The sequence below is a fragment of the Pseudomonas sp. FBCC-B545 genome (assembly GCF_059134095.1).
Genome location: NZ_CP101441.1, coordinates 1,657,434 through 1,715,104, shown reverse-complemented (window position 1 = coordinate 1,715,104; position 57,671 = coordinate 1,657,434). Strand labels below are relative to the sequence as shown.

Genomic DNA, 57,671 nt, shown 5'->3' with positions numbered 1-57,671 from the left:
CTCATGCGCCCACGCATGTAGGGGTCCAGCGACAGATACAGCGTCTTCAACAACACCTGACCGTCTGCCAGCTCCGGCAGGCTCACACGTTCCAGGCGAAAGTTCTCCGGCGTGGGGGCACCTTGAGGGCGTGAGACCAGGACGATGCGTTGGTTGAGCGTCATTTCTTGAGGCATCAGCGGGGCTCCTGTTATCGATGAGAATTCAACGGTATAGGGTGCAGACCATGGGTAACGGGTTGGGGTTCGATGTTTCGTCGGCCCAAAAAAAATGCCAGGCGCAATGCCCGGCATTTGAGTCTAGCCAAAATGTGTATCAGAACGGCAGCTTCATGCCCGGTGGCAATTGCATGCCAGCAGTCACGCCGGACATTTTGTCCTGGCTGTTGGCTTCGATCTTGCGCACGGCATCGTTGACGGCCGCGGCGAACAAGTCTTCGAGCACTTCGCGGTCGTCGTCGCTGACGCCTTCCAGCAGGCTCGGGTCGATGCTCACGCGCTTGATGTCGTGACGACCGGTCATCACCACGCTGACCATATCGCCACCGGCTTTACCGGTGACTTCGGCGTTGGCCAGTTCTTCCTGCATCTTGGCCATCTTTTCCTGCATCTGCTGCGCCTGCTTCATCAGGCCGGCCATGCCACCTTTCATCATGGGAATCACCTCAAAAGTACGTGGATCAAGTTAGTAGCCCGGAGTCATGACGCCTGGGACACCGGGGCTTCGACAGGTTCAATAGTATCGTGACGGACGACCGCACCGAACTGTTGCATCATTTGTTGGATCAGCGGATCAGCGTGGATCGAATCCTCGGCCTCGCGTTGACGGTTAAGGCGCCGACGGGTCGCCGCCTGGGCCGGAGTTTCCTGCTCGGGCTTGATCAGCTCGATGGCGATAGTCAGCGTGCGCCCATGGTACTGGTTGAGCGCGTCATTGAGCCGACGCTGCTGGGTGGCATTGAACAAGGCGCTATGGGCCGGGTCCAGGTGCAACAGCCAGTGGTCGCCCTCGATGGAAATCAGGGTGCAGTTGGCAGCGATACTGCCGGTCATGCCGGAGATCGGCAATTTCGGAAACAATTCCAGCCATTGCAGGGCCAGGCCGGTGGCCGGGGCCGCAGCCGGTTCTGCCTCGGGCTCGGGCGCTGGCTCGGCGGTGTGCTCGCTGGCCAATTCGTCCAGGTAGCTGTAGGCCGAGTCCATGTCCGGCTCGATGTAGTCTTCATCCAGCGGCGGTTCGTCGTCCAGGTCAATGCCTGGGGTTGCAGCCTCAACCTGGGCGACGGTCGGCTCGGGGACCGGCGCCGACACCCATTCAGGGGCATCCGGCACCACGCTGTCAGGGGTCTGCGCCGGCATCGGGGTCAGCTCGGGTTGCTCGCCGGAGGTTTCCAGTACGGGCTCCACGGCGGGTTGTTGCTCAGGCTCTGGCTCGGCTTCGACCGGGTCATTCCAGGGCAGGTCGACCACAGGCTGCGATTCGACAACCGGCGCAGGTTCAACCACAGGCGCTGCTGCAACCGGCACAGGTTCAGGCTCAGGCGTCGGCGCAACCGGTACGGGCGCAGCGACTACTGGCGCGACAGCTGCCGCGCCAGCCACTGGTTTGGCGGAATCAACTGTGGCCTGGCTGATCCCCACTGGCTTTAGCGGCTGTCTCGGTGCGTCTGCCGAGTCCGCCGGCCGGAACGCCAGCATGCGCAGCAGCACCATTTCAAAGCCACCGCGCGGGTCCGGCGCCAGGGGCAGGTCGCGGCGGCCAATCAGGCCCATCTGGTAGTAGAACTGCACATCCTCGGCCGGCAAGGCCTGGGCCAGGGCCAATACGCGATCGCGGTCGCCATGGCCGTTGTCGACGCCTTCCGGCAGGGCCTGGGCAATGGCGACGCGGTGCAGCACATTGAGGATCTCCGAGAGCACGCCGTTCCAATCCGGGCCTTGCTCCGAGAGATGGCGCACCGCTTCGAGCAGCGCCTTGGCGTCGCCTTCGATCAGCGCATGAAGCACATCGAACACCTGGCCGTGGTCCAGGGTGCCGAGCATGGCGCGCACATCGGCAGCCATGACCTTGCCTTCGCCGAACGCGATGGCCTGGTCGGTGAGGCTCATGGCGTCACGCATCGAACCGTCGGCGGCGCGGCCCAACAACCACAGCGCGTCGTCTTCGAACGGTACGTTCTCGACGCCCAGCACATGGGTCAAATGCTCGACCACCCGCTCGGGGGTCATGTTTTTCAGGGAGAACTGCAGGCACCGCGACAAAATCGTTGCAGGAAGTTTCTGCGGGTCGGTGGTGGCCAGGATGAACTTAACGTAGGGCGGCGGCTCTTCCAGGGTTTTCAACAGGGCGTTGAAGGAGTGGCTGGACAGCATGTGCACTTCGTCGATCAGGTAGACCTTGAAGCGGCCACGGCTCGGCGCGTACTGCACGTTGTCGAGCAGCTCGCGGGTGTCTTCGACCTTGGTGCGGCTCGCGGCATCGATCTCGATCAGGTCGACAAAACGCCCCTCGTCGATCTCGCGGCATACCGAACAGGTGCCGCAAGGCGTTGAAGTGATACCGGTTTCACAATTCAGGCACTTGGCGATGATGCGCGCAATCGTGGTCTTGCCCACCCCGCGGGTACCGGTGAACAGGTAGGCGTGGTGCAGCCGTTGGCTGTCCAAGGCATTGATCAGAGCCTTGAGCACATGGGTCTGGCCGACCATTTCGCGGAACGAGCGCGGGCGCCATTTACGTGCAAGAACCTGATAACTCATCGAAAACCGTCGCAACTGGGAAGCGGAAGCCGGTAATGCTAGCGGAGCAAGGGGGAAATTGCATCCGGCACGCTCGTCTAATCTGACGAAGCTGGCCCGATTGGCCCCACAGCGGGCTTTTGCGCACGTCCTGCATGAACGATTGAACGCCAGCGGCCCTCCAGACTGATAGCAGCCACGCTGGCCAGCACGATCACCGCGCCCAGCATCACCTGCAGGGCCACATGCTCGCCGAGCAGCATTGCGGCCATCACCATGGCAACCGGTGGGATCAGGTACATCGCCACCGAAGCACGGCTGACCTCGACATGCTTCAACACATACCCCCAGGCCAGGTATGCCAAGGCGCTGGGGAAAATGCCCAGCACCAGCACCGCGAAGTTCTCCGGTAACGGTGCCTGTACGATGGCGGCGGGCAGGCCCGGCAGGTTCACGCAGAGCATCAAGGTGCCGGACCACACCATGTAGCACGCCAGGGTCAGCGGGCTGTAGCGATGGGCGTAATGCCGCGCGATGGCGAAATACACACTCCACGAGCACGCCGCCAGCAGGATCAGCAAGCCCCGAGGGTCGATGTCGCCCACGCCGTGGTCGCCCCAGATCACCACCAGCACGCCGGCCAGGCCCAATAGCACACAGGCCCAGCGCCAGGCACTGACCCGTTCCTTCAAGCAGAAAAACGCGATCAACACACTGAACAACGGCGCCGACTGTGCCAACACGCTGGACGCCGCCGCCGTCACCCATTGCTGACCGCTATTGATGCTGGTGTGGTGCAGGAACACCCCGAAGAAACCCAAGACCAGCAGCCAGGGAAGATCGCGCACCTGCGGGCGGCCGATACCGACCACCAGCGCCACGCCCCCCATGAATACCGATGCAATCAGGAACCGCAGCAACGCCAATTGACCGGGGCTGTAGCTGTGCAGCCCCATGTGCACGCCGATGGGCGAATAGGCCCAACAGAGGATGACGCAGGCAATGACTAGCGTAAGCTTTAGAGGTGACGGGGTATTCATCGACGGCATCCACGCATTGAGAAGGCATGCCGTCAGTCTTGGCCCAGGCCGGGCGTAGGACAATTAAGTGTTTCTGACTTCTGAAATCACGGGAACTGAGCAATGGAACTGGCCCAACTGAAAATGGTGCGCGCCGTGGCACAAACCGGCAGCGTGGCCCAGGCTGCCTTGCAGTTGCACTGTGTGCCGTCCAACATCACCACGCGCATCAAGCAGCTGGAAAACGAGTTGGGCACGCCGCTGTTTATCCGCGCCGGCCGCGGGTTGGCGATCAGTGCTGCGGGTGAGATCTTCCTGGATTACTGTGAACGCATTCTGGCGCTGGTGGATGAGTCCAAACGTGCGGTGGATGCCAACGCCATTCCCCGTGGCACCTTGCGCATCGGTGCGGTGGAATCCAGCGCCAGCGGTCGCCTGCCACCGCTGCTGGCGGAATATCACCGACGTTACCCCGAGGTCAGCCTGGAACTGGTCACCGGCGCCTGGGCGCAATTGCTGGACGACCTGCAACACCATCGCCTGGACGTGGCCCTGGTGGCCGCCGGTGGCAAACGTACAAAGCTGGAACAGAGCGTGGTCTACAGCGAGCGCCTGGTGTTGATTGCCAGCGCCTCCAGTGCACCTATCGACAGCGCCGAGGACCTGGCCGGCCGCACGCTGCTGGTATGGCCGCCAGGCTGCCCCTATCGCGCCGCCCTGGAAAACTGGCTCAAGCCCCATGACTTCAAGCCGGCGATTGCCAGCTACGCCAGTTGGGGCACGATCATCGGCTGCGTCAGCGCGGGGATTGGCGTGGCATTGGCGCCCGAGGGTATTCTGGCGCGCTATGAGCAGGCCAATCAGCTGGCGTCCTATCGGTTTGACGAACTGGCGGCGGTGGACAACCTGCTGTTCTGGCACAAGGACACCCAGCGACACCTGGCACGGGATGCATTCGCCGGGCTACTGCGCGAGACCTTTGGCTGACACATTCCTAAATGTGGGAGGGGGCTTGCTCCCGATAGCGGTGGGTCAATCAATATAGGTGCTAGCTGACCCTTCCTCATCGGGAGCAAGCCCCCTCCCACATTTCAGAGCTTCTCAGAGCTTCGGCGCAACCAGCCGTGCGTACTGGCCCTGGCTGATCCACCCCGTGAACGAACGGTCGTCAGCATTGATAAACTCCACCTGCGCCCAGCCATCCTTGAACGCCAGCACACCCACCACATCATCCTTGACGATGTAGGGACGCTTGGCGGCCTTCGCCCCCGGGGTTTTCAGCAGGTAAGCCTTGTCGGCGGATACGGTCACCAGGCCGATCCACTTTTTGCTGGCGGTCTGGGTCAGGTCCAGGCCGGTGGCGATTTCCGGCATCAGCACGTTGATACAGCCGGGGTGTTGACGGCCCTGCTCCACCGTCAGGATCACGCCGTCGGACGCCACAGCCACACTGCCAGGGTAGGCGGCGTCCAGCCAGGTGGTCAGCGCCTCAGGCTTGCCTTGCAGGTAGAAGCTGCAACGGCGACTCACGCCCTCGCCCATCGCCTCGGCGTAGAAACCCTCGACCTGATGCTCAGGCGTCACCGCCAGCATCAGCCCTTCGTACTTGCCCGAATGCAAGGTTGGCGAGCCAGCCAGTGCCGACGCCACCGTGCACAACGACAACACGCCCATCGCCAGAAAACGAATCATCTTATTTCTTTCCTTCAAAGGCTTCGTAGGCTTGTTTCATCAGCACGTCATAGTTGCCGTAGTCATCGCCGTTATAGTTGCGGGCCATGGCCGTGAAATCCTTGTTTTTCATCGCACTCATCAACGCCGTGCTCTTGCTGCAAAAGCTGATGTAGGCCTTGAGTTGATTACCGGCGTTCACTTTCAACGCTGCGACTAACTCAAACACCGTCTTGAAACCGCAGGATGCGAAGTTGAATCCCATGACCTGAAACATGCCCCAGGACGCCGACATCAATGCCGCCTCCTGGTCCAGGGCGAATGCGGTAGCCATGGTTTCCCAGGCCTTGACCTGGTCCTTGTTGTTGGTCTGCCACTGCGGCCCGGCTTTTTTCTTGTAGATGTACGACAGCAGCGGGTGCGACTGGTCGTAGATGTGATTGGTGTACTTGCGAAAGTGGTGCCCTTCGAAGGCGATGATCGGTAACTTTGCCGGCCCGAAACCCACCTTCCCGCCCGACTCCACGGTCGCAAAAGCCTTGACCACATTTGTCGAAATGCCGTTGCCCAGTTGCTTGGCGGCATTCTGGAAATCCGTATCGCTGAGCGTTGTGCCGCCGTCACAGGTGGCCTGGAGCATTAACTGGCGGTTGCGCCGCTCGGCCTCGATCACTGCACGCACCTGGCTCAGGTAGACGTTGACCGTGGCTTGCACCGCATCGACATTGTTATTGCCCAATGCGTTGAGAAAGCTCGGAATGCGCATGGCCGGGAAGGCCCTCACGGGCACCTTCACCGCTTCTTCGATCAAGCTGTTGAACGTGCGCCCCGTGGGGTCGATCACACCATCGGGATGGGCGTATTTGAGATGGCGGAACTGATACTGGCTGATGCATTGCACCAACTGGCCGTCGCACTTGCCGTTTTCCTGCAAGGCAAAGCCCATCTTGGGAATGATCAAGTTAAATAGGTACTGGATGCACTGAACATCGGCGGGCAAGTTGCGGGCTTTACCGGGAGCGCCTACTGAAGCACTGATAAGACGAGGCAACCCTTGCAGGCTCTTCATGACAGACATCCTTGTGAGTGAAAGAAGTGATAGCACTTCAATATCAATTCCGTACCCTTGTCATACTCTGAAACAAGTGGCTGGCGGAAGCTAGCAAGGCGGTATGCGAATTGTCCAGAGGGCGTTTTGAAAGTTGTGAAATGGCCCGGTTAAATCCGTCAGTAACCGTGCAACTCTCGGGTTTTCTGATACTTGTGGTAGTCGATCCATTCAACCACATCGTAGGGCAGATACAATTGCTGAGTCGCTCGGGAAATCGCGATATACACCGCACACAGTCGCTGGTCGAACGCATAGGCGTCCTGGAACTTCACATTGGTCAACAACTCGGGGGTAAGCAGCACCCGTTCGAACTCCAGCCCGCCCGCATCTTGCGCCAGCATCAGCAGGCAGCGCTCGTGCGGATGGCCGCTTAGCCGGTTCAAACGTGTAACGTCAGCCAGGTTAAAGCCTTTTTCCAACTCGGCCTCAACCCAAAGAAACGCCTCATCGAACTGACATGCCTCGCGCACTTGCTGCCAATCGGCCATATCGCTGAAAAAAGGATGAGGGCCACTGTCATTGAACTCGTTGCTATAGAAATCTGGCTTGAACAACGCGATGACCGTGTCCATGAAATACTTGAGTGACTGCTGCGCCTCTTTACTCGCCAGGCCGAATGCACAACGGGCGTCACTTAGTTGCATGGCCCACTTCATGGTGTCCCAATAGGATGCGGTCAGCACCACGCAACCTTGCGGCGGCACGAAACCCTGCGGATAAAACTCAATACCGACGTCGGCGTCCCGCGCGCCCTCAAAGAGCACTTTGCTTTTATCCGAATGCTGGCTGATCAAAGGGTTGACCAGGCGCTCGACGTTGCGTCCGGAACGCACGGAGTAGCAAATGTCCGTGTGGCGAACCTCACGGGCACGTTTGACCACCCCACCACTGGCCTGCTGGTACTCGTCGCCCAGGGTGACCAGCACCTGGCGGCCGCGCTCGATCATCTGCAGCAGCGGCGCCGGAATGTCCTGGCTCTCATCGATGAGCACGTGGGTATAGCGCTCGGGCACCACACAGCCGGCAAGGCTGGCGCGCTTGATCATCAACAAGGCTTCAAATCCGGTCTGGCTGCCCCAGGCCGGATTCGCCTCAAGGTAGCTCCACAACCGGCTGGCGTATTCGAGCAGTGCCCGCGAGTCGACGACGGACAGCGGCTGCTTGAAATGCGGCAAATGCTTCGCCGACAGGCTGTATTCCCAGGAGCGGCAGTAGGCTTCAAGCACTTTGAGACAGACATCCACCACCGCTTGCCCCTCCAAGCGCCGGAAACCGAAGATATTCAGCTCCTGGGCCAGTGCCTGCTTGCTCGGCGCCCTTGCTTGGGTATCCAGCGGCTTGGGCCTTGGGCCATGCAACAAGGTATGCGCAAAGGCGTAGAAGGTCTGCCCGGCCTTTCGCTCGCGAACGCCCACCATGCGCGCACGCAGGGTTTCCAGTTTTGCCGGGGTACGCGCCAGCAACAAGGTTTTTTCCGGACGCAGGTGCTCCATCAAGGCCACCAGCAGATGACTCTTACCAATGCCCGCGTAGCCTTGGACATGCAGGTCTTCGTTCAAGTTGGCGCGGAAGGTCCTGACCAGCTTGTCTTGCTCGGCGCTCAACCAGCGTTCGTGGTGCCGGGGCGTGACCATCTGTTTGCTGAACGGGTCATTTGCCTTGAGGTGGCGCACTTTATATTCGACGTCCCACTTGCCGCTGGGCAACAGGTAGTCTTGCGCCTGTACCTCCTCCACCAGCAGAAAACGCAGCTTGAGGCTTTTGACCACATTAAGACCGAAGTACAGCTTCCTTTGGTCGAACAGCCGCTGTGCTTCCGACAACAGGGACACGCTCGTCGAATGGCTAGCCTCTACCGCCCAGTCAATGAGCTTGGCCAACACTTTTTCAGCGCCACTGGCGCTCAGGTCGCTTTCCGGCACCTGCGCCAGATTCTGGATAACCAGCACCGCCGCCAGCTCCGGCTCACTCAGGGCGACGAGCGCCCCTGCACCGTCGCCAGCCAACAAACCCGCACAGGTTTCATCGGTGATCGGCAAGAACACAGGGCTGGATAAATCAAAATGTTCCGAGTGCATACAGCCTCGTAGCCAGGGGAAAGAGACGCTTGGGAGTATGCCACTAGTCGTGAAATGACCGTCATGCGCTGTGCAACAGGCGTCACAGATGACTGGCTAGGCAATAGATACGAATTGGAAATCGAAGAAGGGACTGCAGGAGGAGCGTTATGGAGGCAACCCCACCAGCCACACCCCGGCACACAATGTTCCCGCTGTGGCTGCTGCCTTCCGGCTCTGACCAGGTTCACGGGTAATCGTTGCGGGGGGACCGATGGGGTCACCATAACGACGCTGGCCTCTCGGCAAGCCGCGCCATTGTACCGTTCTCATCGGAAGTTACAACCGTAAAAAATGAGAAGCTTCAAGTACTTGCCATGGCGTTCAACAATTGCGCTATTTAATGTGGGGGCTTGCCCCCTCCCCACAGGGGTTAATCATTGTGCCTGCAGGACCGCATCGGCCCTGCCGCCCTCTTCCTGGATGACCAGGTGAATAAAGTGCAACTTGGCGATCACCGCAGAGGGCAGCACGAAGGGGTAGAAATCCGGCTGGCCCATGGCGCGGGACAGTTCGTTGAGCATGCCGGCCAGCTCAATCCAGGCGTTGACGAAGCTGAGGAATGCCGGGCCGCCAGGATGCCCGGGATCGTACAGCGTCGCCAGGGCGAACGGCTGGTAATCCAGGTCCATCTCGCGGGCGCTCATGCCAAAGCCCAGGGCAGTGTCCACCGCATCCATCATGTGCAGGTAGTGGGCCCAGGTTTCGGCCCAGTCTTCCCATGGGTGCATGGTGGCGTAGGCACTGACGCAGTTTTGTTGCCAGTCCGGGCGCGGGCCGTTCTGGTAGTGCTGGTCGAGGGCGTCGGCATAACTGGCACGCTCGTCGCCGAACAGGGCGCGAAAAGGTTCAAGCCAGTGGCTGTGGGCGATCAGGCGATCCCAGTAATAGTGGCCGACTTCATGGCGAAAATGGCCAAGCAAGGTGCGGTACGGCTCGTGCATCTGTACGCGGACTTTTTCTCGGTGGGCGTCGTCGGCTTCCTTGATGTCCAGGGTGATCAGGCCGTTGGCATGACCAGTGGTGGGCGCGTTGCCTTGCAGGTCGATGCCGATGAAGTCGAAGGCCAGGCCAGTGTCTTCATCGACGCGCTTGGGCACCACTTGCAGGCCCAGGCTGATCAGCTGTGCCACCAGCCGGCGCTTGGCGGTTTCGACCTTGCGCCAGCGTTCGGGGTTTTGCGCAATCGACAGATCGGGAATGGTGCGGTTCAGGCTGCAGGCTACGCACAGCTTGGCGGTGCTGTGGGCGGGGATCAGCCAGTTGCACGCAGCCGGGGTATCCAGGTTGGCGCAGCGTCGAAAAGCACCGGCATCGAGATGATCGTCCGCCAGCCAAGTGCCAACCACAGGGCCAGGTTGCAGGGAGGACAGGCGGCTTTGCTGCGGCAGGTAACCCAACACCGCCTGGCAGGCCAGACATTGGCTGTTACGGAAGAATAAAGACTGGCCGCAACGGCATTGCCACACCTTGCTGTTGCGCGAGGGTTGGGCCATGAACGGCGCTGCGATGCGCGAACTGAGTTGCTCGAAGTAGCGGAACATGGCGGGCTCTCCCTGGGGTGACCAAGACTAGATCATTTTCCGTGAGAGAACGTTCCCACACTTTGAGTGGGAACGACGGCTTGGGCGCGCTTGAGTCGTGACGCGAAGCGTCACCGGATGCATTCCCACGCGGAGCGTGGGAACGATCAATCAGCGCGTTTCAGACGCTGATGTTGTGCCCGGCCAGGAAGGCCACGAAGGCTTCTTCGTCCAGCACTTTGATGCCCAGCTCACTGGCCTTGGCTAATTTCGATCCAGCGCCCGGCCCGGCCACCACGCAGTGGGTTTTCGCCGAGACGGAACCGGCCACCTTGGCGCCGAGGCTTTCGAGCTTGTCCTTGGCCACATCGCGGCTCATCAGCTCCAGGGAGCCGGTAAGCACCCAGGTGTGCCCGGCTTCCGGCAAGCCTTCGACCACCTTCTTCTCGCTCTGCCAGTGCATGCCGAAGTCCTTGAGCTGTTGCTCGATGGCCAGGGCGCGATGGGCGTTGTCGGCATTGTCGAAAAAGTCGCGCACGGCCTTGGCCTGCTTCTCGGGCAGCGCCTGGCGCATGTCGAGCCAGTCAGCCTTGATCACACCTTCAAGGGTGCCGAACTTGTCCGCGAGTTTCTGCGCGGCGCCCGGCCCTACGGAAGGCACGTGCAGCTTGTCGAGCAAGCCGCCCAAGGTGGTGCTGGCAGCGAATTCGGCGCTCAGGTCGCCCTGGTCCTGCAATTGCAGGCCGCATTCGTCCGCTGCCAACAGCGCACCGATTACTTCCTGGTTGTGGTCGTCTTCAAAGAAACTATGGATCTCATGGGCCACTTCCAATCCCACATCCGGCATGTACGTCAGCACTTCCGGCAAAGCCTTCTGTACACGCTCCAGCGAAGCCAGGGAGCGCGCCAGCACCTTGGCGGTCTCCTCGCCCACATCGGGAATGCCGAGGGCATAGATAAAGCGCGCCAGGGTTGGCGCCTTGCTATTTTCGATGGCGCTGATCAGCTTCTTGCTGGAGATGTCGGCGAAGCCTTCCAGGTCAATGATCTGTTCATACTTGAGCTTGTAGAGATCCGCTGGCGAGCCGATGAGTTTTTCATCCACCAGTTGCTCGATAGTCTTGTCACCCAGGCCGTCGATATCCATGGCACGACGCGAGACGAAATGGATGATCGCCTGCTTGAGCTGCGCGCCACAAGCCAGGCGCCCGACGCAACGGTACACCGCGCCTTCACTGACGGTTTCCTTGCCCTTGCTGCGCTTGACCAACTGCGTGCGCTCGACATGGGAGCCGCACACCGGGCAGCTCTCCGGGATCTGCACCGCGCGGGCGTGTTCCGGGCGACGCTCGGTGACTACCGAGACCACTTGCGGGATCACATCACCGGCGCGGCGGATGATCACCGTGTCACCGATCATCAGTCCCAGGCGTGCCACTTCGTCCATGTTGTGCAAGGTAGCGTTGGCCACGGTCACACCGGCCACCTTGACCGGTTTCAAGCGCGCCACTGGAGTCACGGCGCCGGTACGGCCGACCTGGAATTCCACGTCGAGCAACTCGGTCAACTCTTCCATCGCCGGGAATTTATGCGCGATGGCCCAGCGCGGTTCACGGGCGCGGAACCCCAGCTCACGCTGGGCGGCGATGCTGTTGACCTTGAACACCACCCCGTCGATCTCATAGCCCAGCGAATTACGCCGCTCGCCAATATCGCGGTAGTAGTCCAGGCATTCCTGGATGCCCTTGGCCAGCTTCAGCTCGTGGCTGATCGGCATGCCCCACTTTTGCAACTGCTTGAGATTACCGATATGGGTATCACTGATATCTGCGGTCACCTGGCCGATGCCATAGCAGCAGAATTCCAGTGGGCGGCTGGCGGTGATCTTTGAATCCAGCTGGCGCAGGCTGCCGGCCGCAGCATTGCGCGGGTTGGCGAAAGTCTTGCCGCCGACTTCCAGTTGCGAGGCGTTCAGGCGCTCGAAACCGGCCTTGGACATAAACACTTCGCCACGCACTTCCAGGGTGGCCGGCCAGCCACTGCCGTGCAGCTTCAAGGGGATATTGCGCACGGTGCGCACATTGACGCTGATGTCTTCGCCCGTGGTGCCATCACCACGGGTAGCGCCGCGCACCAGCTCGCCATCCTGGTACAGCAGGCTGACCGCCAGGCCATCCAGCTTTGGTTCGCAGCTGTACTCCACCGCCGCGCCAGCACCGAACAGATCGCCCACCGGCAGGTCGAGGCCCTCGGTGACCCGGCGATCAAATTCGAGCATGGTGGTTTCATCAAAGGCGTTGCCCAGACTGAGCATCGGGATCTCGTGCTTGACCTGGGTGAACGCCGAGAGCGCTGCACTGCCGACCCGCTGCGTCGGAGAATCGCGCGTCACCAGTTCCGGGTGCTCGGCTTCCAGGGCCTTGAGCTCGTGGAACAGGCGGTCGTACTCGGCGTCCGGAATGCTCGGCTCGTCGAGCACGTGGTAGCGATAGTTGTGCTGATCCAGTTCAGCGCGCAGTTCGAGAATGCGGGTATGGGCGGCGGTCATGGGTGTTCTCTCATAAAGCAAAAGAGCAGCCGAAGCTGCTCAATATGTTAGTGCATGGATTCTACAGACAACGCTTATGATCGAACCTCAGCGTTTCTGTGTCAGGGCGCGACGCTCGAACTCGACGATGCGCTGACGGTAGTGTTCGATGGTCTGGGCGGTCAGGACGCTGCGTTGGTCGTCCTTGAGCTCGCCGTTGAGTTCCTGGGACAGCTTGCGGGCCGCCGCCACCATCACGTCGAACGCTTGTTTCGGGTGACGCGGGCCCGGCAGGCCGAGGAAGAAACTCACCGCCGGGGTGCTGAACAGGTCGATATCGTCCAGGTCGAAGGTGCCCGGCTTGACCGCGTTGGCCATGGAGAACAGCACTTCGCCATTGCCGGCCATGCTTTCGTGGCGGTGGAAGATATCCATCTCGCCAAAACGCAGGCCGCTTTCAAGGATGTTCTGCAACAGTGCCGGGCCTTTGAAACCACCGGCATCGCGGCAGATCACGCTGATCACCAAGACTTCTTCGGCGGCCGGCTGATCGTTCACCGATTGGCGCGCTGCGCTTTTGGTCGGGGTCTCGTCGGGGAAATCGTTGTCGCGGCTGCTGAAGCTCGGGCCATCATCGACGTCGAGGTTCAGGTCGCCCTGGTGCGGTTCGGCTACCGCTGCACTGCCACGCTTGCCGCGCTTGGACGACGGCTCGCGAGCTTCACGCACCGGCGCGCTCATCGACGGCAAGTCGTGCTCGTCCAGTTGCGGCTCTTTATGGGTATCCAGCACACGGGGCGGCCCCAGCAGCTCGGCGCTGCCGTCGTCGTCGGGCAGGTTGGACAGGTTTCGGTCCAAGCGGAACTTGAGCTTACCCTTGCCACCGCGCATACGGCGCCAGCCATCAAAAAGAATACCGGCAATGACAATAATGCCGATGACGATCAGCCACTCGCGCAGACCGATTTCCATGTAATCTCGTGCCTCTATAAAAAATGCTGAAAAATAAGGGGTTTAGCACCGTGCAAACCGCTTTAAAACGTGGCGCCAACTCTATGTTCTGGCTGACGTTTTGCCCACGCACACGAAAAATTGACATTAAACTAGCACGACCAAAGACAACTTTACACCGTCTGTCAAAATGCCTTGAACAAATATGTCCATTTGCCACTTTCGCCAGACCGGTAAACCACCCTACGTCGTGCCGTAAATCCTCTCTCTTGGCTGGACTCAGGATTCCACCATCGCCATCGCTTCTTCCACATCCACCGCGACCAATCGCGAACAACCCGGCTCGTGCATCGTGACCCCCATCAACTGATCGGCCATTTCCATGGCGATCTTGTTGTGGGTGATATAGATGAACTGCACGGTCTGGGACATCTCTTTGACCAACCGAGCGTAGCGTCCCACGTTAGCGTCATCCAGCGGTGCGTCAACTTCGTCGAGCATGCAGAACGGCGCCGGGTTTAACTTGAAGATGGCAAATACCAGGGCCAATGCGGTCAGGGCCTTTTCGCCGCCGGACAACAAATGGATGGTGCTGTTCTTCTTGCCCGGAGGCCGCGCCATGATCGTTACCCCTGTATCGAGTAGATCTTCGCCCGTCAGTTCCAAGTAAGCGCTGCCACCACCGAAAACTTTTGGGAATAACGCCTGTAAACCGCCATTAATCTGATCAAAGGTATCTTTGAAGCGGTTGCGGGTTTCCTTGTCGATCTTGCGGATCACGTTTTCCAGGGTATCCAGGGCTTCCACCAGATCGGCGTCCTGGGCATCCAGATAACGTTTGCGCTCGGACTGCTGCTGGTACTCATCGATGGCCGCGAGGTTGATCGCGCCCAGGCGTTGAATGCGTGCGGCAATCCGTTCAAGTTCTTCTTCGGCGTCCTTCTCGTTGGCCTGGGCGGTCAGGGTGTTGAGCACGCCGTGCAAGTCATAGCCATCTTCAAGCAACTGGTCTTGCAAGGTCTTGCGCCGCACAGTCAAGGCTTGCCATTCCATGCGTTGCTGTTCGAGCTGGCCGCGGATCAACTGGGATTGCTGCTCGGCCATGGTGCGGCGCTTTTCAGCATCGCGCAGTTCGCGGTCGGCATCTTCGAGGGCGATCTGCGCGGTCTTGAGTTCTTCGTCGACGGTCATGCGCTTATCGAGCAACTCTTCAAGCTTGAGGCGCAGCTCTTCCAGTGGCGCCTCGCCCTCCTCCAGGTTCAGGCTCAGTTGCTCGCGCTTTTCGGTCAGGCGCTCGGACTGCATCTCCAGGCGCTCAAGGGCCTGGCGCGTGGAGTCGTGCTGGGCGCGCAACGAGCCGAGGCGCACCGCCAACTGGTGGGCGTGGTCCTTGTGCTGGCGCGCTTCCTGGCGCACGCGGTCGAGGCGTTCGCGCAGGCTGTCGCGCTGGGCCAGCAGCAACTCGCGCTGCTCGGTGTCCAGGGCCATGCTGTCGAGGGCTTCCTGCAATTGCAGGCGGGCTTCGCCGATCTGTTCGTGTTCCAGGGCGCGCTGCTCGCCCATCTCGGCCACTTCTTCATCGAGGCGGGTGCGGCGCAGGGTCAGTTGTTCGACCTTGGCCTTGCTCGCCGACAGTTGCGCTTTCAATTCGCCCTGCTGGCGCGCTTCGTCCTGCAACAGCCGGCGCAGGTGTTCGCGACCGGTCTCCTGCTGGCGCTGGGTGGCGCGCAGGGTTTGCAGTTCGGTTTCCAGGCTTTCGAGGGTGGCTTCACGCTCTTCACGCTCGGCGGTCAAATTGACGATTTCCTGGCCACGGGCCAATACGCCGCTTTCGGCTTCACTGGCACGGCGTACCCGCAGGAAGTGGCGGCCGATCCAATAACCGTCGCGGCTGATCAGGCTTTCGCCGGCCGCCAACTGGCCGCGCTGGGCCAGGGCCTGCTCAAGTGACTCAACCGGCTTGACCTGGCCCAGCCACGGCGATAAGTCAATCGCCGCTTCAACCTTGTCCAGCAGGCTGCCCGGCACCCGCGTGCCATCGGCCGCAGGGCTGAGCAGGCGCAAGTCGCCCTGGGCAAAGCCGGCCAGGTCGAAGCCGCCAAAATCGTCCACCAGCACGGCTTGCAAATCGGCGCCCAAAACGGTTTCCACCGCCAGCTCCCAACCGGCCTCTACCTTCAAGCCTTCGGCCAGGCGCGGGCGCTCGGCCAACTGCTGATCGCGCAGCCATTCGGCCGTGCCGGTGCCAGGGTCCAACGCCGCTTGCTGGAGCGCTTCAAGGGATGCCAGGCGACCATTGAGACGCTGCAAATCCCCCTGGGCCTGCTGCTGCGCCTGGGTTGCCGTGTGCAATTGCTGACGCAGTTGCTCCAAGCGCTCCACTTGCTGTTCTTCGCTGGCCTCCAGCTCCTCGAGGGTCATTTCGCTTTCGGCCAGTTGCTCGCTCAACTGCATGATCGCCGCGTCTTCCGGGTCGGCGGCGAGCAATACGCGCTCTTCCTGCAGACGGCGCTGGCGCTCGGCCAGGCGTTCCATGCTGGTTTCCAGCTGCTGGATGCGCGACTGCTGCACCTCGGCCTGGCGGCGTGGCTCGGCCGATTTCAGGTTGAAGGCGTCCCACTGCTCCTGCCAGCCGTGCATGGTGGTTTCGGCTTCTTCCAGGGCGGCGGCGGCTTCTTCGGCGGCAGCGCTGGTGATTTCCTGCTCGGGGGTGAGCATGTCCAGCTCTTCGCCGAGGGTCAGCAGCAAGGTGCGGTCATGGCCCAGGTGCGATTCGGTTTCCAGGCGCGCGCGTTCGGCTTCCTTCAGGTCATCCTGCAACTGGCGCAGGCGCTGCTGGCCGTGCTGGATGCTCTGCTCGACCCGGGCGATATCGCCGCCCACTGAATAGAAACGGCCCTGCACCAGATTGAAGCGTTCGGAGAGTTCATGGTGGCCGTCACGCAGGCGCTCGATGCTGGCGTCGGCGTTGCGCTGCTCGGCCACCAGCGCTTCGAAGCTGATTTCCTGGGTGCCAATGATCGCTTCGCGCTGGCCCACCTGGTCATTCAGCGCCTGCCAGCGCAGGGCCGAGAGTTGTGCCTTGAGCTGGCGTTCTTCGCCCTTGTATTCCTGATACTTCTCGGCGGCCTGGGCCTGACGGTGCAGGCGCTCCAACTGGCGCTCCAGCTCTTCGCGCAGGTCAGTCAGGCGGGCGAGGTTTTCATGGGTGCGGCGGATACGGTTTTCGGTCTCGCGACGACGCTCCTTGTACTTGGAGATACCCGCCGCTTCTTCGATAAAATTGCGCAGGTCTTCGGGCTTGGCTTCGATCAGCTTGGAGATCATGCCCTGTTCGATGATCGAATAACTGCGCGGGCCCAGGCCTGTGCCGAGGAAGATGTCGGTGATGTCGCGACGACGGCACTTGGTGCCGTTGAGGAAGTAGCTGTTCTGGCTGTCGCGGGTGACTTTGCGGCGGATCGAGATTTCCGCATAGGCCGCGTACTCACCGACCAGAGTGCCGTCGGAGTTATCGAACACCAGCTCGATGCTGGCCTGGCTCACCGGCTTGCGGCTGGTGGAGCCATTGAAGATGACGTCGGTCATCGACTCGCCGCGCAGGTTTTTTGCCGAGCTCTCGCCCATCACCCAGCGTACGGCGTCGATGATATTCGACTTGCCGCAGCCATTGGGCCCCACCACTGCCGCCATGTTGCTGGGGAAGTTCACCGTGGTGGGGTCGACGAAGGATTTGAACCCCGCCAATTTGATGCACTTGAGCCGCACGTCTAGGCGTCCGCCAACGCAGCGATCACCAGCGAGCTGCTGCGCTGGCAGTAAGCCGACAGCACCAGGCGAATTTGCACCAGGTCACGGGCCAGTACGGCGGCCAGTAATTGCTCGAACAGCGCCAGGTATTCGCTCATGGACGCCTTGCGTTGGTCCAGGGCCAGGTAATAAGCGCGGTTCATCGCCGGTTGCAGGTTCTCGACGGTTTCCTGCAGATACGGATTGTTGGCGAAGGGGTAGGCGGCGCGCATCACATTGAAGCTTTCTTCGACGAAGGCGCGGATATCCTCGCGCTCGTAACTGGCTTGCAGGCGTTGCTGGATCTGCAGGAACGGCGCCATGTCGGCCTGGGTCTGCCAGCCTTCGGCTACCGCATTGCCGAGCAGGATGTACATCTCGCCCATCAAGGTGCACAGGCTCTGCACCTTGTGCGCGGTGAGCTCGGTGACATGGGCACCCCGACGCGGCAGGATCGCGATCAGGTGGCGGCGCTCGAGGATCAGCAAGGCTTCACGCACGGAACCACGGCTGACGTTGAGCGCCAGCGTGACCTTCTGTTCCTGGATCCGCTCCCCAGGCTTGAGATCGCCGCGAATGATACGTTCGGCGAGGTGGTGAGCAATTTGCTCGGCGAGACTGTCCGGCGCCTTGAACGTCATGTTTTCCCTTCAAAATCTTCTATCGGTACAAGCGCGGCAGTGTAGCGCATTGGCCCGCTGATGGCGCTACGCCCACCGTGGCGAATTTGGCATGAAATAAGCAACGATGAAAGCCTGAACGCCGCCCAAAACGCCGGTTCCAGAAGACTGGACCATAATTGAAAGTGTTGCGATCGCATTTTCTTGACCCTTAAGTCAGAAAAACATTGACCGAAAAGTCAGACGTGACTAGATTCGGCGCAAAGCGGTTAACAACAATAATGAGTCTGCGAGGCCTTCCGTGATCCAGTTTTTACTCAACCAGGAACTCCGTAGCGAGCACGCCCTGGACCCCAACCTGACCGTGCTCAACTATCTGCGTGAGCATGTGGGCAAGCCCGGTACCAAGGAAGGCTGCGCCAGCGGCGACTGCGGTGCGTGCACCGTGGTGGTCGGCGAATTGCACACCAACGATCAGGGTGCCGAGCAGATTCGTTATCGCAGCCTCAATTCCTGCCTGACCTTTGTCTCGTCGTTGCATGGCAAGCAACTGATCAGCGTCGAAGACCTCAAGCACCAGGGCCAGTTGCACAGCGTGCAACAGGCGATGGTCGAGTGCCACGGTTCGCAGTGCGGCTTTTGCACCCCGGGCTTTGTGATGTCACTGTTTGCCCTGCAAAAGAACAGCGACACCCCCGACAGCCAGAAAGCCCATGAAGCCCTGGCCGGCAACCTGTGTCGCTGCACCGGTTATCGCCCGATCCTCGCCGCCGCCGAACAAGCCTGCTGCAACAAGCCCCTGGACCAGTTCGACAGTCGCCAGGCCGACACCATCGCCCGTCTCAAAAGCATCGCACCGGCCCAGACCGGCGAACTCAACAGCGGCGACAAACGCTGCCTGGTGCCGCTGACCGTCGCCGACCTGGCTGACCTCTACGATGCCTACCCCCAAGCCCGCCTGCTGGCCGGCGGCACCGACCTGGCGCTGGAAGTCACCCAGTTCCATCGCACCCTGCCGGTGATGATCTACGTCGGTAACATTGAAGAAATGAAGCGCATCGAAGATTTCGACGACCGCCTGGAAATCGGCGCGGCCACGGCCCTCTCAGACTGCTACGCCGCGCTGCACCATGAATACCCGGACTTCGGCGAACTGTTGCACCGCTTCGCTTCCCTGCAGATCCGCAACCAGGGCACCCTGGGCGGCAATATCGGCAACGCCTCGCCGATTGGTGATTCGCCACCGCTGCTGATTGCCCTGGGTGCGCAGATCGTCCTGTGCAAAGGCAACACCCGTCGCACCCTGGCACTGGAAGACTATTTCATCGATTACCGCGTCACCGCCCGCCAGGACAGCGAGTTCATCGAGAAGATCATCGTACCCAAGGGCCATGCACTGTTTCGTGCCTATAAGGTGTCCAAGCGCCTGGACGATGATATTTCCGCAGTCTGCGCCGCCTTCAACTTGAAGATCGACAATGGGGTAATCAGCCAAGCCCGTATTGCCTTCGGCGGCATGGCCGCCACGCCAAAACGCGCAAAAAGCTGCGAAGCCGTGTTGGTGGGCGCTACCTGGAATAGCGCCACCGTGGAAAAAGCCTGCGTCGCCCTGGCCGAGGATTTCACGCCGCTGTCGGACTTCCGCGCCAGCAAGGAATACCGCCTGCTCAGCGCGCAGAACCTGCTGCGCAAATACTTCATCGAGCTGCAAACGCCGCACATCGAGACTCGGGTGACCGCATATGTCTAACCATCACGCCGTCGTAAAGACCCAGGCCGAACTGGCCGAGCTGTTTGCCCAGAACTTGACCTCCGGGGTCGGCCGCAGCGTCAAGCATGACAGCGCCGCCAAGCACGTCAGCGGCGAAGCGCAGTACATCGATGACCGCCTGGAATTTCCCAACCAGTTGCACCTGTATGCGCGCCTGTCCGACCGTGCCCACGCCCGCATCCTCAGCATCGACACTGCGCCCTGCTACGCCTTTGATGGCGTGCGCATTGTCATCACCCATGAAGACGTACCGGGCCTGAAAGACATCGGCCCATTGATGCCCGGCGACCCGTTGCTGGCCATCGACACCGTGCAGTTCGTCGGCCAGGTGGTGCTGGCCGTGGCGGCCCGCGACTTGGAGACTGCGCGCAAGGCGGCGATGGCGGCGGTGATCGAATATGAAGACCTGGAGCCGGTGCTGGATGTAGTCGAGGCCTTTCGCAACAAGCATTTCGTGCTCGACAGCCACACCCACCAACGCGGCGATTCGGCCGCGGCGCTGGCGAGCGCCAAGCACCGTATCCAGGGCACCCTGCACATCGGCGGCCAGGAACACTTCTATCTGGAAACCCAGATTTCCTCGGTCATGCCCACCGAAGACGGCGGCATGATCGTCTACTGTTCCACGCAAAACCCTACCGAAGTGCAGAAGCTGGTGGCCGAAGTACTCGACGTGTCGATGAACAAGATCGTGGTCGACATGCGCCGCATGGGCGGTGGTTTTGGCGGCAAGGAAACCCAGGCCGCCAGCCCGGCCTGCCTGTGCGCAGTGGTGGCGCGCCTCACTGGCCAGCCGACCAAGATGCGCTTGCCTCGGGTCGAAGACATGCTGATGACCGGCAAGCGCCACCCTTTCTATATCGAATACGACGTGGGCTTCGACGAAAGCGGTCGCCTGCACGGCATCAACCTGGAACTGGCGGGTAACTGCGGCTGCTCGCCGGACCTGTCCAACTCGATTGTCGACCGCGCCATGTTCCACGCCGACAATTCCTATTACCTGGGCGACGCCACCGTCAACGGCCATCGCTGCAAGACCAACACCGCGTCCAACACCGCCTACCGCGGCTTCGGCGGCCCCCAGGGCATGGTCGCCATCGAGGAAGTGATGGACGCCATCGCTCGCCATCTGGCCCTCGATCCGTTGGCGGTGCGCAAGGCCAATTACTACGGCAAGACCGAGCGCAACGTCACCCATTACTACCAGACCGTCGAACACAACATGCTCCAAGAGATGACCGCCGAGCTCGAAGCCAGCAGCCAGTACGCCGAGCGCCGCGAAGCGATTCGCCTGTACAACGCCCACAGCCCGATCCTGAAAAAGGGCCTGGCGCTGACCCCGGTGAAATTCGGCATTTCCTTTACCGCCAGCTTCCTTAACCAGGCCGGTGCGTTGATCCACATCTACACCGACGGCAGCATCCACCTGAACCACGGCGGCACCGAGATGGGCCAGGGCTTGAACACCAAGGTCGCCCAGGTGGTGGCTGAAGTGTTCCAGGTGGACATCGACCGCGTACAGATCACTGCCACCAACACCGACAAGGTGCCCAACACCTCGCCCACTGCCGCTTCCAGCGGTGCGGACCTTAACGGCAAGGCCGCGCAGAATGCCGCCGAGACCATCAAGCAGCGCCTGGTGGAATTCGCCGCGCGCAAGTACGACGTCAGCGAAGCGGACGTGCAGTTCCGCAACGGTCATGTGCGTGTTCGCGAACAAATCCTGACGTTCGAAACGTTGATCCAGCAGGCGTATTTCGCCCAGGTCTCGCTGTCGAGCACCGGCTTCTACAAGACCCCGAAAATCTTCTACGACCGCAGCCAGGCGCGTGGCCGGCCGTTCTACTACTTCGCCTTCGGCGCCGCCTGCTGCGAAGTGATCGTCGACACCCTGACCGGCGAATACAAGATGCTGCGCACCGACATCCTCCACGACGTGGGCGCCTCGCTGAACCCGGCCATCGACATCGGCCAGGTCGAAGGCGGCTTTATCCAGGGCATGGGCTGGCTGACCATGGAAGAGCTGGTGTGGAACGACAAGGGCAAGCTCATGACTAACGGCCCGGCCAGCTACAAGATCCCCGCCGTAGCAGACATGCCGCTGGACCTGCGGGTCAAGCTGGTGGAAAACCGCAAGAACCCGGAAGACACGGTGTTTCATTCCAAGGCCGTGGGTGAGCCGCCGTTCATGCTCGGGATTGCTTCGTGGTGCGCGATCAAGGATGCGGTGGCGAGTTTGGCTGACTATCGCCAGCAGCCGAAGATCGATGCGCCGGCGACGCCGGAGCGGGTGTTGTGGGGGTGTGAGCAGATGCGGCAGGTGCAGGCGGTGAAGGCCATTGAGGCTGAAACTGAGATGGCTTCGCTCTAGACCGAGGCGCTGCCATCGGCCGAACTGACAACAGTAATGTTGAGGTGAACATGAACAACTGGATCAGCGCCCTCGCCACCCTGCAAGACCAGGGCGAACCCTGCGTCCTGGTGACCATCATCGAAGAGCTCGGCTCCACGCCGCGCAATGCCGGCTCCAAGATGGTAATCAGCGCCGCCCATACCTTCGACACCATCGGCGGTGGGCACCTGGAATACAAGGCGATGCAGCTCGCCCGCGACATGCTCGCCCGCGGCCAGCAGACCACCCACCTGGAACGCTTCAGCCTCGGTGCCAGCCTCGGCCAGTGCTGCGGTGGCGTGACTGTGCTGCTGTTCGAGCCCATGGGACAGGTGCAGGCGCAGATTGCGGTATTCGGTGCCGGCCACGTCGGTCGTGCGCTGGTGCCGTTACTGGCGAGCCTGCCGTGCCGAGTGCGCTGGATCGACTCCCGCGATCAGGAGTTCCCCCAGCACATCCCCCAAGGCGTGCGTAAAATCATCAGCGAAGAGCCGGTCGATGAAATTGCCGACCTGCCAGCAGGCAGTTACTGCATCGTCATGACCCACAATCATGCGCTGGACCTGGAACTCACTGCCGCCCTGCTCAAGCGCAATGACTTCGCCTACTTCGGCCTGATCGGTTCGAAGACCAAGCGCGTGAAATTCGAACACCGTCTGCGTGATCGTGGCTTCGACACCGCGCAGTTGCAACGCATGCGCTGCCCCATGGGCCTCACCGAGGTGAAGGGCAAGTTGCCCGTGGAGATCGCCATTTCCATCGCCGGCGAAATCATCGCCACCTATAACGCCAATTTCGGCCAGCACACTGCCGGCGCCGAACCCATTGCCAAATTGTTGCCGGCTTCGCGCCGCAGCCAAGCTATCTAAATTGAGATAACCATGCCTTTGACTCGCAAAGCCTACCGTGCCGCCATCCTGCATAGCATCGACGACCCTGCCGTCGTTGGCATCGAAGCCTCCTACGAGTATTTCGAAGACGGCCTGCTGGTGATCGATAACGGTCAGATCAGCGCGCTCGGTCACGCCAGCGATCTGCTGCCGAGCCTGCCTGCCGATATCGACATCACCCACTACCAGGACGCACTGATCACCCCCGGCCTGATCGACACCCATATCCACCTGCCGCAGACCGGCATGGTCGGCGCCTATGGCGAACAGTTGCTGGACTGGCTCAACACCTACACCTTCCCGTGTGAAAGCCAGTTCGCCGACAAGGCCCACGCCGAGGAAGTCGCGGATATCTTCATCAAGGAACTGCTGCGCAATGGCACCACCACCGCGCTGGTGTTCGGCAGCGTGCACCCGCAATCGGTGAATGCATTCTTTGAAGCGGCCGAGAAGCTCGATCTGCGCATGATTGCCGGCAAGGTGATGATGGACCGCAATGCGCCGGACTATCTGACTGACACGCCCGAATCCGGCTATCAGGAAAGCAAGGCGCTGATCGAACGCTGGCACGGCAAAGGCCGCCTGCATTACGCGGTGACGCCACGCTTTGCCCCCACCAGCACACCAGAGCAATTGACGCTGGCCGGGAAACTGCTGGGGGAATACCCGGACCTGTACATGCAGACCCACATCAGTGAGAACAAGCAGGAAGTAGAGTGGGTGAAGGAACTGTTCCCGGAACGCAGCGGCTACCTGGATGTGTATGACCATTACAAACTGCTGGGCGAGCGCTCGGTATTTGCCCATGGCGTGCACCTTTGCGATGACGAGTGCGCACGCTTGGCAGAGGCCGGCTCGGCGGTCGCATTCTGCCCGACGTCGAACCTCTTTCTCGGCAGTGGTTTGTTCAACCTGCCGATGGCGGAGAAACACAAACTGAACGTGGGCCTGGGCACCGACGTGGGTGGCGGTACCAGCTTCTCGCTCCTGCAAACACTGAATGAAGCCTACAAGGTCATGCAGTTGCAGGGGGCACGGTTGAGCCCGTTCAAGTCGCTGTACCTGGCGACCCTGGGGGGTGCGCGGGCGTTGCGCCTGGAAGACAAGATCGGCACGTTGCAGCCGGGCACGGATGCGGACTTTCTGGTGCTGGACTACAACGCCACGCCGCTGCTGAGCTATCGCTTGAAGCAGGCGAACAACATTGCCGAGACATTGTTTGTATTGATGACGCTGGGGGATGATCGGACGGTGTTGCAGACCTATGCAGCCGGACAGTTGGTGCATCAACGCTGAACCCAGCCACAACACAAAACCAATGTGGGAGGGGGCTTGCTCCCGATAGCGGTGTGTCAGTCAGCCTATCTGCTACTGACACTCTGCTATCGGGAGCAAGCCCCCTCCCACATTTTTATCCCCCAGTGAATCAGGGAGATTACAGTTTTACCGACGAGCGCCCGGGCTTTTTGGTCTGCAATAAATGCGAGAACACCGCATGCAGGTCATCCGACGCGCTTTCCTCATCGAGGTTGAGCTTGCTGTCGATGTGATCCATGTGATGCATCATCAAGTTCACCGCCAGCACCGCATCACGGGCTTCGATCGCGTCGATCAACTGGGTGTGTTCATCATACGAACAGTGCGAGCGGTTGCCGCTTTCGTACTGGGCGATGATCAATGAGGTCTGGGACACCAGGCTGCGCTGGAAGCTGATCAGCGGCGCGTTCTTTGCTGCCTCGGCCAGTTTCAAGTGGAATTCGCCCGAAAGACGGATGCCCGCACCGCGATCACCGCGGGAGAAGCTGTCGCGCTCGTCATTGACCATCTGGCGCAACTCAGCCAATTGCTCAGCGGTAGCGTGCTGCACCGCCAACTCGGTGATCGCCCGCTCCACCAGGCGCCGGGCCATGAATACCTGGCGCGCTTCTTCCACGCTTGGGCTGGCAACTACCGCGCCGCGATTGGGCCGCAGCAGCACCACGCCCTCATGGGCCAGGCGCGACAGCGCACGGCGGATGATGGTGCGGCTCACGCCGAAGATCTCGCCCAGTGCCTCTTCACTCAATTTGGTTCCGGGCGCCAGGCGTTGTTCAAGGATCGCCTCGAAGATATGCGCGTAGACGATATCGTCCTGGGTTCCGCTGCGACCGGCCTTGCCGGATCGCGGTTGTTTCTTGAGAGGTTGCAACTGTTCGTTCATGGGCACTCGGGTTTGGAGAACGGCGGCGAAATAACGGTAATACGGCAACGACGCTACGCTGGCAAGTATCACCTAAAAACAGTGCACATTGTACACAACCCGATGCGCCAACACACTGTACGGCTGTTTGCGGCCCCGGCTGTATTGCAATGACTCGTTACGTTTGAGTTTAGGCTTGAATCCGCGCCACCACCGGCAAATCCCAGGTAAAAGGAATACCCCTCCATGACCGATGCCACCCAAGCGCCCTTGCGCCCGCTGGCCGACACTTCCGCCTCGGCCATCGTCGCCGGCTTTATCGCCATGATGACCGGCTATACCAGCTCCCTGGTGCTGATGTTTCAGGCCGGCCAGGCCGCCGGCTTGACCACCGCGCAGATTTCCTCGTGGATCTGGGCGATTTCCATCGGCATGGCGGTGTGCAGCATTGGCCTGTCCCTGCGCTATCGCACGCCTATCACCATCGCCTGGTCCACACCCGGCGCGGCGCTGTTGATCACAAGCTTAGGCGGCGTGAGTTATGGCGAGGCCATCGGCGCCTACATCACCTGCGCGGTGCTGGTGACGCTCTGCGGGCTGACCGGCAGCTTTGAAAAGCTGGTCAAGCGGATCCCGGCGTCGCTGGCGGCGGCGCTGCTGGCAGGGATCCTGTTCAAGATCGGCAGCGAAATTTTCGTCGCCGCGCAGCATCGCACCGCACTGGTGCTGGGAATGTTTTTCACCTACCTGGTCATCAAGCGACTTTCACCGCGATACGCCGTGCTCGCTGCGTTGGTAATCGGCACCCTGCTGTCAGGGCTGATGGGGTTGCTGGATTTCAGCGGCTTTCACCTGGAAGTGGCGACGCCGGTGTGGACTACGCCGCACTTCTCATTGGCGGCGACCATCAGCATCGGCATCCCGCTGTTCGTGGTGGCCATGACCTCGCAGAACATGCCCGGTGTTGCCGTACTGCGGGCCGACGGCTACAACGTGCCGGCGTCGCCGCTGATCACCACCACCGGCCTGGCCTCGCTGGTGCTGGCTCCGTTCGGCTCCCACGGCATCAACCTGGCGGCGATCAGCGCGGCGATCTGCACCGGGCCCCATGCCCATGAAGACCGCAACAAGCGCTACACCGCAGCGGTGTGGTGCGGGGTGTTCTACGGGATTGCCGGAGTATTCGGCGCCACGTTGGCGGCACTGTTCGCAGCGCTGCCAAAGGAATTGGTACTGTCGATTGCAGCCCTGGCGCTGTTTGGCTCGATCATCAATGGGCTGAGCATTGCCATGAATGAGCCGAAGGAACGGGAAGCGGCGCTGATCACCTTTATGGTCACGGCGTCAGGCTTGACGTTGTTTTCCATCGGTTCGGCGTTCTGGGGGATTGTGGCGGGGGTGTTGACGTTGCTGATTCTGAATTGGCGCAAGGCATAAAAAAACGGCGACCCTCAGCAGGTCGCCGTTTTATTTAGTATCACTTGGCCGCGTTGATCGGCTTTTCCGGATACCACACGTCCAGCAGCGGGCTGACTTCAGCCTTGGTCAGCTCGGAACGGGTTTTCAGCCAGGCCTCAACAGCAGCGCGCTGCTCTTCGGAAACCGAGCCACGCTTCTGCAGGCAAACCAGACCGTAGTCGTCGCCGCCGACATAGCCCAGACCGTTGGCTTCCATGGCTTCTTTGATGAATGCTTCGAGGAAAGCGTCGATAGCTTCTTCACTCAGGCCTTCTTTGAAGTCCAGGTTCAGTTCGAAACCCAGCTCTTGAAATTCATCAACGCACAGTTTTTTGCGCAGACGCTGGGAACGGTTAGTCGCCATTGGAACAATCCTCATAAGTAATAACGGGCGGCACTTTAGCAGTTTAAGGCGGCAATTGCCCGACTCTCTGGGACGGGCGGGCAAAAGCCGACAAAAAAACCGCGATTAGCAGCTATCGTTGAGCTACAAGTGGTTCCAGCTTGGGGCATAATGCCGACACTTTCGTGACCATTGAGGGATTTTCTTTCATACCCCTCACCTTTTCACCCTCCTCAGCAGTAGGGTTTTACCTCTTATGATCAAATCTTTGCGTTCAGTGTTATTCGCCGGTTTTCTCTTGCCACTGGCCTTCTGCGCCACTGCTGCCCCGATTAATACCACCCTGCCGCCCAGCGTTGCCCAGGCCCTGCAGAAAGCCAAGCTGCAAAACACCGCGCTGTCCCTGGTGATGCTGCCGCTGAACGGCCCCGGCACCCCCACTGTGTTCAATGCCGATGTCTCAGTGAACCCGGCCTCCACCATGAAGCTGGTCACCACCTACGCGGCCCTGGAAATGCTCGGCCCCAACCACCAGTGGAAGACCGAGTTCTACACCGACGGTACCCTCAGCGGCGGCGTGTTGCGCGGCAACCTGTACCTCAAGGGCGGTGGCGACCCCAAGCTGAACATGGAAAAACTCTGGTTGCTGATGCGCGACCTGCGCGCCAATGGCGTGCAGCAAGTCACTGGCGACCTGGTACTGGACCGCAACTTCTTCAACCAGCCGCAATTGCCTGAGTTCAACGACGATGGCAACGACGAAAACAAGCCGTTCCTGGTCAAGCCCGACGCCTTGCTGGTCAACCTCAAGGCCCTGCGCTTCGTGACCCGCAATGATTCGGGAAGGGTCATCGTGTCGGTCGAACCGCCGATTGCCAGCATTCGCATCGACAACCAAGTGAAAGCCACCAACGCCAAGCAGTGCACCGGTGACGTGCGCTACAGCCCCGTGACTGCCGCTGACGGCAGTGTGACCGTGACTGTCAGCGGCCAACTGGCGGATGGCTGCAGCTCGCAGACCTACCTGTCACTGCTTGACCACGCCACCTACACCGCCGGTGCCGTGCGTGCAATCTGGAAGGAGTTGGGCGGCACCATCCAGGGCCGTGATATCCAGGCGCCGGTGCCCAAGGATGCCAAGGTCCTGGCCCGTGCGTTCTCGCCGGACCTGGCGGAAATCATCCGCGACATCAACAAGTACAGCAACAACACCATGGCCCAGCAGTTGTTCCTGAGCCTGGGCGCGCAGTTTCGCAACGATGCCGATGGGGACGATGCCAAGGCCGCGCAACGCGTCGTGCGCCAGTGGCTGGTGAAGAAAGGCATCACCGCGCCGCACCTGGTGATGGAGAACGGCTCAGGCCTGTCCCGCGCCGAACGAGTCAGCGCCCGCGAGATGGCGGCCATGCTGCAAGCGGCCTGGAGAAGCCCCTATGCGGCGGAATACATCAGCTCGATGCCGATCGCCGGTACCGACGGCACCATGCGTAAACGTTTGAAGACCACCGCCATGCGCGGCGAAGCCCATGTGAAGACCGGCACATTGAATACCGTGCGTGCCATCGCCGGGTTCAGCCGCGACAACAACGGCAATACCTGGGCGGTGGTAGCGATCCTCAATGACAACAAACCATGGGGTGCCTCGTCGGTGCTGGACCAGGTGTTGCTGGACCTGTATCGCCAGCCGAAGGCGGTGGCGGCCGCGCCGGTTCTCTAAAGCATCACATCACCCTGTAGGAGCGAGCTTGCTCGCGAAAATCGTCAACGTTAACGCGTGCTTCCTGAATAAACGCGGCGTCTATGGCTTTTTCGCGAGCAAGCTCGCTCCTACAGGCATTAGGGCTTGCCCACTCCCACACGCCTCGACCCGGTCCCTGCCCGCCTGCTTGGCCACATACACCGCCGAATCCGCACGCAGCAGCAACCCATCTATATCCTCATCGGCCCGCCAACTGGCCACGCCAAAGCTGGCGGTGACGATACCCACCGGTTCCATCGACGTATTGCGCAACGACTGCCACAACTGCGTCGCCAGGCTATAAGCCTGGGCGCCATCGGTGCCGGGGCACAGCACCGCGAACTCTTCGCCGCCCACCCGGCAGAAGACATCGGTACGCCGCAAACGCTGGCCAATGCGCTTGCACAACTCCTGCAATACGCGGTCACCCATGGCGTGGCCGTGCTGGTCGTTGATTCGCTTGAAGTGATCGATATCGAGCATGATCAACGACAGAGTACCGGCGCTGCGGTTAAGGCGGAGCATCTCGACCTTGAGGCGATCCTGGAAATAACGGCGGTTATAAATGCCCGTCAATGAATCGGTGATGGACAGCGCACGCAGCTCTTCCTCGACCCGCTTCAGATCGGAAATGTCCGAGACATAGCCGTGCCAAAGCGTACCGCCTCCCGGTAATTCCTCCGGTGTCGCCTCGCCGCGTATCCAGCGCAGGCCTCGCTGCGGCAATTGCACGCGGTACTCTTCGCGCCAGTGGCTCAATTGCAGGGCCGACAAACGAATCGACGCCCGCACCCGCTCGGCGTCCAACGGGTGAATGCGCTCGAACACCGTGCGCGCATCCTGTTGCAACACGCCGAGTTCAATTTCATAGATATCGCGCATGCCTTGGCTGGCGTAGATGAAACGCCAGTTGTCCTGGGGTTCCAGGGTGAACTGGAAGATTCCGCCAGGCACGTGACTGCTGAGCTTTTTCAGCAAGCGGTCCCGCGCGGCAAGGGCTTCGTAGGCGCCCTTCTGCGCGGTGATGTCCAGGTAAATCGCCAAATGCCCGACCCATAGGCCGTAGTCGTCCAGCAGTACCGTTACCAGCATGTTGACGGTCAGTTGGCTGCCGTCCTTGCGCTGCAGCGTCCATTCGCGGGCTTCATGTTGACTGTCGGGGGTTTCCACCAGCATCGCCTGGCTCGGCGGGATGCGCTTGCCCAACGCCGCACTCAAGGGCACAGCGCGTGCTTCAAGTTCCGAGGCCAGGTGCAGGCTTTCCAACTTCAGGCGGCCCAGCACCTCTTCGCTCTTGAACCCCAGCATGCGTTCGGCGCCAGCGTTGAAGGTGTTGATCACACCGCGCAAGTCGGTAGCGATGATCGCCACTTGGGTCGCCGCGTTCAGCACACTGCGCAGCTGACCATGAGCCCCACGTAACTCCTGCTCTCGCAAGCGCAACTGCACGGTACGCTGCTCCACCAGTTTCAACGCGCGCTGGCGCTGGCTGACCAACACGTAGAGCAAGGCACTGAGCAAGGCACTGAGCAGCACGCCCATGGCCAGGACGGTGTTCATCGACGAGTGATTCGCCATGTCGAACACCTGGCTCGCACGCACGCTCAGGGCGTAGACATGGTCACCGAGGGCAAGACGGCGCGTAGACGACAGGTCACTGTTGCCCAGTGCATTGCTCGACGCATATAACTCCCGCTGCTGGCTGTCGGAAGTATCGACGATCTGCATCACCAGGTTATCGCGGTTCGGCTTGGGTAAACCGTCGGTCACCAGCTGGCGCATGCTGATCACCGCCATGACAAACCCGTAGGGCTCGGTATCGCCAGCTTTGATGACCGGCGCTACCAGCAACACCCCGGCCGCATAGGCAGGTTCGACACCCACCAATTGCATGGGTTGTGACACCGCAGGCTTGCCGCTTTGTTGCGCACGTTCCAGGGCTGAGCGGCGCAAGGGCTGGGCCAGCAGGTCAAAACCCAAGGGGGCGCCCAGCAGGCTTTGCGTCTGGCTGTAGAGTACCGGGACGTATTCATCGCGCTCGGTGGCCGGCACCAACTCGCCCAAGGCATTCAGTTCACGGATCGCAAAAGGTACGCCGCGCTGGCGGGAGATTTGTTGTTCAAACTGGCTGCGCTGCTCGCGAAATACCCGCGGCGCCCAGGAATAGGCACGGGCATGCAGCAGCAGCGGCTGGGCAAAACCGTCGAACTCGCTACGGGACACATCAGCGGAATTGGCGAAGAAACGCTGCAAGCTACCCAGGCGTTGTTCCTGGTCTTCGAAACGTTCCTGAATACGAGTGAAGCGTTCGTTGACCAACAATTGGAAACGCTGGTGCACCTGCTGCTGATACAGGTCGGCCGCCGCCCACGCGACAACCACCGTCAACGCGCTACCGACCGACAGTACGACCAACGCCACCAGCCAGGCCGACGCCTGCTCACTGATAAAACCAAGGATTTTCGGGCGACCGGCTTGCATCGGCATGGGCAACACTCGCAACGCCAGCGTGCGGGGGCGTCACTATGGCTAGGCTTTCAGTTATAGCCATTGGCCCAGGGTTTGACCAGCGTAAAAACTGCGGGCGCTTGATGTGGAGAGGGTTTGCTCCCGATAGAGGTGTATCAGTCAATACATCGAGTGACTGACACTCTGCTATCGGGAGCGAGCCCCCTCCCACACTGGATACTCAGCGCATTCAGAACGCCTGATGTTTAATCAGCGTGCGGTGATTTTCCAGGCCCGGTGGATCTTCGCATTGCGCGCAAAATCCGGGTCGATGGTCTTGTCGCTGATCTCCTCGACCGCATAGCGTTCACTGAGGTTGTCTTCCAGCTGGAACTTGCGGAAGTTGTTGGAGAAGTACAACACGCCACCAGGTGCCAGGCGGGCCATGGCCAGGTCGAGCAATTGCACGTGGTCACGCTGCACGTCGAAGATGCCTTCCATGCGCTTGGAGTTGGAGAAGGTCGGCGGGTCGATGAAAATCATATCGAACTCATCGCGGCTGGCCTCCAGCCATGCCATGACGTCACCCTGCTCCAGCCGGTTTTTGTCGGAGAAACCGTTGAGCGAGAAGTTGCGACGCGCCCAGTCCAGGTAGGTCTTGGACAGGTCTACGCTGGTGGTGCTGCGCGCACCTCCCTTGGCGGCGTGCACACTGGCGGTGGCGGTGTAGCAGTACAGGTTGAGGAAGCGCTTGCCCGCCGCTTCCTTCTGGATACGCATGCGCATCGGGCGGTGATCGAGGAACAGGCCGGTATCCAGGTAGTCGGTGAGGTTGACCAGCAACTTCACGCCGCCTTCACTGACTTCGGTAAACTTGCCCTGGGCGCTCTGGCGTTCGTATTGCTTGGTACCGCTCTGGCGCTCACGACGCTTGACCACCACGCGGCTCTTGTCGACGTTGAGTGCCTGGGGAATCGCTGCCAGGGCATCGAACATGCGGGCCGAGGCTTTTTCCGGGTCGATGGATTTCGGCGCGGCGTACTCCTGTACGTGCACCCAATCGTGGTACAGGTCGATAGCCATGGAGTATTCAGGCATGTCAGCGTCATACACACGGTAGCAATCCACGCCTTCACGCTTGGCCCATTTGCCCAAGAGCTTGAGGTTCTTTTGCAGGCGGTTGGCAAACATCTGCCCGCCTTCGCTCAAGCGCGCCTGTTCTACCACGGGCGCCGGGGCCGGCTTGATCGGGTTGCCGTTCTTGTTGTACTGGCGCTCTACCGGCTCGGTCGGGGCCTGGTCGTATGCCGCTTGCTCACGCTCGGCCTGGCGCTGTTCCGGGGTACGGCGCTCGCCAGTGACGAACTGATCCGGGTTGACCCTGATCAGCAGCAATTTGCACGGCAATGCGCCGTTCCAGAAGGAATACTGCTTGTGACTGCGGATGCCCATGCGCTTGCCCAGGTCCGGCGCGCCGGTGAACACCGCCGCTTCCCAGCCCATGCAGGCCTGGCGCAGGCGCTCGCCGAGGTTCTGGTAGAGGTACAACAGGCTGGCTTCGTCACCCAGGCGCTCGCCGTAGGGCGGGTTGCAGATCACCAGGCCTTTCTGGTTCTGGTCCGGGCGCGGCTCGAAGGTGCCGACTTCGCCCTGGTACACCTTGATCCAATGGCTCAGGCCAGCGCGCTCGATGTTGTTGCGTGCCGGCTGGATCAGGCGTGGGTCAGCTTCGTAGCCGCGTACCCACAACGGCGGTTTGTTCATGCCGATGGCCGCGCGTTCGGTGGCCTCGCTGTGCAGCTTCTTCCACAGCGCCGGGACGTGGCCCAGCCAGGTGGTGAAGCCCCACAGTTCGCGGTTGAGGTTGGGGGCCATGTCGGCGGCGATCATCGCGCCTTCGACCAGGAAGGTGCCGACGCCGCACATCGGGTCAGTCAGCGCGCCGCCTTCGGCGGCGATGCGTGGCCAGCCGGCGCGGATCAAAATCGCTGCCGCCAGGTTCTCCTTCAACGGTGCCGCGCCCTGCTGCAGGCGGTAGCCGCGCTGGTGCAGGCTGTGGCCGGACAGATCCAGGGACAGGATCGCTTCGCCACGGTCCAGGCGCAGGTGAATGCGCAGGTCCGGGTTGATTTTGTCGATGGACGGACGTTCGCCGGTCGGGGTGCGCAGCTTGTCGACAATCGCATCCTTGACCTTCAGCGCGCCGAAGTGGGTGTTGTCGATGCCCGAGCCATGACCGCTGAACTCCACCGCCAGGCTGCCATCGGGCACCATGTGGTCGGCCCATTCGATATCCAGCACACCATGGTAGAGGTCTTCGGCGTCCTTCATCGGGAAGCGCTTGAGCACCAGCAGCACACGGTTGGCCAGGCGTGACCACAGGCACAGGCGATAGGCGGTTTCCATGTCGGCCATGCCGCGCACAGCCGAGGTGTGCTCGCGGGCTTCCTCAAGGCCAAGCCCGACGGCTTCCTCGATCAGCAGGCCTTCGAGGCCCTTGGGGCAAGTGAGGAAGAGTTCAAAACGGTCCGACATGGGGCATTCCAGGCTTTTCAGCAATAAATGAACGGGCGACGCATCGCCGGCTCGGTTTTCAATCAAGCACTTTTCTTGAAGAGTGCTCGCGTGGCACGAATGTGCCGTCCCACCCCGTCTGACGGGCCCTCGGGCCTTTATTGACGGGGCAGAGAGAACTTTTTAGCGATTACATCCGCAACAAAACGAAATATTCTGACCCTTCGTCGAATAATAACCGACTGCAACAGGCGGAAATTCTCACTAAAGAATTAAACCCTTTCTCTTTGCAGGGCACATCATAGCTGGCTTTGCCCAATAAAAGGGACGAAAAGCCATCCCAGCTTATGGCTATAGCATCGTTATCGTTACGTGCTTATGACAAAACGATCATTGAATCCATGTGACCTATTGGTTAGAACTCAACACAGGTTGGCGCCGTACGACGCCGACACATCGGCTCGCCACGCCGGCAGCGAGCCCACCAACGGCAGAAAAACTCTGCCCGGCCTTGGACAAGGCCGAAGGATATCTAGACAGTCAACAAGTGAGGGAAACACCCTATGAGAAGACTTAAGCGTGATCCGTTGGAAAGAGCATTTTTACGCGGATATCAATATGGTGTTCATGGAAAATCCCGTGAGCTTTGCCCATTTACTCTACCGTCGGTACGCCAAGCCTGGATCAACGGCTGGCGAGAAGGACGCGGCGACAACTGGGACGGTATGACTGGCACTGCGGGAATCCACAGACTCAACGAACTTCACGCCGTCGGCTAATCAGGGCACTTAAATTCCGACACACACCTCTGAATATGTAACGACTTAACCACGCGCGCCCCATCCGGGCGGCGGGCTTCGGCCCAGGGGCTCCTTTATGGAGCCCTTTTTATTACCTGCCGATTAGCGTATGCATCAGCGCAAGGCAGCGATGGCATCCACCGACTGGCGTATCAGCGCCGGCCCCTTGTAGATAAACCCTGAATACAACTGCACCAGGCTCGCGCCAGCCGCGATCTTTTCGGCAGCGTGCTTGCCTTCGGTGATACCGCCCACCGCGATGATCGGCAAACGCCCAGCCAACTCGGCCGCCAGCACCTTGACGATATGGGTGCTCTTGTCCCGCACCGGCGCGCCCGACAGGCCGCCCGCCTCGTCACCATGAGCCAGGCCTTCGACGCCCACGCGGCTGAGGGTAGTGTTGGTTGCAATCACTGCGTCCATCCCCGACTCCACCAGGGCCTGGGCCACCAGCACGGTTTCTTCATCGCTCATGTCCGGCGCGATCTTGATCGCCAAAGGCACGCGCTTGCCGTGGCGCACGGCCAGATCTTCCTGGCGTTGGCGCAAGGCTTCGAGCAGTTGCTTGAGGGAGTCACCAAATTGCAGGCTGCGCAGGCCCGGCGTATTCGGCGAGCTGACGTTGACGGTGACATAGCTGGCGTGGGCATAGACCTTGTCCAGGCAGATCAGGTAGTCATCCACCGCGCGCTCAACCGGCGTATCGAAGTTCTTGCCAATGTTGATACCAAGGATGCCTGTGTACTTCGCCGCCTGGACCCGCGCCAGCAGATGGTCGACGCCCAGATTGTTGAAACCCATGCGATTGATGATCGCCTCGGCTTCCGGCAAGCGGAAAATGCGTGGTTTGGGATTGCCCGGTTGTGGCCGCGGGGTCACGGTGCCGATTTCGACAAAGCCGAACCCCAGCTGCGCGAACCCATCGATGGCCGCGCCGTTCTTGTCCAGGCCGGCTGCCAGGCCGACCGGGTTAGGGAAATCCAGCCCCATCACCGACACCGGCATTTTCGCCGGCGCCTTGCATACCAGGCCATTGAGTCCCAGGCGGCCACCGGCACCGATCAGGTCCAGGGACAGATCGTGGGAGGTTTCCGGGGAGAGTTTGAACAACAGCTGGCGGGCCAAGGTATACATGGGCGGGCTAGACTCGGATGGCGGCAAAAGGTGGCGCCGATTATAGCCGGGGTGGCGGGCCGCATGCGAGGCGCGCCGCGCTGATCTCATTGACGCTGCGAAACCAGCGCTTCATAACGCACCCAGATCCTTTCCGCGTACCGCAGGCGTAGTGCCTCACGCTGCGGGCCTGAACCCGGCCCGACGTTGTAGGCACCCACCGCCGTCCAGTTATATCCGAAACGCTGGATAAACTCAGCCAGGATCGAGGCACCGACCTCCACTGACAGGCAAGGCTCGTTCAGCAGACGCTCTTCGGTAATGCCCTGCTTGAGCAAACGCGGCAGGTGGATGCTGTTGATCTGCATCAGGCCGATATCACGCGTGCCGTTGCGGTTGGTGTAGTTCATGGCCTGGGAGCGGTAACCCGACTCTACCGCAGCGATGGCCTGCAACAACTCAGGTTCCAGATCGTGTCGCCGGGCCATTTCGTCCCAGCAATAGGCCAGTGCCTGGTTGCTGCCCATCAGCAAGCCGAACAGCAGGCTCCTGCTTCCCCCCTTAAGCATTGCTGGCCTGACCGCAGAATGAGCACACGTGCACAACGTGCCTTGATGGGTCGCTCACCACCCGCACCGGGCAGGTAAAGCGATACCCCTTGCCGTAGATCGTCTTGATAAACCCTTTGTCAGCACCCAGGTGCTTGCGCAGGGAGTAAATGCATCGCGTCAGTGACTCATCGGCCACCTCGCCCCGGGACCAGGCCAGTTCCAACAAACGGTCCTTGGTCATCAACGTGCCACCGGAGGCCAGCAGCAGACGCAGAACCTGCCCCTCCTTGGGTGGCAACTGAATATCCGCGTGCCCGCCCGTCAACCGGCCATCGCCATGCAAAGTCCAGCGAGCAAAGACCAGGGAAGTCGCAGGTTCAGCAGTCACGACGACCATACACACCTCTGCATTCGACTACTGCCATTCAAAATCCTTATTTCCTGTGCCAGCTCGCGCCAATGTCACAACTATAGAAATCGGCACTTCGGCCCGCGCTAGGACAAAACCCATTCAGCCGACTTTTTTTTGCACCCTCCGGTAGGACAATTCGCTACCCGCCCTTATTGAGAGATCCACTCCTGATAGGTCTCCTGCAACTCCACTCCCAGCCGGTCCTCCAGTTGCACCAGCTCACCCAATGCCATCAGTTGCCCATTGACCCGCACCTCCACACATCGGGTTACCCCCGGATCCAAGGGCAGCACCTTCCCCGGTGCGAACGCAGCCAGACGCTTGCGGCTGATCAGTTGTTCCTGCAACAGTATTTCCAGGTGCATGGACAAAGGCCTTTTTCAGGGGGAAAACTCAGGATCTGTTTGCAGGAACGCACGTTGCACAGGCTCAAGTTGCGCGGTGGTCAACTGCGCCAGTACGGTCGTGGGCGGCAATGGGGCACGGCTGAAGGTGCGCAGGCCTTCATACCGTGCCTGGTACGCCTCGCACCAGGCAGCTCGACTGCCCGGCAACAACACGCCACAGATCAGCCCGAGGTACAGCAAGCGGTATTTGATCGTTACAGATGAATCAGCGTGCACCGTAGATATTCCCGGGCTGTATGGCTTGAAGAAGCGGCCATACTGCGAGGCGCACGAGGTTCAATCATGATGGAAAGCTGACGGCAGAACCCACCCTCCAGCCCATGGCATGTGCCTTGCTATGCACTCTGTAACAGGCCCGCGCCAAAGACTCGGCGAGCCTACGTACATAGGCGTGGTTACCCTGCAATGGCCTGCACCGCCACCCCAGGGAATCACGGCTTTCCTGGAAAAAGGCAGGTGTTGATGAACGATCCACTGGCTTGGGTAAACGGCAGTGACGCCCCGGAAAAAAGCAGCCTCGATCTGGGCTTCATGGCATTGACCGATTGCGCCTCGCTGGTAGTTGCCGCCACCCAGGGCTTTGCCCAACCCTATGGCCTCACGCTGAATCTCAAGCGCCAGTCGTCCTGGGCCAACCTGCGGGACAAGCTGGTCAGCGGCGAACTGGACGCCGCCCACAGTCTCTACGGGCTGATCTATGCCGTGCATCTGGGCATCGGCGGTGTCGCCCCCTGCCCCATGGCGGTGCTGATGGGGCTGAACCAGAACGGCCAGAGCATCAACCTGTCCCGCGGCCTGCAAACCCAGGGTGTGGTCACTCCTGAGGCACTGGAACGCCATGTGCACCAAAGTCGGACGAAACTGACCTTCGCCCAGACATTTCCCACCGGCACCCACGCCATGTGGTTGTATTACTGGCTGGCCAGCCAAGGCATTCATCCGTTGCGGGATGTGAACAGCGTAGTGGTGCCGCCACCGCAGATGGTTGCGCACCTGCAAGCCGGGCGCATCGAGGGGTTTTGTGTCGGCGAACCCTGGAGCGCCAGCGCAGTGAAGGAAAATCAAGGCTTTACCCTGGCGACCAGCCAGGCGATCTGGCCCGATCATCCGGAAAAAGTCCTGGGCTGCACCCAGGCCTTCGTCGACGAGTATCCCAATACCGCTCGCGTGCTGGTGATGGCGATCCTCGAGGCCAGCCGGTTTATCGAACAGGGCAGCGAAAACCGCCGCTCCACTGCGCAATTGCTCAGTGCCCGCGAGTACCTGGACGCCCCACTGGACTGTATCGAGCCGCGACTGCTGGGCAACTATGACGATGGCCTGGGCTACCAGTGGCAAGATCCCCACGCATTGCGTTTTTTCGCCGGTGGCGAGGTGAACCTGCCCTACCTCAGCGACGGTATGTGGTTCATGACCCAGTTCCGACGCTGGGGCTTGTTGCGTGAAGACCCTGACTACCTGGGCGTCGCCCGGCAGGTGCAGCAACTGGCGCTGTATCGCCGGGCGGCCGAGACGCTGGGCATTGCCGCCAGCGACTCAGAGATGCGCAGCAGCCAGTTGATCGACGGCAAGACCTGGGACGGCTCCGACCCTGCCGGTTACGCCCGCAGCTTCCGCCTGCATGCCCTGGCCGATGACGCCAGCCGCCAAGCGCTGCGCTGAAAGGGGTATGACAATGCTGCGAATCCTGTTGATCAATGACACTGCGCGCAAGGTCGGGCGCCTCAAGGCTGCGCTGACCGAGGCTGGTTTCGAAGTGATCGATGAGTCGGGGCTGACCATCGACCTGCCCGCACGCGTCGAAACGGTGCGCCCGGACGTGATCCTGATCGATACCGAGTCACCCGGTCGCGACGTGATGGAGCAAGTGGTGCTGGTCAGCCGCGACCAACCCCGGCCCATCGTGATGTTTACCGATGAGCACGACCCGAACGTGATGCGCCAGGCAATCAGGGCCGGGGTCAGTGCCTATATTATCGAAGGCATCCAGGCCCAGCGCCTGCAACCGATCCTTGACGTGGCCATGGCCCGCTTCGAGAGCGACCAGGCGCTGCGCGCCCAGCTGCACGCCCGCGACCAGCAGTTGGCCGAACGCAAGCGCATCGAGTTGGCCAAGGGCCTGTTGATGAAAATGAAGGACTGCAATGAAGAAGAGGCCTACACCCTGATGCGCCGCCAGGCCATGAGTCGCCAACAGAAACTGATCCAGGTGGCGGAGCAGATTATTGCCATGAGCGAGTTGCTCGGCTGATCTGGCTCAGCTCTTGCTAAAACAATCCTGACAGGTAGCCAACGGCGGTTGCCCCTCCACGACAAAGACGTCGCCCATCCGGTTTGCCCCTCGCGAACCTGGTGGCGGCGTTTTTTGCGTTTTGGTCCCCTAGCCCCCAACCGTTGAGGTGCATGATGAAATCAAGTTTCTGGAAATCCGGGCACACCCCGACCCTGTTCGCCGCGTTCCTGTATTTCGACCTGAGCTTCATGGTCTGGTACCTGCTGGGCCCGCTGGCGGTGCAGATTGCCGCCGACTTGCAGTTGACCACTCAACAGCGTGGCCTGGTGGTGGCGACACCGATCCTGGCCGGCGCGCTGCTGCGCTTTCTGATGGGCATGCTGGCCGATAAGCTATCGCCCAAGACCGCAGGTTTGATTGGCCAGGTGATTGTGATCGTGGCGCTGTTCTGTGCATGGAAACTGGGGATCCACAGCTACGAGCAAGCCTTGCTGCTGGGCCTGTTCCTGGGCATGGCCGGTGCCTCCTTTGCGGTCGCCCTGCCCTTGGCGTCCCAGTGGTACCCGGCGGAACACCAGGGCAAAGCCATGGGCATCGCCGGGGCCGGTAACTCCGGCACCGTGTTCGCCGCATTGCTGGCACCGGTGCTTGCGGCCGCGTTCGGCTGGAGCAACGTGTTCGGCTTTGCGCTGATTCCGCTGGTGCTGACGCTGATCGTGTTCGCCTGGCTCGCACGCAATGCCCCAGAGCGGCCGAAAGCCAAATCCATGGCCGACTACTTCAAGGCCCTGGGCGACCGCGACAGCTGGTGGTTCATGTTTTTCTACAGCGTGACCTTCGGCGGCTTTATCGGCCTGGCCAGCGCCCTGCCCGGCTACTTCAACGACCAGTACGGCCTGAGCCCGGTGACTGCCGGCTACTACACCGCCGCCTGCGTGTTCGGCGGCAGCCTGATGCGGCCCTTGGGCGGCGCCCTGGCGGATCGTTTCGGCGGGATCAAGACCCTGCTCGGCATGTATAGCGTGGCAGTGATCTGCATTGCGGCAGTGGGTTTCAACCTGCCCAACTCCTACGCGGCGCTGGCACTTTTCGTCTGCACCATGCTCGGCCTTGGTGCCGGCAATGGCGCGGTATTCCAATTGGTACCGCAACGTTTTCGTAATGAGATCGGCGTCATGACCGGTTTGATCGGCATGGCTGGCGGCATCGGCGGCTTCGCCCTCGCCGCCGGAATGGGCGCGATCAAACAGAGTACCGGCAGTTATCAACTGGCCCTATGGTTGTTCGCCAGTCTCGGTGTGGTGGCCTGGTTCGGCCTGCATGGCGTGAAACGGCGCTGGAGAACCACCTGGGGGTCGGCCGCCGTGACCGCCGCACGCGTCTGATGAGCCTGCAACTGAGCGTCGCCCAGGCCAGTGCCATCGGCCCGCGCAGCGAAAACCAGGATGCGCTGCGCGTGGTCACGCCCCTGGCGGAACTGGCGGCGAGTAAAGGCTACCTGTGCGCACTGGCCGATGGCGTCAGCCAATGCGCCGACGGTGGCCTGGCCGCACGCTCGACCCTGCAGGCCCTGGCCCTGGACTACTACGCCACGCCGCAGACCTGGGGCGTGGCCCAGGCGCTGGAGCGCCTGTTGCTGGCGCAAAACCGCTGGTTGCAGGCCAATGGCGGCGGGCTACCGCTGCTGACCACCCTCAGTGCCCTGGTGTTTCGCGGCCGGCGCTTCACCTTGGCCCATGTCGGCGATTGCCGGGTATATCGCTGGCTCAACGGCGAGTTGCAACGCATCAGCGAAGACCATGTGTGGGAACAGCCCGGCATGCAACATGTGCTCAAGCGCGCCCTAGGCCTGGATCAGCACCTGATGCTGGATTTCCTCGACGGCGAACTGCGCGAAGGTGAATGCTTCCTGCTGCTCAGCGACGGGGTGTGGGTCACACTGGGCGACGCCAGCATCGGCACGATCCTGCGTGAACAAAGCGACCTCGACCTGGCCGTCAGCACCCTGGTCAACGCTGCGCACCTGGCCGGCAGCCAAGACAACGCCAGTGCGTTGCTGGTGCGTATCGACCGACTCGGCGCCGCCACTCTCGGCGACGCCCTGGTGCAGTTACAGCAATGGCCGCTGCCGCCAGCGCTGAAGGCCGGCCAGACCTTTGAAGGCTGGCGAGTGGAGAGCGTGCTGGCCCAAAGTCGGCAGTCGCTGTTGTATCGGGTCCGCGATGCCCAGCAACAACCCTGGCTGCTCAAGACCCTGCCACTGAGCCACGACGACGACACCGACGCGGCCCAAGCCTTGTTGTCGGAAGAATGGTTCCTGCGCCGAGTCGCCGGCCGCGCCTTTCCTGAAGTCCACGCGGCCAGTGGTCGTCAGCACTTGTACTACGTGATGCGCGAATATCCCGGGCAGACCCTGGCCCAGCTGTTCCAGCAGCAAGGCCCGTTGCCGCTGGCGCAGTGGCAGACTATCGCCGAACGTTTGCTGCGGGCCGTAGGCCTGCTGCATCGCCGGCAGATCCTGCACCGCGATATCAAGCCGGAAAACCTGCTGCTGGGGGACGATGGCGAACTGCGGGTGCTGGACTTCGGCCTGGCCTACTGCCCTGGGCTGTCTGAAGACCGCGCCCATCTGCTGCCCGGCACCCCGAGCTTTATCGCACCGGAAGCCTTCGGTGGCGAGCAGCCTACGGCGCAACAGGATTTGTATGGCGTTGGTGTGACCTTGTATTACCTGCTGACCGGGCATTACCCCTACGGCGAAATCGAAGCCTTCCAACGCCCGCGCTTTAACCAGCCGGTCAGCGCCAGCCGCTATCGCCCCGACTTGCCGGATTGGTTGCCCCTGAGTCTGGAACGTGCCGTGGCCGTCCTTCCCGCCCAACGCTATGAAACCGCCGAAGAATGGCTGTTGGTACTGGAACAGGCCGACCGCCGCGAACTCAGTGTACGGCCACGGCCTTTGCTGGAGCGCGAACCGCTCAAGGTGTGGCAGACCCTGGCGGTGGCTTCGCTGCTGATCAATCTGGTGCTGATGTACTGGCTTTTGCACCACTAACGAGCAAAATCCGCCGAGGCTCTATTTAAACGCCCAATAAAACAGGGGGCATGGAAACTTGGCACAGCTGCTGCATTAGCTTTCCCAACAACCCACATACAGCCGCCCCTTCAACGACGAAGGCGCGTGCTTCCCGAGAGAACGGGACCAGGACAAAGGCGTCCTCGCTAGCTGACTAGCGGGGACGCCTTTTTTTGTTTGCGCGTGTTTGGTCGGAGAGCGACATGAAAAAACTCAAGCTGGTGATGATCGGCAACGGCATGGCCGGGGTGCGTACCCTGGAAGAACTGCTCAAGCTCAGCAGCGACATTTATGACATCACCGTGTTCGGCGCCGAGCCCCACACCAACTACAACCGCATCCTGCTGTCGCCGGTGCTGGCCGGTGAGCAAACCTTCGAAGAGATCGTACTCAACGACCTGGACTGGTACCTGGACAACAACGTCAAGTTGCTGCTCAACCGCAAGGTGGTGCAGATCGACCGGGTCAAGCGCAGAGTCATCGCCGAAGACGGTACTGAGGCCGAATATGATCGTCTGCTGATCGCCACCGGCTCCACGCCGTTTATCCTGCCGATCCCCGGCAACACCCTGCAGGGCGTGATTGGCTACCGCGATATCGCCGATACCCAGGCCATGATCGACACCGCCAAGACCCACAAGCATGCGGTGGTGATCGGCGGCGGCCTGCTCGGCCTGGAAGCTGCCAATGGCCTGATGCTGCGTGGCATGCATGTAACCGTGGTGCACCTGGGCGAATGGTTGCTGGAACGCCAGCTGGACAAAACCAGCGGCCAACTGCTGCAGACCGAGCTGGAAAGCCGTGGCCTGGTGTTTCGCCTATGCGAACAGACCCAGGCCCTGCACGACGCCGGCAATGGCCGAGTCGGCTCGGTGCAGTTCAAGAATGGCGACGTGATCCCCGCCGACCTGGTAGTGATGGCCGCCGGCATCCGCCCCAATACCGAACTCGCGGAAAAATCCGGCATCCCCTGCAACCGTGGGATCCTGGTCAATGACACGATGCAAACCTACGATCCGCGCATCTACGCCATCGGCGAATGCGCCAGCCATCGCGGCATCGCCTATGGCCTGGTGGCGCCCCTGTTCGAACAGGCCAAGGTCTGCGCCAACCATCTGGCCCAGCTGGGTTTTGCCACCTACAAGGGTTCGGTCACCTCGACCAAGTTGAAAGTCACCGGCATCGACCTGTTCTCCGCCGGCGACTTCATGGGCGCAGAAGGCACCGAGACCATCACCCTCTCCGATCCCATCGGCGGCGTGTACAAGAAGCTGGTGATCAAGGATGACATCCTGGTCGGTGCCTGCCTGTACGGCGACACCGCGGATGGTGGTTGGTATTTCCGTCAGATTCGCGAGAACCACGCCATTGGCGAAATTCGCGATCACCTGATGTTCGGTGAGAATGCGCTGGGCGACGTCGGCCACCAAGGGCAGGACAAGGCCATGAGCATGGCCGACAGCGCCGAAGTCTGTGGCTGCAACGGCGTGTGCAAGGGCACCATCGTCAAGGCGATCCAGGAACAAGGCTTGTTCAGCGTCGACGAGGTGAAAAAGCACACCAAGGCCGCCAGTTCCTGCGGCTCCTGTGCTGGCCTCGTGGAACAGATCCTGATCAACACCGTGGGCGGTGCCGCCGACGTTAAACCCAAAAGCGAAAAGGCCATCTGCGGCTGCAGCGATCTCAATCACGGGCAGATCCGCCAGGCCATCCGCGAGCAGCACCTGCTGACCATCGACAGCACCCTGCGTTACCTCAACTGGCGCACGCCCAATGGCTGCGCCACCTGCCGCCCGGCCCTCAACTATTACCTGATTTCCACCTGGCCCGGCGAGGCCAAGGACGACCCGCAATCGCGGCTGATCAACGAGCGCGCCCACGCCAATATTCAGAAAGACGGCACCTACTCGGTAGTCCCAAGGATGTGGGGCGGTGTGACCAACCCCTCGGAGCTGCGCCGAATTGCCGACGTGGCCGACAAGTACAACGTGCCGATGGTCAAGGTCACGGGCGGCCAGCGTATCGACCTGCTCGGCATCAAGAAGCAGGACTTGCCGGGCGTATGGAAGGACCTGGATATGCCGTCAGGCCACGCCTACGGCAAGTCCATCCGCACCGTGAAAACCTGCGTGGGCAGCGAGTTCTGCCGATTCGGCACGCAGAACTCCACGCAACTGGGCATCGAGCTGGAGCATGACCTGTTCAATATGTGGTCGCCCCACAAGGTCAAGCTGGCGGTCTCCGGCTGCCCACGCAATTGCTCGGAAGCGGGGATCAAGGATGTCGGAATCATCGGCGTCGACTCTGGCTGGGAGATGTACATCGGCGGCAATGGCGGGATCAAGACCGAAGTCGCGGAGTTCTTCGTCAAGCTGAAAACCGCCGAAGAGGTGCGCGAATACAACGGCGCGTTCCTGCAGCTGTACCGCGAAGAAGCTTTCTACCTGGAGCGCACGGTGCACTACCTGCAACGGGTTGGCATGGAGCATATCAAGAAGGCGGTGCTTGAGGACCCGGCCCGCCGCAAGGCCCTCAACGAGCGCCTGCAGTTCTCGCTGTCATTCGAGCAGGACCCGTGGAAAGAGCGTCTGGAACAGCCGCTGCTGAAAAAGGAATTCGACGTTATCGCTGTCAAACAGCTGGAGGTCTCGCTATGAACTGGCTGGATATCTGCGCCCTGGATGAAATCAACACCCTGGGCTCGCGCATCATCAGTGGGCCGAAAGGCGACATCGCGATTTTTCGCACCAGTGACGACGAAGTCTTCGCCCTCGACGACCGTTGCCCGCACAAGGGCGGCCCGCTGTCCCAAGGCTTGATCTACGGCAAGCGCGTGGCCTGCCCGCTGCACAACTGGCAGATTGACCTGGCGTCCGGCGAAGCCCAGGCCCCGGATATCGGCTGCGCCCACCATCACCAGGCCCGGGTGGAAAACGGTCGGGTGATGCTGGCCCTACGGGACGCTGGTTGATGAACCGCCAGATCACCGCGTCCACCTGCTGTTATTGCGGGGTGGGCTGCGGCGTGCTGATCGAGCATGACGGCGAACAGATCCTGGGGGTGCAAGGCGACCCGAGCCACCCGGCCAACTTCGGCAAATTGTGCAGTAAAGGCGCGAGCCTGCACCTGACCGGCGACTTAAGCGCCCGCGCCCTGTACCCGGAGTTGCGCCTGGGCAAGGACTTGGCACGCACGCGCACCGATTGGGGCACCGCCCTGGAACACGCGGCCACCGTGTTCGCCGATACCATCGCCGAACATGGGCCCGACAGCGTGGCGTTCTATGTCTCGGGGCAGCTGCTGACCGAGGATTACTACAGCTTCAACAAATTGGCCCGGGCCTTGGTTGGCACCAACAATATCGACAGCAACTCACGGCTGTGCATGTCTTCGGCCGTGGTCGGCTACAAGCGCAGCCTGGGCGCCGATGCGCCGCCGTGCAGCTATGAAGACCTGGAAAACAGCGACTGCGTGATGATCGTCGGCAGCAATATGGCCTACGCCCACCCGGTATTGTTCCGACGCCTGGAGCAAGCCAAGGCGCAACGTCCGCAAATGAAAGTGGTGGTGATTGACCCTCGGCGTACAGACACCTGCGATTTGGCTGACCTGCACCTGGCAATCCTGCCGGGGACGGATGTGGCGTTGTTCCATGGGATCTTGCATCTGCTGCTGTGGGAAGGCTGGATCGACCACGCCTTTATCCAGGCCCATACCGAGGGCCTGGCCGAGCTGAAACGCCTGGTGCATGACTACACGCCGCAAATGGTCACGCAGCTGTGCGGCATCAGTGTCGAGCAGTTGCGCCTGTGCGCCCAGTGGATAGGCACTTCCAGTAGCTTTTTGTCGCTGTGGTGCATGGGGCTTAACCAATCCACTGCCGGCAGCGCGAAAAACAGCGCATTGATCAACCTGCACCTGGCCACGGGCACCATTGGCCGGCCGGGCTGCGGGCCGTTTTCCCTGACTGGACAACCGAATGCCATGGGTGGGCGCGAGACCGGCAGCCTGTCCAACCTGCTGCCGGGGCATCGTGAGGCGGCCAACCCTGAACATCGCGCCGAGGTCGCGAGCTATTGGGGCGTGGATCAACTGCCGGCGCTCACCGGCCTCACTGCGATCGAACTGTTTGAACAGGTGCAGGCCGGCAAGATCAAGGCCCTGTGGATCGCTTGCACCAACCCCGCCCAATCCTTGCCGGACCAGAATGCCGTATGTGCAGCCTTGGCGGCGTGCCCGTTCGTGGTGTTGCAGGAGGCGTTCCGCACCACCGAAACCGCTGCCTATGCCGACCTGCTGCTGCCGGCAGCCAGTTGGGGCGAAAAGGACGGTACGGTGACCAACTCCGAACGGCGTATTTCCCACGTACGTCGCGCCATCGCCCCACCGGGAGAGGCGCGGGCAGACTGGGCGATTACTGTGGATTTCGCACAGCGCCTGGAACATCGCCTGCGGCCGGGCGCGCCCAGCCTGTTCGCCTTTGAAGAGCCGGCGCAGCTGTTTGATGAATTCAAGCAGCTGACCCAAGGCCGGGACCTGGACTTGTCGGGTATCAGCCATGCCCTGCTCGACCAGCTCGGCCCACAGCAATGGCCATTTCCCGAAGGCGCGCAGACGGGTACGCCGCGTCTGTACACCGACGGTATTTTCCCCACGGACGATGGTCGGGCGCGTTTTATCGCCGACCCTTACCGCGCCGCTAAGGAACAGCGTGACGCACGCTTCCCCCTGACCCTGATCACCGGGCGCCTGCGTGACCAGTGGCATGGCATGAGCCGCACAGGCACGGCCGCGCAGTTGTTCGGGCATGTCAGCGAGGCATTGTTGGGCCTGCACCCGGACGAACTGCGTCGCCATCGTTTCAAAGAAGGTGACCTGGTCAACCTGAAAAGCCGTCGAGGCAATGTGATCGTCGCCGTCAGCAGCGATGACAGCGTGCGCCCCGGCCAGGCGTTCCTGCCTATGCATTGGGGCGACCGCTTTCTCAAGGGTGGCGTGAACGTCCTCACCCAGCCGGCGTTCGATCCCTTGTCCAAGCAGCCAGAACTCAAGCACAGCGGCGTGCGCCTGGAAGCGGTGCAACTGCCGTGGCAACTGTTCGCGCTGATCGAGGGTGATGTGCAGCAACACTTCGACGCCCTGCGCCCGCTGTGTGAGGGCTTTGCCTACGTGAGCCTGAGCCTGGCCGGACGTGAGAGACCGGCCCTGCTGGTGCGGGCGGCGCATACCGAGGCACCCGACCTGCAGCTGCTGAACCGCATTGACCAATTGTTGGGCCTGAACGACGGTCCGGTTATGGCCTATGACGACCCGCGTCGTTCAATTGGCAAACGCGTGAAGATCGAGAAAGGTCGTATTACTGCCCTGCGCCTGGCCGGCGAAACCCTGGCCCGCCACTGGCTGCAAAGCCTATGGCTGGAAGGCCGGGCCGACGAGCAACTGCGACGCTGGCTGCTGGCGCCATTAAGCGCGCCACCAGGCGCTGCGGCGGCCAGCAGCAAGATTTTATGCAACTGCAAGAACGTCAGTGAAAATGCCGTATGCGCGGGTATTGCGCAGGGCCTGGACCTGGACGGCCTCAAGCAGGAACTGGGCTGCGGCACGCAATGCGGCTCCTGCGTACCGGAAATCAAACGTCTTTTGGCCAGCACCCCGCAGCCAATCGCAATCAGTGTGTGAGGGAAAAACATGAGCGCAAAAGTGTGGCTGGTAGGCGCCGGGCCGGGTGATCCGGAGTTGCTGACCCTCAAGGCGGTAAGAGCCCTGCATGAGGCAGATGTGGTGCTGATTGATGATCTGGTCAACCCGGCCGTGTTGGACCACTGTCGCAGTGCACGGGTGATTACTGTCGGCAAGCGCGGGGGCTGCCGCTCGACGCCCCAGGACTTTATTCACCGCCTGATGCTGCGTTATGCACGCCAGGGCAAATGTGTGGTGAGGCTCAAGGGCGGCGACCCGTGCATCTTTGGTCGCGGTGGTGAAGAGGCGCTGTGGCTGCGCGAGCGCGGCGTTGAAGTTGAATTGATCAATGGCATCACAGCAGGGCTCGCGGGTGCGACCAACTGCGATATTCCGCTCACGCTGCGCGGTGTCAGTCGCGGCGTGACATTGGTCACCGCCCATACCCAGGACGACAGCCAACTGAACTGGCGCGCACTGGCCGAAGGTGGAACCACCTTGGTGGTGTACATGGGAGTGGCAAAGCTGGAGGAAATTGGTCAGCAACTACTGGAAGGTGGCATGGCGGCTGATATGCCCGTGGCGATGATCGAAAACGCATCGCTGCCCCAACAGCGCGAATGCCGCAGCGAGCTGGCGCGGATGCATGAGGACGCGCAGGCATTCGCATTGAAAAGCCCGGCGATCCTAGTGATTGGCCACGTTGCTGCCGCCGCACAGACGGCTTGTGTCGCTGCAGCGGCCAGCGCATGAGGCAAATCGCAGGCGAAAAAAACCCGGCCTAAGCCGGGTTTTTTTGTAAAGCCAGGCTAATTACTTAGCGGTGGCTTCAACAGCAGCTTCTACGCGACGGTTAACAGCGCGGCCAGCTTCAGTTGCGTTGTCAGCAACTGGGCGGGACTCACCGTAACCTACGGAAGTGATGCGGCTAGGAGCTACGCCATCTTTAACCAGGACTTGCTTAACAGCGTCAGCACGACGCTGGGACAGCTTCTGGTTGTAGGCGTCTGGACCGATGGAGTCAGTGTGACCAGCAACTTCTACGTTGGTGTCTGGGTACTGAGCCATGAAGTCGGCCAGGTTTTTCACGTCGCCGTAGCTGTTAGGCTTAACAACCGACTTGTCGAAGTCGAACTTAACGTCCAGCTCAACACGAACAACCTGAGCAACCGGAGCTTCTGGCTCTGGAGTTGGCTCTGGAGCTGGTGCTGGGGTAGGAGCTGGAGCAGCTGCGCCAGCGTTACCGCCGAAGTTCACGCCCAGGCCAACCAGTGCGGAGTAGTCCCACTTGCCGTTGTCCAGACCGTAGTCAGCTTCAACACCAGCACGTGCGTACAGGTTGTTGGTGAAGTAGTACTTCACGCCGGTACCGATGGTAGCGAAAGTGGTCTGGTCGCGACCGCTGTGGCCATCAGCCTTGACGTTGGTACGGCTCTGGTGGCCGAAACCGCCTTCAACGTATGGACGCAGGCTATCAACGCCAGCCTGACCGAAGTGGTACTGGGCAACGAGGCTGCCAGTGTCACCTTTGATCTTCTGGTTGCCAGTGCCGTCGTTCGAACGGGTGTGGTTGGTCTTGTCGTACGACAGATTCAACGACAGATCGTCGGTCAGGAAGTAACCAATGCGAGCGCCTGGGTTGAAGCCGTCTTCGATGTGCTTGACGCTATCGTTGTACTGCTTCTTGTAGAACAGCTCGCCTTCAACTGCGCCTTGGCCTTGTGCCAGAACGCCGAAAGAAGTAGCGGCAATAAGAGAACCAATGGCCAAGCCCAAGGTGTTTTTCAGTTTCATCCGTTAAATCCCCATCTGGTGATTGTAAAGCAGTCCCACAAACCGGGGGACAACTCGGCGACAAGTCTAACAGAACTTGCCTACACGTAAGAGATATTTGCTACGCACTAAGTTTCAGTCTCGCCCGCAAATTTCTCACGTAATTTATCAAGAGCACGTTTGTAACGCATTTTTGTAGCACTCAAGCCCATATGCATGATGTCAGCGATTTCCTGGAATTCCAGCTCTGCGACAAAACGAAGCACCAGAATCTCTCGGTCAATCGGGTTCACATGCACCAGCCAGCGATCAAGTCCGCCCTTCTCCTCGGGTGCCGGCGCCTTTTCCTCAGACGCCTCCTCGAGGGGGTCCAGACTCAAAGCGTCCATCAAGCGACGCTTTCGCCGTTCCTTCCGATACTGCGTGATGCACTCGTTGTACGTGATGCTGTACAGCCATGTCTTGAACTTCGATTTGCCCTCGAAGTTCTTCAGGCCGTAGAGCACCTTGAGCATCACTTCCTGACAGACATCATCCGCATCTCTATCGTTCCCCAAATACCTTGAACAAACGTTGAACAGAGTGCGTTGATACCTGCGCATCAATTCTTCGTACGCACGTGTTACGTGAAACAGCTCCGTGTGCGAGCGCGCGACCAACTCCTCATCAGAGAGCTCACGTGGGTCATAGCGCGTGGACAGCGTTTGGGCTTTATTCAAAACAAGTCGTGCCGACAGTCAGGTCAATGTCCGTTGCAACCCGGTCACCCGGGTTCGCGGCGGCGTACATTAGCAGGGTTTTCCGGATTAGCGGCTACTGACCTGCTGCTCAAGGAGAATCCTGTTGGACAGCGACACCAGCTCCCCGTCATCGGTCAGCACGGTTGTCTTAACTGTGCCGATCTCCTCGATTTGCCCTTCGACCTCGCCCACACGCACCTGTTGCCCAACTTGATACAGCTCACGCACATAGATTCCCGCAAGAATCTGGCCGGCAATTTCCCGGCTTCCCAAGCCCATGGCCAGCGCAACGGCCAGACCAACGGTAATCAAAACAATCACAATCACGTGGTTGAGCAGGTCAGTCTTGACCTCCAACTGGCTGATCGCGACGGAAATACTGATGATGATCACCAGTCCCTGGGCGATTCGCCCCAGGCCTGCCGCATAGTCCAACCCCACGCCTTCGGCGGCCCCGCGCACCAGCCCGTTGGCCAGTTGCGCCAGTAAAACCCCCACCAACAGCACCAGCGCGCCACCGAAGACTTTCGGCAAATACAGCGCCAGCATGTCGAGCGTAGCTGAAACTCGCTCAAGTCCAAGGGACTGAGCCGCAGAAACCAGAAAAATAAGTAGAACGAACCAGTAGACGATCTTGCCGATCAGGGTCGAAATCGGCACTTGCAACCCTGCCCGGCCCAGCAACTTGGTAAGACCGGTGCCGGCCATAAGGCGATCCAGCCCCAGTTTCGCCAGCAACTTGGACAGCAGGGTATCGAGCAACTTGGCCACGACAAAACCCAGCAATACCAGGACCAGGGCACCAAAAAGGTTGGGAATGAAATTCGCAACCTTGGTCCACAATGCGGTCATCGCGGTGACCAGGCTCTGGGTCCAGAGATCAAGTTCCATATTCAATCAGCCTTATCAGCAGTGCGAGCAAGAGGTTTACGACGGGAAACCGGTGAGACATGGGCCGAACCGTTGTTCAGGGCCATCATCAATGCCGGCAGCCAGCGCCCGAGCAGACCGAACAGATCTCCCGCCCCGACCTGACGGTTGGCGGTTTTCAGTACGCGACCCAGGCAAGCATCGTCATCACGGTTGGATGGCGAGGCATTGAGCATGTCACGCAAAGACTGTTCGAACGGATCGTGCATAAGAGACCTCTCGCAAGTGTTTTAAAAGACGAGGGTAAATTTCATGGGGTCACATCAGCCCCTTCTTACGTTCAGCTCATATTCAGGTCAAACCCAGCGCAATCGTCGAAATAACCACCACTGCCCCAGTGCCACAGAGACCATCAACAGGCAGGCAATCATGAATCCATAAGGGCTGGCAGAGAACGGAATGCCCCCCACATTTATACCGAGCAACCCGGTGAGAAAACTCATCGGCAAGAAGATCCCGGTAATGATCCCAAAGCGATACATGGTGCGGTTCATGCGCACGCTCAAGCGCCTATCTTCGGCCTCAAGCACAAGCCCCACGCGCTCTCGCGCCAATTCCAGCTCTTCCAGGTAACGGGTCAGGCTGTTGTGCAGTTCATTCCAATAGTCGGCATCGTCGTCACAAAACCACGCCAGTTTAATTCGCGTCAGTTGAGCAAAAATATCCCGTTGCGGCGCCAGGAAACGCTTGAGCCCTGCCGCTCGCCGACGGATCTGCAAGACACTGCCGTGCTCCGGGGTATACCGTTCGTCGGCATCGAGTTTTTCTTCCTCGGCATCGACGATTTCAGACAAGGACGTGACCAGATCCTGCACTTTATTGGTCAGGTACTGGGCCATATAAAGGATGAGTTCAGACGCAGTCCGTGGGCCCTTACCCTCCGCCAATTGCACCAGCAGCTCATCGGTCGCACGCAGCGGGCGCAAACGCAGGGAAATCACACGGTTGGCGGCGGCGAAGATACGCACCGAAACCATGTCCTCGGGCTCGGCGCCTGGGTTGAGGTTGATCCCGCGCAGAAACAACAGCAGTTCGGCGTCCGGCAGCGGCAACAGCCGTGGGCGAGTGTTCTCTTCCAGCAGCAAGTCACAGGCAAACTCGCTCAGGCCGCTGGATTTGCGTAGCCAGGTCTGGGTCTGGGGATGGCTGCGATCCCAATGCAGCCACAGGCTTTCATGGGGCTGCACTTGCAAATCGTCGAGCTCAGTCCGGGCAATCGAACGCGCACCGCCTCTACCGTCCAGCACCAGGGCATGTACCAGCCCCCATTGCGCGTTCTCTTCCTCGAACATCCTCACCCCTATCGGCTACTGCGGTTTATTCAGGCATTTTCAGCGGGCTGGGCGATACGATCACGCCGTTGTTATCGGCATAGATGTACTCGCCCGGGCGGAACGTCACGCCTGCGAACGTCACCACCACGTTCAGGTCACCCAGACCACGCTTGTCGGTTTTCATCGGGTGCGAGGCCAGCGCCTGCACGCCCAGGTCGGTCTGGGCGATAACGTCGACATCACGGATGCAACCGTAGATCACCAGCCCTTCCCAACCGTTTTTCGCGGCTTTCTCGGCGATCAGGTCGCCCAGCAACGCACGACGCAGGGAACCGCCGCCATCGACCACCATGACTTTGCCGGCGCCAGGCTGGTCCGCCTGTTCCTTGACCAGGGAGTTATCTTCGAAGCATTTGATGGTGACTATCTCGCCACCAAAGGAGTCTCGGCCACCGAAGTTGCTGAACATCGGTTCCACTACCTGCACCAGCTCCGGGTAGGCGTCACACAGGTCGGGGGTCACGTAATGGTTCATCGAGAAACTCCTGTCGTCAAAGAAGAGGTCAAACATCCACGCTGTACATCAGGAAAACGCGCCGCGACAGGCATTCTTTAAGTGCGTGTCGGTCAGCGGCGGCCATGATCAGATCCACCTCGGTGCAACGCAATACACGTTGCGCGACTGAATATGACCAGAAGTGCCTGGCGCGTCATATCTTAGCCGCAACCACTCAAGAGTGAAACGCCCTTGGTAGAGCGTTTCGTCAAACCGCCGCGGCCATGTCGGGCTGCGTACCGAATAAAGGTGTCAGCGGGTCTCGCAACCAACGCTCCACCAATGGCCATACTTCGGCCTGCGCGGCCTTGCTGACCAGCATCTGCACATGCCCGAAATCCTCACTGAAGCCTTGCTTGCGCCCCAGGCACAGGTACTGGCGATGCTCGCTGCCGACTTGTTCGAAGAGCTGGCGGCACGCCCAGTCAGGGTCTTGACGATCACCGGCCGCACTGACCGCCAGCAGTGGCACGTTGACCTCTGCCAGGCCCTTCCACCAATCACGCTCCGCATCGCCAAAACGGCCAAACAGGCCGTTCCAGCGCATCGCTTCGATTATCACACCGGCCGGCTCGTCCTCCGGGCCGCGCTTGAATCGCGGGCCGGACACCTGGGCAAGGCGCTTGAGGATAAAACGACCGCCCCACTCCACCGGTGGAATTTTCAACGGCCAATGGGTGCGACTTACCTGGCAGCCGAACAAGGCCACCGACGCGACCATTGACGCCCCCAGGTGTTGACCGCCAAGGGCCGCAGCCAAGGTCGTGGCACCGAGGGAATGCCCGATCCAACGAGGGATTTGCCCGCTTTGCTCACGCACAAATGCACCGATGGCCGGCAAATCGTAGCGCGCGTAATCAGCAACACGGTTTCTGGCGTAGTCCTGGTTGCGCCTGGACAGACCATGCCCGCGCATTTCCGCAATCCACACATCAAAGCCCCGGCGCGCCAGGTAAGCACCCAGGCCGACACCCTTGGGTGAGTACCAGAAGCGTCGATTGGAAAAACTGCCGTGCAACAAAATAATCGGCGTGCCCCGGGTTTCAGGGACATTGGCCAGGCCCAAACGGGTAACGGCCAGCTCGACGGTGCCGTCGGGACTATTGCCGGGCTTGAGCCGGTACACATCTTCACTCAGGTCGCCACGACGCTCAGCGCTGATCAAGGCGACAGGAAATAGTTTGCTGCTGCTTTGCATAATGCTCTTGCACAAAAAAGGGCGGCGTCCGCAAGGAGTTCCGCCCTGTACAGATAAGAATGCCGGCCACCCTCTACGAGTGACCGGCACTTTTGACATCGCGGCCTTAAGCTGAGGCTTGGCCTTCCGCCAGGAAGAACCAGGTTTCCAGCACGGAATCGGGGTTCAGCGAAACGCTCTCGATGCCCTGCTCCATCAGCCATTTGGCCAGGTCAGGGTGGTCCGAAGGGCCTTGACCGCAGATCCCGATGTACTTGCCGGCCTTGTTACAGGCCTGGATGGCATTGGCCAGCAGTTTCTTGACCGCAGGGTTACGCTCGTCGAACAGGTGAGCGATGATCCCCGAGTCTCGGTCCAGGCCCAGGGTCAGCTGGGTCAGGTCGTTGGAGCCGATGGAGAACCCGTCGAAGAACTCCAGGAACTCTTCGGCGAGGATGGCGTTGGACGGCAACTCGCACATCATAATTACGCGCAGGCCGTTCTCGCCACGGGTCAGGCCGTTTTCGGCGAGCAGGTCGACCACCTGGCTCGCTTCGCCCAAGGTGCGCACAAATGGCACCATGATCTCGACGTTGGTCAGGCCCATCTCGTTGCGCACGCGCTTGAGTGCACGGCACTCGAGCTCGAAGCAGTCACGGAAAGCTTCGCTGATGTAGCGTGAAGCACCGCGGAAGCCCAGCATCGGGTTTTCTTCTTCCGGCTCGTAGAGCTTGCCGCCGATCAGGTTGGCGTATTCGTTGGACTTGAAGTCCGACAGACGCACGATGACCTTTTTCGGGTAGAACGCCGCCGCCAGGGTACTGATGCCTTCCACCAGCTTCTCGACGTAGAAGCCTACCGGGTCGTTGTAGCCGGCAATGCGCTTGTCGACGCTTTCCTTGATGTCCAGAGGCAGGCCGTCGTAGTTCAACAGGGCCTTGGGGTGCACGCCGATCATGCGGTTGATGATGAACTCCAGGCGGGCCAGGCCCACACCGGCGTTCGGCAACTGCGCGAAGTCGAAGGCGCGATCCGGGTTGCCGACGTTCATCATGATCTTGAACGGCAGGTCAGGCATGGCGTCGATGGAGTTTTGCTTGATATCGAAGCCCAGTTCACCTTCGAAGATGAAGCCAGTGTCGCCTTCGGCGCAGGACACGGTCACACCCTGGCCGTCCTTGAGCAGTTGGGTGGCGTTGCCGCAACCGACTACCGCAGGAATCCCCAGCTCACGGGCGATGATCGCCGCGTGGCAGGTGCGCCCGCCACGGTTGGTGACAATGGCGCTGGCACGTTTCATCACCGGTTCCCAGTCCGGGTCGGTCATGTCGGAGACCAGCACGTCGCCGGGCTGGACCTTGTCCATCTCGGACACGTCCTTGATGATCCGCACCTTGCCGGCGCCGATGCGCTGGCCGATGGCACGGCCTTCCACCAGTACGGTGCCGGTTTCCTTCAACAGGTAGCGTTCCATGACATTGGCCGAAGTGCGGCTCTTCACGGTCTCGGGACGGGCCTGCACGATATACAGCTTGCCGTCGTCACCGTCCTTGGCCCACTCGATGTCCATCGGGCACTTGTAGTGCTTCTCGATGATCATTGCTTGTTTGGCCAGCTCGCTGACTTCAGCGTCGGTCAGGCAGAAACGTGCGCGCTCGGCCTTGTCGACGTCAACGGTTTTCACCGAGCGACCGGCCTTGGCCTCGTCGCCGTAGATCATCTTGATCGCCTTGCTGCCCAGGTTACGGCGCAGGATGGCCGGGCGGCCGGCCTCAAGGGTGTGCTTGTGCACGTAGAATTCGTCGGGGTTGACCGCGCCTTGCACGACGGTTTCGCCCAGGCCGTAGGCACCCGTGATAAATACCACGTCACGGAAGCCCGATTCGGTGTCCAGGGTGAACATCACGCCGGCCGTGCCGGTTTCCGAACGCACCATGCGCTGCACGCCGGCAGACAGGGCCACCAGCTTGTGGTCGAAACCCTGGTGGACGCGGTAGGAGATCGCCCGATCGTTGAACAGCGAGGCGAAGACTTCCTTGGCTGCGCGGATCACGTTTTCCACGCCGCGGATGTTCAGGAAGGTCTCTTGCTGGCCGGCGAAGGAGGCGTCCGGCAAATCTTCGGCGGTCGCTGAAGAGCGCACGGCCACGGCCATGTCCGGGTTACCGGCGGACAGGGTCGCGAAGGCGGTACGGATTTCTTCGTTGAGCTTCTCGGGGAACTCGGCTTCCATGATCCATTGGCGGATCTGGGCGCCGGTCTTGGCCAGGGCGTTGACGTCGTCGACATCCAGGGCGTCCAGTGCGGCGTGGATCTGGGCGTTAAGGCCGCTCAGCTCGAGGAAGTCGCGGTAAGCCTGGGCCGTGGTGGCGAAACCACCGGGCACCGAGACACCAGCGCCTGCAAGATTACTGATCATCTCGCCGAGGGATGCGTTCTTGCCCCCTACGTGCTCTACATCATGGACGCCGAGCTTATCGAGGGAAACTACGTACTCTACCAAGGTGATCTCTCCACTTTCTGTGTTGGAAAAGCTCAGGACGCCGGCTGCTCAGTAGGAGCTAACGCCAGCGCTTGTGGCCTGGACCTGGAAAATAAGTGAGAATGCGGCCCACTGCGGGACGGCAAAATCGCGCCTATCATATCCAAGATTCGCCATCAGCTTAAGGCCCAGGGCTCAAATGAAACGATCTGCTTTCTTTATCTCCGACGGCACCGGCATCACAGCCGAAACATTGGGCCAGAGCCTGCTCGCGCAGTTCGAAAACATTACCTTCGCCAAATTCACACGGCCTTATATAGACAGCGTGGATAAAGCGCGGGCCATGGTACAACAAATCAATCTGGCGGCTGAAAAAGACGGATTTCGTCCGATCATTTTCGACACCATCGTCAATCAAGACATTCGTGAGATTCTCGCAACGTCGAATGGTTTCATGATCGACATTTTCTCGACCTTCCTGGCGCCGCTGGAACAGGAGTTGAGTGAGCATTCATCGTACTCCGTCGGAAAGTCCCACTCCATCGGGCATAACTCCAACTATATGGAGCGTATCGAGGCGGTGAACTTCGCCCTCGACAACGACGATGGCGCCCGCACCCACTACTACGACAAGGCCGACCTGATCCTGGTGGGCGTGTCGCGCTGCGG

Annotated in this window: 46 protein-coding genes and 1 other RNA gene (2 of these 47 cut by a window edge); 17 read left to right on the top strand and 30 right to left on the bottom strand. The window is 60.7% G+C overall.

Annotated elements, in window-relative coordinates:
• From curA to NMB39_RS07965, 4 genes are all read right to left on the bottom strand, one after another.
• A protein-coding gene (gene curA, locus NMB39_RS07980) for an NADPH-dependent curcumin/dihydrocurcumin reductase (protein ID WP_046071692.1) crosses the window boundary here: on the bottom strand, positions 1–176 show its 5' portion. 859 nt of this gene lie to the left of the window's left edge; 176 of the gene's 1,035 nt are visible here — the first part of the coding sequence; it begins with the start codon at positions 174–176; the stop codon falls past the left edge of the window.
• A 139-nt stretch (positions 177–315) separates the two neighbouring features.
• Positions 316–654: a YbaB/EbfC family nucleoid-associated protein gene (locus tag NMB39_RS07975; protein ID WP_017527493.1), complete on the bottom strand. Its 339-nt coding sequence runs from the start codon at positions 652–654 to the stop codon at positions 316–318.
• A 44-nt stretch (positions 655–698) separates the two neighbouring features.
• The gene (gene dnaX / locus NMB39_RS07970; protein ID WP_198718919.1) at positions 699–2,759 is read right to left on the bottom strand and encodes a DNA polymerase III subunit gamma/tau; all 2,061 of its coding nucleotides are present in this window, start codon (positions 2,757–2,759) and stop codon (positions 699–701) included.
• Positions 2,760–2,836: 77 nt separating this feature from the next.
• Complete coding sequence (locus NMB39_RS07965; RefSeq protein ID WP_198718920.1) at positions 2,837–3,778, bottom strand: DMT family transporter; 942 nt, start codon at positions 3,776–3,778, stop codon at positions 2,837–2,839.
• A 102-nt stretch (positions 3,779–3,880) separates the two neighbouring features.
• Here NMB39_RS07965 and NMB39_RS07960 point away from each other — a divergent pair, with 102 nt between their 5' ends.
• Complete coding sequence (locus NMB39_RS07960; RefSeq protein ID WP_057023112.1) at positions 3,881–4,744, top strand: LysR family transcriptional regulator; 864 nt, start codon at positions 3,881–3,883, stop codon at positions 4,742–4,744.
• A gap of 114 nt (positions 4,745–4,858) precedes the next feature.
• Here the strand turns inward: NMB39_RS07960 and NMB39_RS07955 are convergent, their stop codons facing one another.
• The 9 genes from NMB39_RS07955 to NMB39_RS07915 all read right to left on the bottom strand — a co-directional run bounded on the left by NMB39_RS07955 (position 4,859) and on the right by NMB39_RS07915 (position 18,087).
• Positions 4,859–5,449 carry a hypothetical protein gene (locus NMB39_RS07955; RefSeq protein WP_367236363.1) on the bottom strand — a complete coding sequence of 197 codons (591 nt, stop codon included), beginning with the start codon at positions 5,447–5,449 and terminating at the stop codon, positions 4,859–4,861.
• A gap of 1 nt (position 5,450) precedes the next feature.
• The gene (locus tag NMB39_RS07950; RefSeq protein ID WP_367236362.1) at positions 5,451–6,497 is read right to left on the bottom strand and encodes an N-acetylmuramidase family protein; all 1,047 of its coding nucleotides are present in this window, start codon (positions 6,495–6,497) and stop codon (positions 5,451–5,453) included.
• Between the two features lie 158 nt (positions 6,498–6,655).
• A complete protein-coding gene (locus NMB39_RS07945; protein WP_367236361.1) occupies positions 6,656–8,617 on the bottom strand; it encodes a hypothetical protein in 1,962 nt (653 codons plus the stop codon).
• A 159-nt stretch (positions 8,618–8,776) separates the two neighbouring features.
• An RNA gene (gene ffs, locus NMB39_RS07940) (signal recognition particle sRNA small type) lies at positions 8,777–8,873 on the bottom strand.
• A gap of 160 nt (positions 8,874–9,033) precedes the next feature.
• On the bottom strand, positions 9,034–10,200 hold the full coding sequence (locus NMB39_RS07935) for a zinc-binding metallopeptidase family protein (RefSeq protein ID WP_198718922.1): 1,167 nt from the start codon (positions 10,198–10,200) through the stop codon (positions 9,034–9,036).
• Positions 10,201–10,360: 160 nt separating this feature from the next.
• Complete coding sequence (ligA, locus tag NMB39_RS07930; protein WP_494339435.1) at positions 10,361–12,727, bottom strand: NAD-dependent DNA ligase LigA; 2,367 nt, start codon at positions 12,725–12,727, stop codon at positions 10,361–10,363.
• 87 nt (positions 12,728–12,814) lie between these two features.
• Positions 12,815–13,678, bottom strand: coding sequence for a cell division protein ZipA (gene zipA, locus NMB39_RS07925; RefSeq protein ID WP_046071683.1), 864 nt, complete (start codon positions 13,676–13,678; stop codon positions 12,815–12,817).
• Positions 13,679–13,936: 258 nt separating this feature from the next.
• Entirely contained in the window at positions 13,937–17,425 is a 3,489-nt protein-coding gene (gene smc / locus NMB39_RS07920) for a chromosome segregation protein SMC (RefSeq protein WP_057023118.1), read from the bottom strand.
• A gap of 2 nt (positions 17,426–17,427) precedes the next feature.
• Entirely contained in the window at positions 17,428–18,087 is a 660-nt protein-coding gene (locus tag NMB39_RS07915) for a GntR family transcriptional regulator (RefSeq protein ID WP_046071681.1), read from the bottom strand.
• Between the two features lie 280 nt (positions 18,088–18,367).
• Here NMB39_RS07915 and xdhA point away from each other — a divergent pair, with 280 nt between their 5' ends.
• The 4 genes from xdhA to guaD are packed head-to-tail and all read left to right on the top strand — an operon-like array spanning position 18,368 to position 24,415.
• Positions 18,368–19,816 (top strand): xanthine dehydrogenase small subunit, encoded by a 1,449-nt coding sequence (xdhA, locus tag NMB39_RS07910; protein WP_198718924.1) that lies wholly within the window; start codon positions 18,368–18,370, stop codon positions 19,814–19,816.
• Complete coding sequence (gene xdhB, locus NMB39_RS07905) at positions 19,809–22,208, top strand: xanthine dehydrogenase molybdopterin binding subunit (RefSeq protein ID WP_494339436.1); 2,400 nt, start codon at positions 19,809–19,811, stop codon at positions 22,206–22,208. The genes xdhA and xdhB overlap by 8 nt, the downstream gene beginning before the upstream one ends.
• 50 nt (positions 22,209–22,258) lie before the next feature.
• Positions 22,259–23,098, top strand: a complete 840-nt coding sequence (gene xdhC / locus NMB39_RS07900; RefSeq protein WP_057023121.1) for a xanthine dehydrogenase accessory protein XdhC — start codon at positions 22,259–22,261, stop codon at positions 23,096–23,098.
• Positions 23,099–23,110: 12 nt separating this feature from the next.
• Entirely contained in the window at positions 23,111–24,415 is a 1,305-nt protein-coding gene (gene guaD / locus NMB39_RS07895) for a guanine deaminase (protein WP_198718926.1), read from the top strand.
• Between the two features lie 139 nt (positions 24,416–24,554).
• Here guaD and NMB39_RS07890 read toward each other — a convergent pair whose 3' ends face one another.
• Positions 24,555–25,319 (bottom strand): GntR family transcriptional regulator, encoded by a 765-nt coding sequence (locus NMB39_RS07890; protein WP_367236356.1) that lies wholly within the window; start codon positions 25,317–25,319, stop codon positions 24,555–24,557.
• A gap of 225 nt (positions 25,320–25,544) precedes the next feature.
• Here NMB39_RS07890 and NMB39_RS07885 point away from each other — a divergent pair, with 225 nt between their 5' ends.
• Positions 25,545–26,735, top strand: coding sequence for a benzoate/H(+) symporter BenE family transporter (locus NMB39_RS07885; RefSeq protein ID WP_057023124.1), 1,191 nt, complete (start codon positions 25,545–25,547; stop codon positions 26,733–26,735).
• A 40-nt stretch (positions 26,736–26,775) separates the two neighbouring features.
• Here NMB39_RS07885 and NMB39_RS07880 read toward each other — a convergent pair whose 3' ends face one another.
• Positions 26,776–27,120: a YggL family protein gene (locus NMB39_RS07880; RefSeq protein WP_010208515.1), complete on the bottom strand. Its 345-nt coding sequence runs from the start codon at positions 27,118–27,120 to the stop codon at positions 26,776–26,778.
• Between the two features lie 235 nt (positions 27,121–27,355).
• Between NMB39_RS07880 and dacB the strand changes: the two genes are divergently transcribed.
• Complete coding sequence (dacB, locus tag NMB39_RS07875; RefSeq protein ID WP_057023125.1) at positions 27,356–28,816, top strand: D-alanyl-D-alanine carboxypeptidase/D-alanyl-D-alanine endopeptidase; 1,461 nt, start codon at positions 27,356–27,358, stop codon at positions 28,814–28,816.
• 81 nt (positions 28,817–28,897) lie between these two features.
• Here the strand turns inward: dacB and NMB39_RS07870 are convergent, their stop codons facing one another.
• Together NMB39_RS07870 and rlmKL are read right to left on the bottom strand one after the other, a co-directional pair.
• Entirely contained in the window at positions 28,898–31,324 is a 2,427-nt protein-coding gene (locus NMB39_RS07870) for a sensor domain-containing diguanylate cyclase (RefSeq protein WP_494339437.1), read from the bottom strand.
• A 231-nt stretch (positions 31,325–31,555) separates the two neighbouring features.
• Positions 31,556–33,820 carry a bifunctional 23S rRNA (guanine(2069)-N(7))-methyltransferase RlmK/23S rRNA (guanine(2445)-N(2))-methyltransferase RlmL gene (gene rlmKL, locus NMB39_RS07865; protein ID WP_494339438.1) on the bottom strand — a complete coding sequence of 755 codons (2,265 nt, stop codon included), beginning with the start codon at positions 33,818–33,820 and terminating at the stop codon, positions 31,556–31,558.
• A gap of 542 nt (positions 33,821–34,362) precedes the next feature.
• Between rlmKL and rmf the strand changes: the two genes are divergently transcribed.
• A complete protein-coding gene (rmf, locus tag NMB39_RS07860) occupies positions 34,363–34,578 on the top strand; it encodes a ribosome modulation factor (protein WP_002553055.1) in 216 nt (71 codons plus the stop codon).
• A gap of 135 nt (positions 34,579–34,713) precedes the next feature.
• Here the strand turns inward: rmf and NMB39_RS07855 are convergent, their stop codons facing one another.
• From NMB39_RS07855 to NMB39_RS07835, 5 genes are all read right to left on the bottom strand, one after another.
• Positions 34,714–35,733: a quinone-dependent dihydroorotate dehydrogenase gene (locus NMB39_RS07855; protein WP_043047068.1), complete on the bottom strand. Its 1,020-nt coding sequence runs from the start codon at positions 35,731–35,733 to the stop codon at positions 34,714–34,716.
• Between the two features lie 86 nt (positions 35,734–35,819).
• Positions 35,820–36,281, bottom strand: a complete 462-nt coding sequence (locus tag NMB39_RS07850; RefSeq protein WP_057023127.1) for a transglycosylase SLT domain-containing protein — start codon at positions 36,279–36,281, stop codon at positions 35,820–35,822.
• A complete protein-coding gene (locus NMB39_RS07845; protein ID WP_046071671.1) occupies positions 36,274–36,660 on the bottom strand; it encodes a winged helix-turn-helix domain-containing protein in 387 nt (128 codons plus the stop codon). Before NMB39_RS07845 ends, NMB39_RS07850 begins: the two co-directional genes overlap by 8 nt.
• Positions 36,661–36,824: 164 nt before the next feature.
• Positions 36,825–37,040 (bottom strand): FliM/FliN family flagellar motor switch protein, encoded by a 216-nt coding sequence (locus NMB39_RS07840; RefSeq protein WP_043047071.1) that lies wholly within the window; start codon positions 37,038–37,040, stop codon positions 36,825–36,827.
• Between the two features lie 15 nt (positions 37,041–37,055).
• Positions 37,056–37,298 (bottom strand): hypothetical protein, encoded by a 243-nt coding sequence (locus NMB39_RS07835; RefSeq protein WP_367236353.1) that lies wholly within the window; start codon positions 37,296–37,298, stop codon positions 37,056–37,058.
• Between the two features lie 246 nt (positions 37,299–37,544).
• On the opposite strand from NMB39_RS07835, the gene NMB39_RS07830 reads away from it, so the two are divergent.
• The 8 genes from NMB39_RS07830 (at position 37,545) to cobA (ending at position 48,823) form a co-directional block, all read left to right on the top strand.
• Entirely contained in the window at positions 37,545–38,744 is a 1,200-nt protein-coding gene (locus tag NMB39_RS07830) for a CmpA/NrtA family ABC transporter substrate-binding protein (protein ID WP_494339439.1), read from the top strand.
• 13 nt (positions 38,745–38,757) lie between these two features.
• Positions 38,758–39,333: an ANTAR domain-containing response regulator gene (locus NMB39_RS07825; RefSeq protein WP_057011903.1), complete on the top strand. Its 576-nt coding sequence runs from the start codon at positions 38,758–38,760 to the stop codon at positions 39,331–39,333.
• 155 nt (positions 39,334–39,488) lie between these two features.
• Entirely contained in the window at positions 39,489–40,700 is a 1,212-nt protein-coding gene (locus tag NMB39_RS07820) for a nitrate/nitrite transporter (protein WP_057023131.1), read from the top strand.
• Positions 40,700–42,370, top strand: a complete 1,671-nt coding sequence (locus NMB39_RS07815) for a bifunctional protein-serine/threonine kinase/phosphatase (RefSeq protein WP_494339440.1) — start codon at positions 40,700–40,702, stop codon at positions 42,368–42,370. The genes NMB39_RS07820 and NMB39_RS07815 overlap by 1 nt, the downstream gene beginning before the upstream one ends.
• Positions 42,371–42,594: 224 nt before the next feature.
• The gene (gene nirB / locus NMB39_RS07810) at positions 42,595–45,048 is read left to right on the top strand and encodes a nitrite reductase large subunit NirB (RefSeq protein WP_057023133.1); all 2,454 of its coding nucleotides are present in this window, start codon (positions 42,595–42,597) and stop codon (positions 45,046–45,048) included.
• Positions 45,045–45,362: a nitrite reductase small subunit NirD gene (nirD, locus tag NMB39_RS07805; protein WP_005790365.1), complete on the top strand. Its 318-nt coding sequence runs from the start codon at positions 45,045–45,047 to the stop codon at positions 45,360–45,362. Before nirB ends, nirD begins: the two co-directional genes overlap by 4 nt.
• The gene (locus NMB39_RS07800) at positions 45,362–48,070 is read left to right on the top strand and encodes a nitrate reductase (protein WP_494339441.1); all 2,709 of its coding nucleotides are present in this window, start codon (positions 45,362–45,364) and stop codon (positions 48,068–48,070) included. The genes nirD and NMB39_RS07800 overlap by 1 nt, the downstream gene beginning before the upstream one ends.
• A 9-nt stretch (positions 48,071–48,079) precedes the next feature.
• On the top strand, positions 48,080–48,823 hold the full coding sequence (gene cobA, locus NMB39_RS07795) for a uroporphyrinogen-III C-methyltransferase (protein WP_198718934.1): 744 nt from the start codon (positions 48,080–48,082) through the stop codon (positions 48,821–48,823).
• Positions 48,824–48,883: 60 nt separating this feature from the next.
• Here the strand turns inward: cobA and NMB39_RS07790 are convergent, their stop codons facing one another.
• The 8 genes from NMB39_RS07790 to ppsA all read right to left on the bottom strand — a co-directional run bounded on the left by NMB39_RS07790 (position 48,884) and on the right by ppsA (position 57,023).
• Positions 48,884–49,864 (bottom strand): OmpA family protein, encoded by a 981-nt coding sequence (locus NMB39_RS07790; RefSeq protein WP_057023136.1) that lies wholly within the window; start codon positions 49,862–49,864, stop codon positions 48,884–48,886.
• Between the two features lie 107 nt (positions 49,865–49,971).
• A complete protein-coding gene (sigX, locus tag NMB39_RS07785) occupies positions 49,972–50,562 on the bottom strand; it encodes an RNA polymerase sigma factor SigX (protein ID WP_003193286.1) in 591 nt (196 codons plus the stop codon).
• Between the two features lie 87 nt (positions 50,563–50,649).
• Entirely contained in the window at positions 50,650–51,474 is an 825-nt protein-coding gene (locus NMB39_RS07780) for a mechanosensitive ion channel family protein (RefSeq protein WP_003193288.1), read from the bottom strand.
• A gap of 2 nt (positions 51,475–51,476) precedes the next feature.
• Positions 51,477–51,722 carry a hypothetical protein gene (locus NMB39_RS07775; protein WP_005790375.1) on the bottom strand — a complete coding sequence of 82 codons (246 nt, stop codon included), beginning with the start codon at positions 51,720–51,722 and terminating at the stop codon, positions 51,477–51,479.
• 87 nt (positions 51,723–51,809) lie between these two features.
• Positions 51,810–52,805, bottom strand: coding sequence for a zinc transporter ZntB (locus tag NMB39_RS07770; RefSeq protein WP_367236349.1), 996 nt, complete (start codon positions 52,803–52,805; stop codon positions 51,810–51,812).
• 25 nt (positions 52,806–52,830) lie between these two features.
• On the bottom strand, positions 52,831–53,322 hold the full coding sequence (gene rraA, locus NMB39_RS07765; RefSeq protein WP_046071661.1) for a ribonuclease E activity regulator RraA: 492 nt from the start codon (positions 53,320–53,322) through the stop codon (positions 52,831–52,833).
• Positions 53,323–53,551: 229 nt separating this feature from the next.
• On the bottom strand, positions 53,552–54,541 hold the full coding sequence (locus tag NMB39_RS07760) for an alpha/beta fold hydrolase (protein WP_494339442.1): 990 nt from the start codon (positions 54,539–54,541) through the stop codon (positions 53,552–53,554).
• Positions 54,542–54,647: 106 nt separating this feature from the next.
• Complete coding sequence (ppsA, locus tag NMB39_RS07755) at positions 54,648–57,023, bottom strand: phosphoenolpyruvate synthase (protein WP_043047082.1); 2,376 nt, start codon at positions 57,021–57,023, stop codon at positions 54,648–54,650.
• Between the two features lie 178 nt (positions 57,024–57,201).
• On the opposite strand from ppsA, the gene ppsR reads away from it, so the two are divergent.
• Positions 57,202–57,671, top strand: the 5' portion of a protein-coding gene (gene ppsR, locus NMB39_RS07750) for a posphoenolpyruvate synthetase regulatory kinase/phosphorylase PpsR (protein ID WP_003193298.1). Its footprint extends 349 nt past the window's final position; 470 of the gene's 819 nt are visible here — the first part of the coding sequence; its start codon is at positions 57,202–57,204; its stop codon lies off the right edge, out of view.

Excerpts from the sequence above, each read along its gene's own strand:
- NMB39_RS07975 (WP_017527493.1), bottom strand. The coding sequence starts at position 654 with ATGATGAAAGGTGGCATGGCCGGCCTGATGAAGCAGGCGCAGCAGATG.
- dnaX (WP_198718919.1), bottom strand. The coding sequence starts at position 2,759 with ATGAGTTATCAGGTTCTTGCACGTAAATGGCGCCCGCGCTCGTTCCGC.
- NMB39_RS07965 (WP_198718920.1), bottom strand. The coding sequence starts at position 3,778 with ATGAATACCCCGTCACCTCTAAAGCTTACGCTAGTCATTGCCTGCGTC.
- NMB39_RS07960 (WP_057023112.1), top strand. The coding sequence starts at position 3,881 with ATGGAACTGGCCCAACTGAAAATGGTGCGCGCCGTGGCACAAACCGGC.
- NMB39_RS07955 (WP_367236363.1), bottom strand. The coding sequence starts at position 5,449 with ATGATTCGTTTTCTGGCGATGGGCGTGTTGTCGTTGTGCACGGTGGCG.
- NMB39_RS07950 (WP_367236362.1), bottom strand. The coding sequence starts at position 6,497 with ATGAAGAGCCTGCAAGGGTTGCCTCGTCTTATCAGTGCTTCAGTAGGC.
- NMB39_RS07945 (WP_367236361.1), bottom strand. The coding sequence starts at position 8,617 with ATGCACTCGGAACATTTTGATTTATCCAGCCCTGTGTTCTTGCCGATC.
- NMB39_RS07935 (WP_198718922.1), bottom strand. The coding sequence starts at position 10,200 with ATGTTCCGCTACTTCGAGCAACTCAGTTCGCGCATCGCAGCGCCGTTC.
- ligA (WP_494339435.1), bottom strand. The coding sequence starts at position 12,727 with ATGACCGCCGCCCATACCCGCATTCTCGAACTGCGCGCTGAACTGGAT.
- zipA (WP_046071683.1), bottom strand. The coding sequence starts at position 13,678 with ATGGAAATCGGTCTGCGCGAGTGGCTGATCGTCATCGGCATTATTGTC.
- NMB39_RS07915 (WP_046071681.1), bottom strand. The coding sequence starts at position 18,087 with ATGACGTTCAAGGCGCCGGACAGTCTCGCCGAGCAAATTGCTCACCAC.
- xdhB (WP_494339436.1), top strand. The coding sequence starts at position 19,809 with ATGTCTAACCATCACGCCGTCGTAAAGACCCAGGCCGAACTGGCCGAG.
- xdhC (WP_057023121.1), top strand. The coding sequence starts at position 22,259 with ATGAACAACTGGATCAGCGCCCTCGCCACCCTGCAAGACCAGGGCGAA.
- guaD (WP_198718926.1), top strand. The coding sequence starts at position 23,111 with ATGCCTTTGACTCGCAAAGCCTACCGTGCCGCCATCCTGCATAGCATC.
- NMB39_RS07890 (WP_367236356.1), bottom strand. The coding sequence starts at position 25,319 with ATGAACGAACAGTTGCAACCTCTCAAGAAACAACCGCGATCCGGCAAG.
- NMB39_RS07885 (WP_057023124.1), top strand. The coding sequence starts at position 25,545 with ATGACCGATGCCACCCAAGCGCCCTTGCGCCCGCTGGCCGACACTTCC.
- NMB39_RS07880 (WP_010208515.1), bottom strand. The coding sequence starts at position 27,120 with ATGGCGACTAACCGTTCCCAGCGTCTGCGCAAAAAACTGTGCGTTGAT.
- dacB (WP_057023125.1), top strand. The coding sequence starts at position 27,356 with ATGATCAAATCTTTGCGTTCAGTGTTATTCGCCGGTTTTCTCTTGCCA.
- NMB39_RS07870 (WP_494339437.1), bottom strand. The coding sequence starts at position 31,324 with ATGCCGATGCAAGCCGGTCGCCCGAAAATCCTTGGTTTTATCAGTGAG.
- rlmKL (WP_494339438.1), bottom strand. The coding sequence starts at position 33,820 with ATGTCGGACCGTTTTGAACTCTTCCTCACTTGCCCCAAGGGCCTCGAA.
- rmf (WP_002553055.1), top strand. The coding sequence starts at position 34,363 with ATGAGAAGACTTAAGCGTGATCCGTTGGAAAGAGCATTTTTACGCGGA.
- NMB39_RS07855 (WP_043047068.1), bottom strand. The coding sequence starts at position 35,733 with ATGTATACCTTGGCCCGCCAGCTGTTGTTCAAACTCTCCCCGGAAACC.
- NMB39_RS07850 (WP_057023127.1), bottom strand. The coding sequence starts at position 36,281 with ATGCTTAAGGGGGGAAGCAGGAGCCTGCTGTTCGGCTTGCTGATGGGC.
- NMB39_RS07845 (WP_046071671.1), bottom strand. The coding sequence starts at position 36,660 with ATGGTCGTCGTGACTGCTGAACCTGCGACTTCCCTGGTCTTTGCTCGC.
- NMB39_RS07840 (WP_043047071.1), bottom strand. The coding sequence starts at position 37,040 with ATGCACCTGGAAATACTGTTGCAGGAACAACTGATCAGCCGCAAGCGT.
- NMB39_RS07830 (WP_494339439.1), top strand. The coding sequence starts at position 37,545 with ATGAACGATCCACTGGCTTGGGTAAACGGCAGTGACGCCCCGGAAAAA.
- NMB39_RS07825 (WP_057011903.1), top strand. The coding sequence starts at position 38,758 with ATGCTGCGAATCCTGTTGATCAATGACACTGCGCGCAAGGTCGGGCGC.
- NMB39_RS07820 (WP_057023131.1), top strand. The coding sequence starts at position 39,489 with ATGAAATCAAGTTTCTGGAAATCCGGGCACACCCCGACCCTGTTCGCC.
- NMB39_RS07815 (WP_494339440.1), top strand. The coding sequence starts at position 40,700 with ATGAGCCTGCAACTGAGCGTCGCCCAGGCCAGTGCCATCGGCCCGCGC.
- nirB (WP_057023133.1), top strand. The coding sequence starts at position 42,595 with ATGAAAAAACTCAAGCTGGTGATGATCGGCAACGGCATGGCCGGGGTG.
- nirD (WP_005790365.1), top strand. The coding sequence starts at position 45,045 with ATGAACTGGCTGGATATCTGCGCCCTGGATGAAATCAACACCCTGGGC.
- NMB39_RS07800 (WP_494339441.1), top strand. The coding sequence starts at position 45,362 with ATGAACCGCCAGATCACCGCGTCCACCTGCTGTTATTGCGGGGTGGGC.
- cobA (WP_198718934.1), top strand. The coding sequence starts at position 48,080 with ATGAGCGCAAAAGTGTGGCTGGTAGGCGCCGGGCCGGGTGATCCGGAG.
- NMB39_RS07790 (WP_057023136.1), bottom strand. The coding sequence starts at position 49,864 with ATGAAACTGAAAAACACCTTGGGCTTGGCCATTGGTTCTCTTATTGCC.
- NMB39_RS07780 (WP_003193288.1), bottom strand. The coding sequence starts at position 51,474 with ATGGAACTTGATCTCTGGACCCAGAGCCTGGTCACCGCGATGACCGCA.
- NMB39_RS07775 (WP_005790375.1), bottom strand. The coding sequence starts at position 51,722 with ATGCACGATCCGTTCGAACAGTCTTTGCGTGACATGCTCAATGCCTCG.
- NMB39_RS07770 (WP_367236349.1), bottom strand. The coding sequence starts at position 52,805 with ATGTTCGAGGAAGAGAACGCGCAATGGGGGCTGGTACATGCCCTGGTG.
- rraA (WP_046071661.1), bottom strand. The coding sequence starts at position 53,322 with ATGAACCATTACGTGACCCCCGACCTGTGTGACGCCTACCCGGAGCTG.
- NMB39_RS07760 (WP_494339442.1), bottom strand. The coding sequence starts at position 54,541 with ATGCAAAGCAGCAGCAAACTATTTCCTGTCGCCTTGATCAGCGCTGAG.